At 72.0% G+C, this 57,671-nt stretch carries 41 protein-coding genes (1 of these 41 only partly in view); 28 read left to right on the forward strand and 13 right to left on the reverse strand.

Annotated elements, in window-relative coordinates:
- The coding region (locus FF100_RS02225; protein WP_246101875.1) for a DUF4082 domain-containing protein at nucleotides 1-3,880 on the reverse strand (3,880 nt) is incomplete at its 3' end.
- A gap of 826 nt (nucleotides 3,881-4,706) precedes the next feature.
- Here FF100_RS02225 and FF100_RS02230 point away from each other — a divergent pair.
- The 3 genes from FF100_RS02230 (at nucleotide 4,707) to FF100_RS02240 (ending at nucleotide 9,448) form a co-directional block, all read left to right on the forward strand.
- On the forward strand, nucleotides 4,707-6,056 hold the full coding sequence (locus FF100_RS02230) for a carbohydrate-binding domain-containing protein (RefSeq protein ID WP_139033919.1): 1,350 nt from the start codon (nucleotides 4,707-4,709) through the stop codon (nucleotides 6,054-6,056).
- Between the two features lie 150 nt (nucleotides 6,057-6,206).
- Nucleotides 6,207-8,141 (forward strand): type I secretion system permease/ATPase, encoded by a 1,935-nt coding sequence (locus tag FF100_RS02235; RefSeq protein WP_246101876.1) that lies wholly within the window; start codon nucleotides 6,207-6,209, stop codon nucleotides 8,139-8,141.
- Nucleotides 8,141-9,448 carry an HlyD family type I secretion periplasmic adaptor subunit gene (locus tag FF100_RS02240; protein WP_139033920.1) on the forward strand — a complete coding sequence of 436 codons (1,308 nt, stop codon included), beginning with the start codon at nucleotides 8,141-8,143 and terminating at the stop codon, nucleotides 9,446-9,448. Before FF100_RS02235 ends, FF100_RS02240 begins: the two co-directional genes overlap by 1 nt.
- A 569-nt stretch (nucleotides 9,449-10,017) precedes the next feature.
- Here FF100_RS02240 and FF100_RS02245 read toward each other — a convergent pair.
- The 3 genes from FF100_RS02245 to FF100_RS02255 form a co-directional block, all read right to left on the reverse strand.
- Complete coding sequence (locus tag FF100_RS02245) at nucleotides 10,018-11,784, reverse strand: ABC transporter ATP-binding protein (RefSeq protein ID WP_139033921.1); 1,767 nt, start codon at nucleotides 11,782-11,784, stop codon at nucleotides 10,018-10,020.
- Between the two features lie 250 nt (nucleotides 11,785-12,034).
- On the reverse strand, nucleotides 12,035-13,390 hold the full coding sequence (locus FF100_RS02250; protein ID WP_139033922.1) for an MFS transporter: 1,356 nt from the start codon (nucleotides 13,388-13,390) through the stop codon (nucleotides 12,035-12,037).
- Complete coding sequence (locus tag FF100_RS02255) at nucleotides 13,387-14,190, reverse strand: PRC-barrel domain-containing protein (RefSeq protein ID WP_246101877.1); 804 nt, start codon at nucleotides 14,188-14,190, stop codon at nucleotides 13,387-13,389. The genes FF100_RS02250 and FF100_RS02255 overlap by 4 nt, the downstream gene beginning before the upstream one ends.
- Nucleotides 14,191-14,634: 444 nt before the next feature.
- Between FF100_RS02255 and FF100_RS02260 the strand changes: the two genes are divergently transcribed.
- The 8 genes from FF100_RS02260 (at nucleotide 14,635) to FF100_RS02295 (ending at nucleotide 21,825) form a co-directional block, all read left to right on the forward strand.
- A complete protein-coding gene (locus FF100_RS02260) occupies nucleotides 14,635-15,393 on the forward strand; it encodes a pyridoxine 5'-phosphate synthase (RefSeq protein WP_139033923.1) in 759 nt (252 codons plus the stop codon).
- A complete protein-coding gene (gene acpS, locus FF100_RS02265) occupies nucleotides 15,390-15,791 on the forward strand; it encodes a holo-ACP synthase (protein ID WP_139033924.1) in 402 nt (133 codons plus the stop codon). The genes FF100_RS02260 and acpS overlap by 4 nt, the downstream gene beginning before the upstream one ends.
- A 221-nt stretch (nucleotides 15,792-16,012) precedes the next feature.
- The gene (gene lepB / locus FF100_RS02270; protein WP_139033925.1) at nucleotides 16,013-16,804 is read left to right on the forward strand and encodes a signal peptidase I; all 792 of its coding nucleotides are present in this window, start codon (nucleotides 16,013-16,015) and stop codon (nucleotides 16,802-16,804) included.
- A gap of 106 nt (nucleotides 16,805-16,910) precedes the next feature.
- Nucleotides 16,911-17,621 (forward strand): ribonuclease III, encoded by a 711-nt coding sequence (rnc, locus tag FF100_RS02275; RefSeq protein WP_246101908.1) that lies wholly within the window; start codon nucleotides 16,911-16,913, stop codon nucleotides 17,619-17,621.
- On the forward strand, nucleotides 17,618-18,589 hold the full coding sequence (gene era, locus FF100_RS02280; protein ID WP_139033927.1) for a GTPase Era: 972 nt from the start codon (nucleotides 17,618-17,620) through the stop codon (nucleotides 18,587-18,589). Before rnc ends, era begins: the two co-directional genes overlap by 4 nt.
- A gap of 103 nt (nucleotides 18,590-18,692) precedes the next feature.
- Nucleotides 18,693-19,616, forward strand: a complete 924-nt coding sequence (locus FF100_RS02285) for a class I SAM-dependent methyltransferase (RefSeq protein WP_246101878.1) — start codon at nucleotides 18,693-18,695, stop codon at nucleotides 19,614-19,616.
- Nucleotides 19,613-20,362 carry a pseudouridine synthase gene (locus FF100_RS02290; protein WP_139033928.1) on the forward strand — a complete coding sequence of 250 codons (750 nt, stop codon included), beginning with the start codon at nucleotides 19,613-19,615 and terminating at the stop codon, nucleotides 20,360-20,362. The genes FF100_RS02285 and FF100_RS02290 overlap by 4 nt, the downstream gene beginning before the upstream one ends.
- 365 nt (nucleotides 20,363-20,727) lie before the next feature.
- The gene (locus tag FF100_RS02295) at nucleotides 20,728-21,825 is read left to right on the forward strand and encodes an adenylate/guanylate cyclase domain-containing protein (protein ID WP_139033929.1); all 1,098 of its coding nucleotides are present in this window, start codon (nucleotides 20,728-20,730) and stop codon (nucleotides 21,823-21,825) included.
- A 65-nt stretch (nucleotides 21,826-21,890) separates the two neighbouring features.
- On the opposite strand, the gene FF100_RS02300 is transcribed toward FF100_RS02295, so the two are convergent.
- Complete coding sequence (locus FF100_RS02300) at nucleotides 21,891-23,510, reverse strand: ABC transporter substrate-binding protein (RefSeq protein WP_139033930.1); 1,620 nt, start codon at nucleotides 23,508-23,510, stop codon at nucleotides 21,891-21,893.
- A gap of 205 nt (nucleotides 23,511-23,715) precedes the next feature.
- On the opposite strand from FF100_RS02300, the gene ahcY reads away from it, so the two are divergent.
- From ahcY to trxA, 8 genes are all read left to right on the forward strand, one after another.
- On the forward strand, nucleotides 23,716-25,122 hold the full coding sequence (gene ahcY / locus FF100_RS02305; RefSeq protein ID WP_139033931.1) for an adenosylhomocysteinase: 1,407 nt from the start codon (nucleotides 23,716-23,718) through the stop codon (nucleotides 25,120-25,122).
- Between the two features lie 370 nt (nucleotides 25,123-25,492).
- On the forward strand, nucleotides 25,493-27,964 hold the full coding sequence (locus FF100_RS02310; protein ID WP_139033932.1) for a sensor histidine kinase: 2,472 nt from the start codon (nucleotides 25,493-25,495) through the stop codon (nucleotides 27,962-27,964).
- A gap of 197 nt (nucleotides 27,965-28,161) precedes the next feature.
- Entirely contained in the window at nucleotides 28,162-29,694 is a 1,533-nt protein-coding gene (tsaE, locus tag FF100_RS02315) for a tRNA (adenosine(37)-N6)-threonylcarbamoyltransferase complex ATPase subunit type 1 TsaE (protein ID WP_171070018.1), read from the forward strand.
- Between the two features lie 18 nt (nucleotides 29,695-29,712).
- Nucleotides 29,713-30,456, forward strand: a complete 744-nt coding sequence (locus FF100_RS02320) for a nucleotidyltransferase family protein (protein ID WP_139033934.1) — start codon at nucleotides 29,713-29,715, stop codon at nucleotides 30,454-30,456.
- Nucleotides 30,457-30,696: 240 nt separating this feature from the next.
- Nucleotides 30,697-31,194, forward strand: coding sequence for a GNAT family N-acetyltransferase (locus tag FF100_RS02325; protein WP_139033935.1), 498 nt, complete (start codon nucleotides 30,697-30,699; stop codon nucleotides 31,192-31,194).
- Complete coding sequence (gene addB / locus FF100_RS02330) at nucleotides 31,191-34,346, forward strand: double-strand break repair protein AddB (protein ID WP_139033936.1); 3,156 nt, start codon at nucleotides 31,191-31,193, stop codon at nucleotides 34,344-34,346. Before FF100_RS02325 ends, addB begins: the two co-directional genes overlap by 4 nt.
- Before the next feature lie 194 nt (nucleotides 34,347-34,540).
- The gene (gene addA / locus FF100_RS02335) at nucleotides 34,541-37,996 is read left to right on the forward strand and encodes a double-strand break repair helicase AddA (protein WP_139033937.1); all 3,456 of its coding nucleotides are present in this window, start codon (nucleotides 34,541-34,543) and stop codon (nucleotides 37,994-37,996) included.
- 170 nt (nucleotides 37,997-38,166) lie between these two features.
- The gene (gene trxA / locus FF100_RS02340; RefSeq protein ID WP_139033938.1) at nucleotides 38,167-38,487 is read left to right on the forward strand and encodes a thioredoxin; all 321 of its coding nucleotides are present in this window, start codon (nucleotides 38,167-38,169) and stop codon (nucleotides 38,485-38,487) included.
- Between the two features lie 125 nt (nucleotides 38,488-38,612).
- Here the strand turns inward: trxA and FF100_RS02345 are convergent, their stop codons facing one another.
- Together FF100_RS02345 and FF100_RS02350 are read right to left on the reverse strand one after the other, a co-directional pair.
- Nucleotides 38,613-38,966, reverse strand: a complete 354-nt coding sequence (locus FF100_RS02345) for a hypothetical protein (protein WP_139033939.1) — start codon at nucleotides 38,964-38,966, stop codon at nucleotides 38,613-38,615.
- A 111-nt stretch (nucleotides 38,967-39,077) separates the two neighbouring features.
- Nucleotides 39,078-39,419: a hypothetical protein gene (locus FF100_RS02350; RefSeq protein ID WP_246101879.1), complete on the reverse strand. Its 342-nt coding sequence runs from the start codon at nucleotides 39,417-39,419 to the stop codon at nucleotides 39,078-39,080.
- 138 nt (nucleotides 39,420-39,557) lie between these two features.
- On the opposite strand from FF100_RS02350, the gene FF100_RS02355 reads away from it, so the two are divergent.
- Nucleotides 39,558-40,181 carry a glutathione S-transferase family protein gene (locus tag FF100_RS02355; protein ID WP_139033941.1) on the forward strand — a complete coding sequence of 208 codons (624 nt, stop codon included), beginning with the start codon at nucleotides 39,558-39,560 and terminating at the stop codon, nucleotides 40,179-40,181.
- A 31-nt stretch (nucleotides 40,182-40,212) separates the two neighbouring features.
- Here the strand turns inward: FF100_RS02355 and FF100_RS02360 are convergent, their stop codons facing one another.
- From FF100_RS02360 to FF100_RS02370, 3 genes are all read right to left on the reverse strand, one after another.
- Nucleotides 40,213-41,064 (reverse strand): tetratricopeptide repeat protein, encoded by an 852-nt coding sequence (locus FF100_RS02360; RefSeq protein ID WP_171070019.1) that lies wholly within the window; start codon nucleotides 41,062-41,064, stop codon nucleotides 40,213-40,215.
- Nucleotides 41,051-42,784, reverse strand: coding sequence for a dihydroxy-acid dehydratase (ilvD, locus tag FF100_RS02365; protein WP_139033942.1), 1,734 nt, complete (start codon nucleotides 42,782-42,784; stop codon nucleotides 41,051-41,053). The genes FF100_RS02360 and ilvD overlap by 14 nt, the downstream gene beginning before the upstream one ends.
- A gap of 682 nt (nucleotides 42,785-43,466) precedes the next feature.
- A complete protein-coding gene (locus tag FF100_RS02370) occupies nucleotides 43,467-44,627 on the reverse strand; it encodes a zinc-binding metallopeptidase family protein (RefSeq protein WP_139033943.1) in 1,161 nt (386 codons plus the stop codon).
- A 292-nt stretch (nucleotides 44,628-44,919) separates the two neighbouring features.
- Between FF100_RS02370 and FF100_RS02375 the strand changes: the two genes are divergently transcribed.
- From FF100_RS02375 to FF100_RS02390, 4 genes are all read left to right on the forward strand, one after another.
- Nucleotides 44,920-48,171, forward strand: coding sequence for a transglutaminase family protein (locus FF100_RS02375; protein WP_139033944.1), 3,252 nt, complete (start codon nucleotides 44,920-44,922; stop codon nucleotides 48,169-48,171).
- Between the two features lie 26 nt (nucleotides 48,172-48,197).
- Nucleotides 48,198-50,735 (forward strand): circularly permuted type 2 ATP-grasp protein, encoded by a 2,538-nt coding sequence (locus tag FF100_RS02380; RefSeq protein WP_139034286.1) that lies wholly within the window; start codon nucleotides 48,198-48,200, stop codon nucleotides 50,733-50,735.
- 12 nt (nucleotides 50,736-50,747) lie between these two features.
- On the forward strand, nucleotides 50,748-51,629 hold the full coding sequence (locus FF100_RS02385) for a transglutaminase family protein (RefSeq protein ID WP_139033945.1): 882 nt from the start codon (nucleotides 50,748-50,750) through the stop codon (nucleotides 51,627-51,629).
- 628 nt (nucleotides 51,630-52,257) lie between these two features.
- Entirely contained in the window at nucleotides 52,258-52,533 is a 276-nt protein-coding gene (locus FF100_RS02390; protein WP_139033946.1) for a hypothetical protein, read from the forward strand.
- On the opposite strand, the gene FF100_RS02395 is transcribed toward FF100_RS02390, so the two are convergent.
- On the reverse strand, nucleotides 52,511-52,768 hold the full coding sequence (locus tag FF100_RS02395) for a DUF6894 family protein (protein ID WP_139033947.1): 258 nt from the start codon (nucleotides 52,766-52,768) through the stop codon (nucleotides 52,511-52,513). The two genes, FF100_RS02390 and FF100_RS02395, sit on opposite strands and share 23 nt — an antisense overlap.
- A complete protein-coding gene (locus FF100_RS02400) occupies nucleotides 52,768-53,481 on the reverse strand; it encodes a Crp/Fnr family transcriptional regulator (protein WP_139033948.1) in 714 nt (237 codons plus the stop codon). Before FF100_RS02400 ends, FF100_RS02395 begins: the two co-directional genes overlap by 1 nt.
- 308 nt (nucleotides 53,482-53,789) lie before the next feature.
- Here FF100_RS02400 and FF100_RS02405 point away from each other — a divergent pair, with 308 nt between their 5' ends.
- Together FF100_RS02405 and FF100_RS02410 are read left to right on the forward strand one after the other, a co-directional pair.
- Nucleotides 53,790-54,221 carry a response regulator gene (locus FF100_RS02405; protein WP_139033949.1) on the forward strand — a complete coding sequence of 144 codons (432 nt, stop codon included), beginning with the start codon at nucleotides 53,790-53,792 and terminating at the stop codon, nucleotides 54,219-54,221.
- Nucleotides 54,218-54,985 carry a Crp/Fnr family transcriptional regulator gene (locus tag FF100_RS02410; RefSeq protein WP_246101880.1) on the forward strand — a complete coding sequence of 256 codons (768 nt, stop codon included), beginning with the start codon at nucleotides 54,218-54,220 and terminating at the stop codon, nucleotides 54,983-54,985. The genes FF100_RS02405 and FF100_RS02410 overlap by 4 nt, the downstream gene beginning before the upstream one ends.
- Here FF100_RS02410 and xth read toward each other — a convergent pair whose 3' ends face one another.
- Complete coding sequence (xth, locus tag FF100_RS02415) at nucleotides 54,986-55,783, reverse strand: exodeoxyribonuclease III (RefSeq protein ID WP_139034288.1); 798 nt, start codon at nucleotides 55,781-55,783, stop codon at nucleotides 54,986-54,988.
- A 102-nt stretch (nucleotides 55,784-55,885) separates the two neighbouring features.
- Here xth and FF100_RS02420 point away from each other — a divergent pair, with 102 nt between their 5' ends.
- Both FF100_RS02420 and FF100_RS02425 read left to right on the forward strand, forming a co-directional pair.
- On the forward strand, nucleotides 55,886-56,554 hold the full coding sequence (locus FF100_RS02420) for a ceramidase domain-containing protein (RefSeq protein ID WP_139033950.1): 669 nt from the start codon (nucleotides 55,886-55,888) through the stop codon (nucleotides 56,552-56,554).
- A gap of 144 nt (nucleotides 56,555-56,698) precedes the next feature.
- Nucleotides 56,699-57,671: the 5' portion of a homoserine dehydrogenase gene (locus FF100_RS02425; RefSeq protein WP_139033951.1), read on the forward strand. Its footprint extends 350 nt past the window's final position; the window shows 973 of its 1,323 coding nt (coding positions 1-973); the start codon lies at nucleotides 56,699-56,701; its stop codon lies off the right edge, out of view.

Consider the following 57,671-nt stretch of genomic DNA (forward strand, 5'->3'; position numbering starts at 1 on the left):
CGCCGCGCCCGTCCGAGATCGCGTAGGTGAAGCCGGCCGCGCCCGTGTAGTTGGCGGTCGGCGTGAAGGTGATGGTGGAGTTGGTGGTGTTGAGCGCGACGGTGCCGTTGGTGGCGCCGCTCACACCGGTCACCGTCAGGGTGTCGCCGTTCGGATCGGTGTCGTTGGCCAGCAGCGTCGCGGTCGAGAAGGTGACGGCGGTGTCTCTCGTCACCGCCGGGCCGGTATCGTTGACGGCGGTCGGGGCCTGGTTGGCGGCGGCGGCGCCCGGATTGAAGACGACGTCGACCCAGTAATTGGTGTTCTGGTAGGTGCTGGTCGGGAACAGGCTCGATCCGCCATAGGCGTAGACGCCGTTGCCGGAGGACGGCGCGGTGAGCGGCCCGCTCGTCACCGCACTGGAGAAGCCGTTCGCCGTCGTCGAGTAGTGACCGGTATTGGTGTGGTAGGACGCCGTGTAGGTCGCCCCGGCGGTCAGCGCCACCGGGTTCGAGAAGGTGGCGGTCTGCCAGCCGCTCGCCGTCTCGTTGGTGAAGGTCGCGGTCGCCAGCACCTGGCCGGTGCTCGACCACAGCGTCCCGGTATGGGTGCCGGTATTCTGGCTGCCCTTGTAGAACTTGATCGCGCTCACCGTGCCGGCGCTCGAGGCCTGGAACTTCACCCCGAGCTCGACCGCGGCGCCGTCGCTGGTATTGGCGACCGCCGGGCTCGCCGAGGACGGGAACAGGCTGACCGGGGCGGTGCCCGGGGCCGAGACGGTGAGGGCCACGCTGGCCGAAGCGGTGCCGCCGCGCCCGTCCGAGATCGCGTAGGTGAAGCCGGCCGGGCCGGTATAGCCGGTGGTCGGCGTGAAGGTGACGGTGGCGTTCTGGACGTTGAGGGAGACGGTGCCGTTGGTGGCACCGCTCACGCTCGTCACCGTCAAGGGATCGCCGTTCGGGTCGGTGTCGTTGGCGAGAAGCATCGAGGTCTGGATGACCGTCGAGGCGTTCTGGGTGACCGAAAGGCCGCTGTCGTTGACGGCACTCGGCGCCTGGTTCGCCGTCGTGGCGCCGGGGTTGAACAGCACGTCGACCCAGAAATTGGTGTTGTTGAAGGTGCTGGTCGGGAACTGGCTCGAGGTGCCGTAGGCGTAGACGCCGTTCTGGCCGCCGGCCGCGCTGAGCGGGCCGCTGGTCACGGTGCCGTCGAAGTAGCCGACGTCGCTCGAGTAATGCCCGAGCGTCGAATAGTAGGACGCCGTGTAGGTCGCGCCCGCGGTGATCGGGACCGGGTTCGAGAAGGTCGCGGTCTGCCAGCCGTCCGAGGTCTCGTTGGTGAAGGTCGTGGTGGCGAGCTTCTGCCCGGTGCTCGACCACAGCGTCCCGACATGGACGCCGCGGTCGAGGGAGCTCTTGTAGAAGCGGATGCCGCTGATCGTGCCGGCGCTGGAGCTCTGGAACTTGACGCCGAGCTCGACCGGGGTGCTGTCGACGGTGTTGGTGACGGTGGGCTTGGCCGAGCCCGGGAACAGCGTCAGCGACGGCGGCGCCGTCACCGTCAGGCTGCGCCCGGCCGAGGGCGCCTCCAGGTTGACGCTGTCGTCGGTCGCCCGGGTGCGGATCTGGTAGGTCCCGGCAACCTGCGGCGCGAAGGTGTAGCTCCAGGTCTCGTCGCCCGTCGCCGCGCGCCAGGTGACGCCGTTATCGGTCGAGACCTCGACGCCCGCGACCACGCCGCCGCCGGCATCCGCCGCGGTGCCGGTGATCGTGACGGGGGTAAAGGCCGCCACGCTGGAGCCCGTGGTCGGCGTGGAGATCGTCGAGGTCGGCGCGGTGTGGTCGGTCGAGGCGGTGGCGGCCGTCAGGTTCGGGTCGAGGGTCTGGGGCTGCACGCCCATATCGGCGAGCAGGTTGACCATCGCCTGCTGGATCCGAGGATCGGTCGGCGTCTCCTCGTTGTCGTGGTTGGCCGACAGGCCCCAGGACCAGTAGACGGTGCCGGCGCCGAAGACGAGGGCGCCGCTCGGGGCGCGGTAGAGGGTCAGGCTGTGGGTCGCCGTGCCCTTGCCGGTGGTGTTGCCGTAATCCTGGAGGTAGGTCGTCTCGTCCAACGTGGTCGAGGACAGCCGCACCAGCCCGGCCGGGGCCGAGGCGTTGTCGGGCGCCTCGTCCCACTCGTAGCCGAGATAGTTCTTGTTGAGCGAGGCGGTCTGGCCCGGCTGGAGATTGGCGACGCTGGTGTTGCGCCAGAAGCGCTGGTCGGCATCGGCGTACGGCACCGTGATCGTGTCGAGCACGTAGGCATCGACCTGGAACATCGTGCCGGTGAGGGCATTCTCGGGATCGTTGTTGCCCACCGTGCCGGAGGGCCCGCGGGGATCGCGGAACGTGCCGGTCCACTGGTTGGTCGGGTCGAGGTTCTGGGTCGCGCCCCAGGTCTCCTTGTACGACACCAGCGTCCGGTACGGCGTGGCGTCGCTGCTCATGCTGTTGGAAAACCGCGTGCGCCAGTAGACCTCATTGCCGCTCCAGAACGCCATGTTGACGCCGGCGTCGCGGGCCGCCTCGACGTTGTCGCGCTGCGCGCCCGACCAATACTCGTCGTGGCCGACATCCAGGTACATCTTGTGGTTCTTGAGCAAGCTGCCGTAGCGGTCGGCATCGACGCCCGACATGTACGACACGTCGTAGCCGTTCTGCTCCAGCCACATGATCGCCGGGAACTCGGCGCCGTAGATGTAGTCCTGGGGACCGGCCGCGAGGCCGCCGCCCCGGGTGGTGATCGGCCGGTTGTAGCTCACCGCGTAGGCGCGCCCGGCGCCCTGGCCGGTGGCCGGGCCGTTGCCACCGTAGAAGTTGGCCCCGCCCCAGGGATTGTAGGCCTGCCAGGTCTGGTCGGAGGTCTGGAAGATGATGTCGCTGTGGCTCGAATCGTCCCGGACGATGAATGGGATCTCGTTCTCGCCCGCCGTGCCGTCCTGGCGCGTCAGCTTGGCGATGTAGACGCCCGAGACCGCGTCCGCCGGCACGCTCCACGACGCCGAGACCGACCAGTTGCCGGCATCGACCATCCCGGTCGCGGCGTCGCGCAACGGATTCGGCTGGTTCTGCACCCCGGTATGCTGGATCGTGTCGATCTTGCGCGCACCGAGGCCGCCGTAATAGCCGAGCCGGTAGATGTCGATCCGGTAGTTGTTCGAATCCGTGTTGATCTTGAAGCTGACGGTCTTGCCGACATTCGTGCTGATGTCGGTGGCGAAGCCCTCGATGTTGTCGTCGCCGGCGCCGTCGATGCCCCACTCGCTGACCGGGTTGCCGATCTTCTGGTTCTCGAGGACGATCTTGTTGCTGGTCGAGGCGGTGGCGGTGCCGGAGGCCGTCAGCGAGTTGGCGGTCGGGGAATTGGCGGACCCCGCATTCGCGGGCTTGGAGGTCGCCACGGCAGAGGTGATCGGGCCGCTCAACCGGGGGATCTGGGTCTTGGACGGCCCGGCCGCCGCCGTCTCCGCTCCGCCGGGCAGGGTCGTGACGGCGCCCATCGGCGCGCCGCTGCCGTAGCCGGGCAGCTGCCCGTTCGAGGACAGGATATTGCTCGCCCCCAGTTCGAGGATCCGGGACGGGCAGTTCACGTAGCCGCAGGTGCCGCAGCAGAACGCGACATTCGCCGCCGCCGCCGCCGAGCCCGGGGCCACCGCGAGATCCTTCAGGGTCGGGGCCGGCGCGGCCGTATCGGGCGTGCCGCTCGAACCGGCCGGTGCCGCGACCAGGGCCGCGACCTTGCTGCCCGCACCCGCCTCGTCCGCCGACGCACCCGCGCCGGTCCCCGAGGACGATGCATTGCCGCCGGTCTGAACGGGATTGAGCACCGGATCGACGGTCATCTCATCCGAATAGAGCATGGCATCTGCTTTCGACAGGAAGGATTCGCGGTGAGCGGCACTGTCACATTGGAAGCTGAATTCTGAAAGGAGCCTTAGGCCGGCTGCGTACGCAGCCTTTCGGTGGAGGCGAAAACTGTCGCCTACACCTTTCGGCGGTGTTTCATGATTGATCGAGTCGAGCGTTGAGTCGGCGACAGACCGGAGCGCCGCCGAGGCCTGCGCCGCATCGTCGAAAGCGGTCGTCACAAGTCGTACTAGGTCGAGGATCCGGCGTGAGCGTCGCAGCGCCAGTCGCTCCCGCCGCACCGATTGCCGGGTGTCGGGCGCTCGTCTGGGGCCTGAGGCCGCGCCCTGTAATCGTTCGGCGGCTCGCGCGAGCGCAAGGCTCGCCCAACTCACTCGCGTCCGGCCGCCGTCCCATTCTGGGACGATCATTCATCTTGCGGACGGCGCCTGCATCGAGCTGTGCGACAGCTCTCAGGATCGATGCGCTCGCCATCAATACGGCCGCGTTGCTGCAATGCATCGAAGACGCGAGAGTTGTCGTCGCCGATCTCTTGCCATCGCGACAGCCGGGGCTCGCACGCGCTCGCTCTCCTTCGCCGAATCTTGCACAGAAGAGCCGGCGAATCGCTGCCCGGTTGCTGCATGTCGGCGAATTATTTGGTACAATATCCGTAAGTCTGCAATCCTTAACACAGGCTTGACGGTGCAATATTGCTGCTTATTGTCTGTCTCGCGGATCGGATCAGGCCCAGGGCGGGCCGTGATCTTGTCGTGATGCCGCCTTCATGCCGCCGCGTCCTGCGGTCCGGCTGCCTTTTCACAGAACCGGAAATGATACATGGCTTATGAAACGGTCGCGCAACCCTTTGCGCCGAGCAGCATCTGGAACACCCCGATCGGGTCGAACGCCCAGTTCCAGGCCGCTTCCGGAGCCCAGACCGCGTCCATTCAGCATCAGGCCGGCGTGAACACCTGGATCGGCCAGGACGCCATTCCGATCTTCCAGGCCAAATCGACCGACCCGATGGCGACCTGGACCTACGAGAGCCGGGCGACCAACTCCGACTGGACCTTCGGCAACACCTCGTCGATGAACGGCTCGTTCCAGATGCGGACGCCGGCCGACGTGCAGTTCAAGACCGGCGACGGCTGGGCGATCATCGTCTCCGAGGACGGCCAGCACTACATCGAGACCTGGCTCGGCGGGAAGACCGGCACCAACAGCTACCACGCCTCCTACGTCGCCGAGAACACCGTGACGGGCGACGGCATCGCCAACGTGCCGGGCGCGCATGAGGGCATCCGCGCCGCCGGCATGTCGCTGATGGGCGGCCTGGTGCAGAAGTCGGACCTCGACTCGCTCGAGATCGACCACGCGGTCGCGATGGCGATCTCGACGACGCAGGCCGGCTCCGCCAAGTCCCCGTATGTCTGGCCGGCGACCACCGCCGACGGCTTCAGCGGCAGCTATTCCGGCTCGATCCCGATGGGCTCGCTGTTCGCGATCCCGAAGGACGTCGACCTGACCAAGATCGGCATCGCCACGCCCGAGGGCATGGCGCTGGCCAAGGCCTACCAGAACTACGGCGGCTACGTCACCGACACCTCCGGCCCGAACACCCTGCAGCTCGCCTATCTCGAGCAGGGCGTGAAGCAGAGCCAGGTCGACAACCTGTTCAAGGATATGGGCGCCATCCGCGCGCATCTCGAACTGGTGACGAACAACACCGCCGCGACCCCGGCCGGCGGCGGCGACCACGCGGTGCCGAGCACACCCGTCACCACGCCGCCGGTGACGACCACCCCGTCCACCGGCGGCACGGCGCAGCCGAGCGTCAGCCTCGGCAGCGGCTCCGACCAGCTGCTCCTGAAGATCAGCCAGGACGCCCTCTGGGGCGACGCCAAGTACACGATCTCGGTCGACGGCAAGCAGATCGGCGGCGTCCAGACCGCGCATGCCGCCCACGGCTCCGGGTCGGACCTGATCTCGGTGCGTGGCGACTGGGGCCAGGGCGACCACGACGTGGCGGTCAACTTCCTCAACGACGTCTGGGGCGGCGCCGGCCGCGGCGACCGCAACCTCTACGTCGACAGCGCCACCTATCACGGCCAGGACGTCTCGGGCGCCCATCTCAGCCTGCAGAGCAACGGCGCCCAGCACTTCACCTTCCACGACTACCTCGTCTGAGGCGCGCGACGCTCCCGCCCGCCGGTCCCCGTACCGGCGGGCGGGAGCCCTGCGCGTCCTCTCCTCCACCTCCACGACGCGCCGCCGCCGCCGGCCCGGGTTCGTTCCGGCCGGCGGTCGCCGCGCGCCGCCCGACGGAGCCCGAACCCCGTGACATCCCTCGATCGCCCGCTCTCGCGTGCCGGGCACGTCCGCGCCGTCATCCGTACGGCCCTGCGCCCCGTCCTCGGCCGGTCGCGCGCCGCTTCCGCCCCCGCCGCCGAGCCCTCCCCCGGCGAGGGCTTGCGTCACGACGCGCTCACCGCCTTCGGCCTCGCCCCGTCCCGGGCTGCCTCGGCCCCGCCGATCGTGGCGGCCCTGGCGCAGCTGCGCCACGTGGTGCTGGGCGTCGCGGTGCTCAGCGGCGCCGTGAACCTGCTGGCGCTCGCCGGCTCGTTCTACATGCTCGAAGTCTACGACCGGGTGATCCCGAGCCGCAGCGTGCCGACCCTGGTGGGCCTCAGCCTGATCGTGCTGGTGCTCTATCTCGGCCAGGGCTACTTCGACCTGATCCGCTCGCGCCTGCTGCTGCGGGGGGGCAAAGCCTTCGACGAGGCCTTGAGCCGGCGGGTGTTCCGCGCCGTCGTCACCCTGCCGCTGCGCGGGCGGCCCGAGGCGGACGGCCTGCGGCCGATGCGCGACCTCGACCAGATCCGCGGCGCGCTTGCCGGCGGGGGACCCGGCGCGCTGTTCGACCTGCCGTGGATCCCGGTCTATCTCGCCCTGCTCTTCGCCTTCCACGTCTGGATCGGGCTCACCGCGCTCCTCGGCGCCCTGGCGTTGATCGGGCTGACGGTGCTGGCCGAGATCCTGACCCGCCACCACGCCCGGGACGCCCGCGAGGCGGGGGCCGCCCGCGGCTTCGTCGCCGAGGCGAGCCGGCGCAACGCCGAGACCGTGCGGGCGATGGGCATGGAGCCCGACCTCGCCGGCATCTGGACCCGGGCGAGCGCCGCCTCGCAGGCCACCCAGGAGCGCACCGCCGAGATCACCGGGGCGATCCACAACGCCTCGAAGGTGCTGCGGGTGGTGCTGCAATCGGCGGTGCTCGGCGTCGGCGCCTTCCTGGTGATCCGCCAGGAGGCGACCGCCGGCGTCATCATCGCCGGCTCGATCCTGAGCGCCCGGGCGCTGGCGCCGATCGACCAGGCGATCGGCTACTGGAAGACCTTCGCCGCGGCCCGCGAGTGCTGGCGCCATCTCGGCGCGGCGCTCGCCGCCGCCGGCGACGAGCCGGAGGGCCTGGCCCTGCCGGCCCCGCGCGACGGGCTCACCGTCGAGCAGGCGAGCGTCGGCCCGCCCGGGAGCCAGCGCCTCACCGCCCTCGACGTCGGCCTGACGCTGAAGGCGGGGCAGGGGCTCGGCATCGTCGGCCACAGCGCGTCCGGCAAGTCGTCCCTCGCCCGGCTGCTGGTCGGGATCTGGCTGCCGGCGCGGGGCGCGGTGCGCCTCGACGGCGCCCGCCTCGACCAGTGGCGTCCGCAGGATCTCGGGCGGCATGTCGGCTACCTGCCGCAGGAGGTCGAGCTGTTTCCCGGCACGGTGGCGGCCAACATCGCCCGCTTCCGGCCCGAGGCGGAGGCCGAGGGGATCATCGCGGCGGCCAAGGCCGCCCGGGTCCACGACCTGATCCTGGCCCTGCCCGAGGGCTACCAGACGCAGATCGGCGAGCGCGGCGCGCTGCTCTCGGCCGGCCAGCGCCAGCGCCTGGCGCTCGCCCGCGCGCTTTATGGCGATCCCTTCCTGGTTGTGCTCGACGAGCCGAACTCCAACCTCGATCAGGAGGGCGAGGCGGCGCTGACCGAGGCGATCGCCGGGGTGCGGGCACGCGGCGGCATCGTCGTGGTGGTCGCCCACCGGCCGAGCGCGCTGGCAGCGCTCGATCAGGTGATGGTGATGGCCCAGGGCCGCGTTCAGGCCCTCGGCCCGCGCGACGAGATCCTGCCCACCCTCAACCGGCCCCGGGCGATGCCGGGGATGCAGGCCGGCTCGGCGCGCTTTGCGCCCGGCTTCGCCCTCAAGGTCGCCCAGGGAGGGCGCGCGTGATGAGCCCGATCAGCCCCGAGACCCAGGCTTCGATCCGCCGCCACCTGCTCGCCGGCACGATCGGCGGCGCGCTCCTTTTCGTCGGGGCCGGCGGCTGGGCCGCGCTCGCCGAATTTTCCGGCGCCGTCGTGACCGCCGGCTCGCTGGTGGTCGAATCCGACGTCAAGAAGGTGCAGCACCCGACCGGCGGCGTCGTCGGAGAATTGCGGGTGAAGAACGGCGACCGGGTCGCCGCGGGTGACGTGCTCCTGCGCCTCGACGAGACGGTGCTGCAGGCCAACCTCGCCATCGTCACCCGCTCGATCGACGAATCGACCGCGCGCCGGGCCCGGCTCGAGGCCGAGCGCGACGGCGCCGCCGATGTGACCTTCCCGCCCGGGCTGACGGCGCGGGCCGCCGATCCGGTGGTGGCTGGGCTGATCCAGGGCGAGCGCCGGCTGTTCCAGACCCGGGGAAGCGCCCGCGAGGGACAGAAGTCCCAGCTCGCCGAGCGGGTCGGCCAGCTCGACGAGCAGATCCGCGGCCTCGACGAGCAGATCGCCGCCAAGGTCCGGGAGATCGTCCTGATCGAGCGCGAGCTCGGCGGGGTGCGCGACCTGTGGGAGAAGAAGCTGGTGCCGATCCAGCGGGTGAGCGCGCTCGAACGCGACCTCGCCCGGCTCGAGGGCGAGAAGGGGACGCTGGTCTCGACCATTGCCCAGGTCCGCGGGCGCATCACCGAGACGCGGCTGCAGATCCTGCAGATCGACCAGGATCTGCGCACCGAGGTCGGCAAGGAGCTGGCCGAGATCCGCAGCAAGATGTCGGAATATGCCGAGCGGCGCATCACCGCCGAGGACCAGCTGAAGCGCGTCGAGATCCGGGCGCCGCAGGACGGGCTGGTCCACCAGCTCGCCGTCCACACCGTCGGCGGCGTCGTGGCGCCGGGCGCCGAGATCATGCAGGTCGTGCCGACCGCCGATCACCTGACCGTCGAGGCGAAGCTCGCGCCGCAGGACATCGATCAGGTCCATATCGGGCAGGTGGCGTCCCTGCGGTTCTCGGCCTTCAACCAGCGCACCACGCCGACGATCAGCGGCGCGGTATCGCGGATCTCGCCGGACCTGACGATCGATCCGCGCACCGGACAGGGTTCCTACACCACCCGCGTCGCCGTGCCGGAGGCCGAACTCAGGCGCCTCGGTGCGGTCCGGCTCACCCCCGGCATGCCGGTCGAGGCCTTCATCCAGACCCAGTCGCGCACGGTGCTGAGCTACTTCACCAAGCCGCTCGCCGATCAGATCGCCCGGGCATTCCGGGAGAAGTGAGCGGGCGGGGACCGTCCCGTCGGGACGGCCCCCGCGATGTTCCGTCAGCCACCGATGGCGCCGGAGGCGCCGACCACGGCCACCACCAGCCCGCAGGCCAGGACACCGATCATCGCATAGGTGATGGTCTTCAGCATCGCAGGTTCTCGTTGTGCTGGAAGGGACAGTACCTGCCACTGGCAAGCCAGGGGCCAGATCGCGGCCGGCGGCAGGCGGCTCCTGGGTAAAACGGCGAACGCAGCGGAAGGTTCATCGCAGCGCACAAACCCGGGGCCTCCGATTGAGACGGGGGCGTCGGAATGTGCGCCGGCGCACGCCGGTGTTCCGCTCGGACTGGAGCCTGGAACGAAGCGGGTCGGCGCCCCCCCGAGGGGGTGGCCTACGACGCAGGACGGCAGAGGGGCCGCCGCTTCCGGAACGGACTGGCCCGGTTCGACGAGCGCCGCCTGGAGGAGCGCCGCACGGCCCCTCTCGGCGGAACTTCGTCCCGCTGCGCTCGCCACCCTCCCCCGCAGAAGGGGGGAGGGGTCAGGCGCGGGCCTTCGCGGGTGCAGGCTTCGGGTGAGTTCCTACGCCGCCTCGCGCGACAGCTTGATCGTCTCGCGCTGGATCAGGTCGCGGTAGAACCCATCGAGGTGCACGAGCCGGTCGGGCGAGCCGTCCTGGATCACCTGGCCGCCGTCGAGGACGACGATCCGGTCGAAATCCTTCAGGGTCGAGAGCCGGTGCGCGATCGCGATCGTGGTGCGGCCCTTCATCAGGTTGCCGAGCGCCTCGCGGATCGCCTCCTCCGACTCGGTGTCGAGGGCGGACGTCGCCTCGTCGAGGAGCAGGATCGGCGAGTTCTTCAGGATCGCCCGAGCCACCGCGATGCGCTGGCGCTGGCCGCCCGAGAGCTTCACGCCGCGGTCGCCCACGATCGTGTCGAAGCCGCCCGGCAGGTCGTTGATGAAGTCGGTGCAGCGGGCGGCGGCGGCGGCGGCCCACACTTCCTCGTCGGTGGCCTCGGGCCGGCCGTAGCGGATGTTCTCGCGCAAGGAGCGGTGGAACAGCGAGATGTCCTGCGGCACCACCGTGATCGCCTCGCGGAGGCTCTCCTGGGTCACGCGGCCGATATCCTGGCCGTCGATCAGGATGCGGCCGTTCTGCGGGTCGTAGAAGCGCTGCAGCAGGGTGAACAGGGTCGACTTGCCGCCGCCGGAGCGGCCGACGAGGCCGACGCGCTGGCCGGGCTGGATGTCGAGGTCGAAGCTGCCGAACACCTCGCGGCCGTCGGGATAGTTGAACTTGACCTTCTCGAAGGTGATGCGCGCACCCTCGCCGACCAGGGGCTTCGCCTCGGGGTGGTCGCGCAGGTCGTGCGGCTGCAGCAGCGTGCGCAGGGCCTCCGACAGGCGGGCGGTATGCTGGGTGACGTCGACCAGCGCCACCGCGAGGTCGCGGGTCGCGGCCAGGATGGTGATGCCGAGGGTGCAGACCAGCACCACCTGGCCGGCGGTGGCGGCGCCCGCCTGCCACATCTTGATCGCCCAGAACAGCAGGCCCAGCACCGCCACGACGGTGATCAGGGCGTGCATGATGCGCAGGCGCTCGAGGTAGAGGAGCGAGCGGCTGCGCGCCTTCATCTCGGTGCCGATGGTCTGGTCGAAGCGGGCGAACTCGCGCTTGTAGGCCGAGAAGGCCCGCACCAGCGGCATGTTGCTGACGAGATCGACCATCTCGCCGTCGACGGAGGCCGCCTTCTCGGCGAAGTCGTGGTGCAGCGGCTTGCCGGCGGCGGCGATGCGGAACATCAGCACCACCACGCCGCCGCAGATCACGAGCAGGCCGAGCGCCATCGGCACGCTGACGCTGCCGACGTAGAGAATGGCGCCGAACGCCGCCGCGCAGGGCGGCATGACGTTCCAGACGAACATGTTCTCGGCGGTGAAGATCGCGTTCGAGGTCGCCGTGATGCGGCTCGCCAGCGTGCCGGGCTGCCGGTCGGCGAAGTAGGACGGCGAGTGGCCGGTCAGGTGCTGGAACAGGTCGCGCCGGACATCGCCGGTGACCTTCACGAAGGTGAAGCTGGCGATCAGGCTCGCCACCCGCCACAGCATGTTGTCGGCTGCGATGAAGCAGATCAGCACGGTCAGCGCCGGCCAGATCAGGGTATTGTTCTCGGGGCCCTTGCCGAGGGCGTCGACGACGCCCTTCAGGCCGTACTGGGTGCTGACCGAGCAGGCCACGGCGCCGAGCACCGCGACCAGGATGGCCGCGTGGGGCACGATGCGGCCGCGCAGGTAACGGGCCACGAAGGCCCAGGGCCGGTTGGCGTACGCGCAGAGGTCATCCATCGTGGCGATCGATCCCGGTTCTTCGCACGCGTGCGGCCCACGGTCGGGAGAGGGACGGGATGCAAGAACCCCGCCGCATCCTCTCCGCATGATCCCGCAGGCCCCACCCGCTACTCGCAACGCGCAAGCGTCACCTTATGTTTCAGGCGAACGGTTCAGTCCGTCGTGTAATCCGCCGTTCCTGAACGGGAGTTGAGCGGCGCTGCACCGCACACGGCTTTCCCGGGACCGCTCCGCCCTCCGGCCATCCTCACGCCTCCCGCGGCCGCCGGGTCTCGGGCATGATGACCGCCACGAGGACGAGCGCCGCGAAGGCGACCGCGGCGAGGCCCAGGAAGGCGGCGTGGGAGCCGAAATGGTCGGCCATGTAGCCGGACAGGGTGGTGCTGGCGGCGGCGCCCAAGCCCATCGCGGTGCCGACCGCCCCGAGCGCCATGTTGAAGCGGCCGGTGCCGCGGGTGCAATCGGCGACGATCAGCGGCACCATCACGCCGAGCACCGCCGCCGAGATGCCGTCGAAGACCTGCACCGCCACCAGCAGCTCGGGCGCGTCGGTGTAGGCGAAGAGCAGGCCGCGGATCGGCAGGGCGGCGAAGCCGATGATGAGCAGCGGGCGCCGGCCATAGGCCTGGGCGGCGCGGCCGACCGCCGGCGCGATCAGCGCCATCACCATCTGCGGGGCCATGATGCAGGCGGCGATCAGGATGGTGGCGGTCTGGCTCGCCCGCACCGTGAGCACGCTGCCGACGAGCGGCAGCATCGCCGCGTTGGCGACGAAGAACAGGGTGATGCAGGCGGCAAAGCACAGGAGTGCCCGGTTAGTGAGCAGCAGCTTCAGGCTGGCCCAGCCGCCCGGCGCCTCGCCGCCGTCGGGTCCTTGCGGCCGCACCACGTCGATCTCGCTCGCCCGCACGCAGTACAGGGCGGCGAGCGTCGGCAGCGCCAGGGCGGCGGTGACGTAGAACACCGCCTCGCTCGACAGGTAGTAGCCGCAGGCGCCCATGCCGGCGGCGGCGAGCGCGTTGCCGATCGAGGAGAAGCGGGCGTTGCGTCCGAGGCGCTCGCCGAGGCCGGCATGGCCGACGAGGCCGAGGCTGATCGCGGCGATCGCCGGCGTGAGGGTGCAGCTCGCGATCGAGTGCGCCGCCATCGAGAGCGCCACGACCAGGAAGGTCGGGAACAGGGCGAGGCCGGCCGCGGAGGCGCCGATGACCGCGACCGACAGGGCGGCGACGAAGCGCTTCGAGGTCACCCAGTCGACGAAGGCGCCACCGGGCACCTGCCCGAACAGGCTGAACAGCCCGCCGATGGTGAGCACCAGCCCGATATCGGACTGGGTCCAGCTCTGCGAGGTGAAGTAGACCGCCACGAACGGGCCGAAGCCCGTCTGCAGGTTGGCGACGAAGAACGTGAACGCGTCGAGGCCGCGGGTGCTGGCGAGCGAGGGTGCCGGCTTCTCCCGCCGCCGTCCCGTCGCCGCGCCGGCCCGGTCCCGCAGCCCGTCGCGGGCCGGATCCGGGCGGGGATCCGGCCGTGCCTCGGCGCGAGGGACGTCCCGGTCGCGATGGGCGAGGGAGCGGCGATAGGCCTGGCGCGGTCGCGTCATTTGTCCGGCGGGTTGCGCGCCGCGGACTGGTCGGCGTCGGGCGCCGGAGCCGGGGGCGAGGCGGGAGCGGCGGGCGCCGGCACGGAGGCCGCGGGTGCGGGCTGAGCGGGCGCAGAGTTGGTTTGGGCAGGCGCCGGTTGGGCAGGCGCCGCTTGCCCCGGCGCCGTCTGGGGCGGAGCCGCGGCCTGGCTCGGCGCCGCCGGGGCGGGGGCCGGACCGGCAGGCCCGAGCACCACGATCGGGTCGCCCGGCTTGTACTCGGGCGAGACCCGCACCTGGTTGCGGTTGAGCTGCAGCACCGCGCGGCCCGGCTTGTTGTCGGCCGAGAAGTGCAGGGCGCGCCAGTCGACCGCGATCTTGCGCGAGCCGACGCCGAGGAAGCCGCCGAAATCGATGATCGCGGCCCGGGGGCGGCCGTCCTTGTCGACGATGATGTCGATGATCCGGCCCATGTCCTCGCCGGCGGCGCTGCGCACCGGCTTGCCGAGGACGCCGTCGTAATCCTGGGTGTCGAGGACGGTCGCCGGGGTGCCGGGCGGGGTCGCCGGGGCCTGCGCGGCGGGCGCCGGCGTGGGAGCCGGGCTCGACGGGGCGGCCTGGCTCGCGGGAGGCGCGGGTTGGGCGGCCGGGCCTTGCGCCGCCGGCGGGGCGGCGGGCTGCGGGGCCGGCGCCGTCGGCGCGGGGATCGCTGCCGGCGGCTTCCCGGATTCCGCGGGCGCCGAGCCCTGCTGCGCCTGCACCGCCGTCACGGCGGAGAGCGCGGCGAAGGCCGTCAGGATCGTCCGCAGGGTTCCGGTCAAGCGGGTCTCTCGCAGGGTCGCACGACGTGTCCCACGGGCAACCGCGGCGGGAGCCGCGGGTTCCGGGAGCGTGCGTCCCCGCTGGAGGAGGAACGCGGCGAAGGTGTGGGGGCGGGGCGGCAGGGGCAGCCGGGCGGGCGCGTCACCGCCGCGGTCGAGCCGTCGAGCAGACATCGTGGGCCTCCGGGGCAGGCCTGTCGGCCCGCCCGAGCATCGGTCGTCGGGTTGTCGCGGCGGGTGCGCCGCGCCGGGCGGGTTTCGGGGGCCCGCGCCGCGGAAGGCGCACAGTGCGGTGCACCGGGCGAGGTTGTCCAGGCGGGTTCCCGGTCTCCCGGCGCTTTCCCGGGGAGTGTTGTTCCGCAATACGGGCGGGTGGCGGTGCCCGGTGCCCCACGCTACATCGCGGAGGCTCCCAGAGAAGATTCTGTCCGAGAAGCCCGCCCGATGCCCGCCTCGCCCCTCCGCCTCGGCGTCAACGTCGATCACGTCGCCACCCTGCGCAACGCCCGCGGCGGCACGATGCCGGACCCGGTCCGGGCGGCCCAGGCGGCGATCGCGGCGGGCGCCGACGGCATCACCGCCCATCTGCGCGAGGACCGGCGCCACATCCGCGACGCCGACGTCGAGCGCCTGATGCGCGAGATCGACCGCCCGCTCAATTTCGAGATGGCGGTGACCGACGAGATGATGGGAATCGCCTTACGCCTGAAGCCTAACGCCGCCTGCCTGGTGCCGGAGAAGCGCGAGGAGCGCACCACCGAGGGTGGGCTCGACATCATCGGCGGCCGCCTGCATCTCGCCCCGGCCATCGCGCGCCTCAACGCGGCGGGCGTGCGGGTCTCGCTGTTCGTCGAGCCCGAGATCCACGTGATGGAGGCGGCGCACGCCCTCGGCGCGCCGGTCGTCGAGCTGCATACCGGAACCTATTGCGAGGCGGTGATCGCCGGCGACCCGGGGAGGATCCGGGCCGAGCTCGCGCGGCTGGCCCGGGCCGCCGAGCATGGCGGGGGCTTGGGGCTCGAGATCCATGCCGGTCACGGCCTGACCGTCGAGAGCGTCGGGCCGGTGGCGGCCCTGGCCCAGATCCGCGAGCTCAATATCGGCCACGCGCTGATGGCCGAGGCGATCTTCGACGGGTTGCCCGCCGCGATCCGGGCGATGCGGGCGGCGATGGAGGCGGGCCGCGCCGGGGGCGCCGCATGATCGTCGGCATCGGCTCCGACCTCTGCGACATCCGCCGGATCGAGCGCTCGCTTGAGCGTTTCGGCGACCGCTTCACCCACCGGGTCTTCACCGAGGGCGAGCGCGCCCGCAGCGACCGGCGCGCCGCGCGCGCGCCGTCCTACGCGCGGCGCTTCGCCGCCAAGGAGGCCTGCTCCAAGGCGCTCGGCACCGGCATGAGCCACGGGGTGTTCTGGCGCGACATGGAGGTGGTGAACCTGCCCGGCGGTCGCCCGACCCTGCGGCTGACCAACGGTGCGGCCGAGCGCCTCGCCGCCCTGATGCCGCCGGGCCACCGCCCGGTCGTCCACGTGACGCTGACCGATGATCCGCCGCTCGCCCAGGCCTTCGTCGTCATCGAGGCGCTGCCGGAAGGGTGACGCCGTCACGATCGCAGCGCCCGCCAGGGCGCCGGCGCCGATGCGCCGGACGCCTCGGCACGCTTGCCAAAGGCCCGAAGGACTGATTCGCTCCCTGTGCGCCACCGCGTTGCGGGCGGGCAGGCGTTGGTCTAGACCCCCCGCACCGCGCAAAAAGCCGGCCGCGTGCCCTCGGCGGGTGCCCAGGCGAAATTCTGCACGGACCGCCGGAGAGAACGAGCATGGATCGCGCACGCACGGACCACGACCTGAAACGCGGCAAGGAAGCCGGCGTCTGGGACTCGATCAAGGAGACCGTCAAGGTCGGCGTCCAGGCGCTGCTGATCGCCGTGGTGGTCCGCACCCTGCTGTTCCAGCCGTTCAACATCCCCTCCGGCTCGCTGATCCCGACTCTGCTGATCGGCGACTATCTGTTCGTCTCCAAATATTCGTACGGTTATTCCAAGTACTCGCTGCCGTTGAGCGAGTACCTGCCGTTCGAGGCCAAGGGCCGGATCTGGGGTGCCAGCCCCAAGCAGGGCGACATCTCGGTGTTCAAGCTGCCGAAGGACAACGCCACCGATTACATCAAGCGGGTGATCGGGCTGCCCGGCGACCGGATCCAGGTGATCGAGGGCGTGCTCAACATCAACGGCCGGCCGGTCAAGCGCGAGCGCATCGCCGATTACGCGACCACCGACGCCTTCGGCCAGCCGACCCTGGTGCCGCAATACCGCGAGACCCTGCCCAACGGCGTCACCCACGAGATCATCGAGCGCGACGGCGACCGCGGCCTGTGGGACAACACCCAGGTCTACACCGTGCCGCCGAACCACTTCTTCATGATGGGCGACAACCGCGACAATTCCACCGATTCGCGCGATCTCGGCAATGTCGGCTACGTGCCGTTCGAGAACCTGATCGGCCGGGCCGAGGTGATCTTCTTCTCGATCGACGAGGGCGCCGCCGCCTGGCAGATCTGGAACTGGCCGTGGACGGTGCGCTGGAACCGGCTGTTCAAGCCGATCCACTGACGGGAGAGTGAGGAGCTTGAGCGACGCCGACGCCGCCACCCCGCAGGCCGAGCCGCCCGCACCGGAATCCGGGCCGGGGGACGCCCCGCCGCGGCGCAAGCGCGGGATAAGGCGCCGGCCCGACCTCTCGGTGCTGGAGGAGCGGATCGGCCACCGCTTCGCCGACCGCGACCTGCTGGTGCAGGCGCTCACCCATGTGAGCGCGACCAACGGCCGGGGCAGCTACCAGCGCCTCGAATTCCTCGGCGACCGGGTGCTCGGCCTCGCCGTGGCGGACGGCCTCTACAATGCCCTGCCCGGCGCCGACGAGGGCGACCTGTCGCGGCGCCTGTCGAGCCTGGTGCGGCGCGAGAGCTGCGCCATGGTGGCCAATGCCTGGGAGGTCGGGCCGCACCTGAACCTCGGCGGCGGCGAGGTCCATGGCGGCGGGCGCCGCAACTCGGCCATCCTCGCCGATGTCTGCGAGGCGATCCTGGGGGCGATCTTCCTCGATGCCGGCTACGGCGCCGCCAAGGCGGTGATCGACCGGGCCTTCGAGGCCGACCGCCAGACCGAGGGCACGCGCAGCCGCGACCCGAAATCGGCGTTGCAGGAATGGGCGCAGGCGCAGGGCTGGCCGACGCCGACCTACATGGTGGTGGAGCGGGCCGGACCCGACCACGCGCCGCAATTTCGCATCGAGGCCCGGGTCACCGGCGTCGCGCCCGGCATCGGCATCGGCGGCTCCAAGCGCCTGGCCGAGCAGATGGCCGCGCGCGCGCTGCTGGTGCGCGAGGGGCTGTGGACCGGGGACGAGCCCGGGGAGCAACCAGAATGATCGACGACACCACACCCGAATCCGAGGATGACGGAACGCTCCCGGGCGCGCCCGCGGAGACCACTCCCCCGAAGGACACCCGCGCGGGCTTCGTCGCCCTGATCGGCGTACCGAATGCCGGCAAGTCGACCCTGCTCAACAGCCTCGTCGGCACCAAGGTGTCGATCGTCTCGCGCAAGGTGCAGACGACCCGGGCGCTGGTCCGCGGCATCGCCATGGAGGGCGACGCGCAGATCGTCCTCGTCGACACGCCCGGCATCTTCGCGCCGAAGCGCCGCCTCGACCGGGCGATGGTGACCTCGGCCTGGAGCGGCGCGGCCGATGCCGACGCGGTCTGCCTGCTGATCGACGCCCGCAAAGGCGTCGACGAGGAGGTCGACGCGATCCTCAAGCGGATGCCGGACCTCAAGCGCCCCAAGTTCCTGGTGCTCAACAAGATCGACGTGATCGCCCGCGAGCGGCTGCTGGCCCTCGCCGCCTCCCTCAACGAGCGGGTGCCGTTCGAGCGCACCTTCATGATCTCGGCGCTGACCGGCGACGGGGTCGACGACCTGCGCCGCGACCTCGCCGCCCGGATGCCGCCCGGTCCCTGGCTCTACCCCGAGGACCAGGTCTCCGACGCGCCGTTGCGGATGCTCGCCGCCGAGATCACCCGGGAGAAGATCTACGACCGCCTGCACGAGGAGCTGCCCTATTCCTCGACCGTCGAGACCGACCAGTGGCAGGTCCGGCCCGACGGCTCGGTGCGGATCGAGCAGACGATCTTCGTCGAGCGCGAGAGCCAGCGCTCGATCGTGCTCGGCAAGGGCGGGCAGACCATCAAGGCCATCGGCCAGGCCGCCCGGATCGACATCGCCGAGGCCGCCGAGGCGAAGGTCCACCTGTTCCTGTTCGTGAAGGTGCGGGAGAACTGGGCCGACGATCCCGAGCGCTACCGCGAGATGGGCCTGGAATTCCCCCGCGGCTAGAGCGGGGCCCGATCACGCTGCGATCGGACCCTGCTCCAAGTCTCTGGTTTTGCCGCATGTTCTGCGGCGAACCGGCATCCACTTCGTCGGACAATGCTCTAACGTGACCGATCCGATCTCCGCCCGGCTGGGCGTCTACGGCCACCCGCCTGCCGACCTCGCCGCCGTTCCGGACGGCGCGGTGCAGCTCTCCCCCCTCGCTCCCGGCGCCGCCGCCCTGGAGGATCTGGCCCCCGGCGCCCTCGACGGCCTGACCGTGCTGGCCCCGCCCGGCACCCTCGAGCGCCGCCATACCCTGGCGCTGGCCCTGCGGGCGCTCAAGCCAGGCAGCCCCCTCACGGTGCTGGCGCCGAAGGACCGTGGCGGCTCGCGGCTCGCCCGCGAGCTGTCCGGCTTCGGCTGCCGTCTCGACGAGACCGCGAAGCGCCATCACCGGATCGTCCGCACGGTCCGCCCGGAGGCGCCGGCCGGGCTCGACGAGGCCATCGCCGAGGGGGCCCAGCAGTTCCTGGCCGATCTCGGCCTGTGGTCGCAGCCCGGCATCTTCTCGTGGAACCGGGTCGATCCCGGCACGGCCCTGCTGATCGCGCAACTGCCGGCTCTGGCCGGCCGCGGCGCCGATCTCGGCTGCGGCCTCGGCGTCCTCGCCAGGGCGGTGCTGGCCTCGGAGAAGGTGACCGGGCTTACGCTCGTCGACAACGACCGCCGGGCGGTCGCGGCGGCGCGGCGCAACGTCGAGGATCCCCGGGTCGCGGTCACATGGGCCGATGCCCGCGCCGCCGATGCGGTGCCGGAGCGCCTGGACTTCGTGGTGATGAACCCGCCGTTCCACGATGGCGGCGCCGAGGACCGGGCGCTCGGCCAGGCCTTCATCCGCCGCGCCGCCGCGGCGCTCCGGCCGGGCGGGACGCTGTGGCTCACCGCCAACACCCATCTGCCCTACGAGGCGACGCTGGCGGAGGTGTTTCGCGAGGTCGTGCCGCGGGCCGCCGCCCAGGGCTATAAGATCCACGAGGCGCGCAAGTGAGCGCCAAGGGCAAGACGGCGTCGGTCCGGCTCGACCGGCTGCTCGCCAATCTCGGCTACGGCTCGCGCCGCGAGATCCAGATGCTCGCCCGCGCCGGCACGATCGTGCTCGACGGCGCTCCCTTGCGCGACGCCGACCAGCGCATCGCGCTGACCCCCGACCTGCCGGCCCGCCTCACCGTCCAGGCTAAGCCGCTCGATCCGCCGCCGGGCCTCGCGCTGATGCTGCACAAGCCGCTCGGCGTGACCTGCTCGCACAAGGAGGCCGGTCCGCTCGTCTACGGCCTGCTGCCCCCGCGCTGGCGCCGCCGCGAGCCGGCGATCTCGACCGTCGGCCGCCTCGACAAGGAGACGTCCGGCCTGCTGCTGCTGACCGACGACGGCGCGCTCCTGCACCGGATCATCTCGCCGAAGGCCAGCGTGTCGAAGCGGTACCAAGTCACGCTGGACCGCCCCTTGCGCGGCGACGAGGGGGCGGTCTTCGCCTCCGGCACCCTGATGCTGGAGGGCGAGGAGAAGCCGCTCCTGCCGGTCGCCCTGGAGGTCCACGGTCCGACAAGTGCGGCCGTGACCCTGACGGAGGGGCGCTACCACCAGGTCCGGCGGATGTTCGCGGCTCTCGGCAACCACGTGACGGCGTTGCACCGGGATCGGGTCGGGGCGCTGGACCTGCCGACGGACCTGGAGCCCGGGCAGTACCGGGTGATGGGGGAGGGGGATGTGGCGCGGGTGTTCGGAGAGGGGTGAGCGGGCCGTTGCGGCCTGTCTCGACCATGCCGACACACTCCAGCGTCGTCCCGGGTTCTGGCCTTCGGCGAGCCCCGGGATGACGCAGCGGATCGGAGCGACGATGGGGCGCGATCACATTCGGTCTCGTCAAATCCTGAAGCCCGTGCTGCGGCTGGGCATGCTCCTTGACCATCGCCAACGGGGTGAGCGGATCGCCGTCACGCACGAACCGTAGCAGCCTCAAGGTTCGCCAGCCCGCACGATCCGCCTGTGCGCTGCCGCACCAGGCCGCGACGCCAGCGGCCGCCAAGTATCCGATGATCGTTGTGCCGTCCCTCCCGCTCGTTCATCCCTGCTTCAGCGCTCCCGAGCCGAGGAAGACGATGTCGAACGGCACCGCGACCTTCTGGATCATCATTGCCGCCGTGAGCGCCTCATTCGGAGCCCTGCACGGGTTCCTGTTCGCCGACGGGCCGAATCTCGCAGGGATCCTGTACGGGACCTGCATCGGCCTTCTCACCATCGCCTACCAGCGCGGCGTCTTCCTCGCCGGCTACAGCGAGCGCCTGCGGCGGCTGCCCACGCCGGCCTATGTCGTGGCCGCCGAGATCAGCCTGGTGGTGCTGATCGTCGCCGGCATGGCGCTGACCGGGCTGCTCCTCTGGACGCTCGGCATCGTCGAGAAGCCCCTGACGGATGCCGTCACGCCGAAGCTCTCGACGATTCCGTTCGCGCTCGTGATGTCAGCCGTCATCGTCTCGGTCCTGCGGGTGCGCGACCTGATCGGCGGCGAGACGTTCCTCAACCTCATCCTGGGCCGCTATCACCGCCCGGTCAGGGAGGACCGCGTCTTCCTGTTCCTCGATCTCGCCGGCTCGACGGCCTATGCGGACCGCCACGGCGATCTCGCCGCGCAGGAACTGCTCAAGGCGGTGTTCTCCGCCATCGCCGAGCCGGTGCGTCGGTATCGCGGCCAGGTCGACGATTACGTCGGCGATCAGGTGATCATCTCCTGGCCGCTCGCGCGCGGCATCGCGGAGGCGCGGTGCGTGGCCTGCGTCTTCGCGATCCGTCGCGCCCTCGACGGCGACCGGGCGTGGTGGCTCGCCCGGTTCGGCCTGGTGCCCGAGCTGCGCGCGGCGCTGCATGGCGGCAGCGTGGTGACGGCGGAGGTCGGCGTCGACCGCCACAAGATCGCGTATTTCGGCGACGTCATGAACGCGACCGCCCGGCTCGAGGGCCTGTGCCGGGAGACCAGGAAGGCGGTGTTGATCTCGGAGGCCGTTCTCGCCCGGCTGTCGCGTCTCCCCGACGGCATCGAGGCCGAGCCGCTCGGCGCGTATCACTTGCGGGGGCGGCGCGAGACGATGGCGGTCCATGCGCTCGCGGACCGGCGCAGGCCGCGGCGCGTCGGCGCGTCGGTGGAGGTCGAAGCGGGACGCCAGGTGGCAGGGCGGGGCTACGCGGCCCTGCGCGGCTGAGGAGCAGGATGCCTCTGCCGGGTGGCGTCGACCCGCAGGACGGGCCGACGCACCGCACACGCCCTCTATCCCAGCGTCGTCAGATCCTGGAACCAGTGCTGCGCCTGGGTGTAGCCCTTCACCTTCGCCGACAGCGCGTGCGGGTTGGTGTCGTGCACGACCCAGACCTGCACCGCGTCGTCGACCACGATCTCGTGGATGCGCGCCACCATCTTGTCCTGCTCGGCCGGGTCGAAGCTCGCCCGCACCGCGTCGCAGAGCGTGTCGACCTCCGGGTTGCGGTAGTGGCTCCAGTTCACGCCGGTCGGGGCGACCTGCTTCGAATCGTAGAAGCGCAGGATCGCGTAGAGCGGATCGGACGTGACATAGGCGATGTTGCTGCCGGTGATGCCCTTCATCGACGGGTCGGCGGCGCCCTGGCGCCAGGCGGTGTAGGCGACCTCCAGCTCCACCGCCTGGAACTCGATCGCGATGCCGACCTCCGCCCAGGATTGCTGCACGAACTCGTTGATCGGCAGCGACAGCATCTGGCCCGAGCCGCCGGTCGGGATGATGAACCTGGTCTTCAGCGGGTTCTGGACCGAGTAGCCCGCCTCCTTCACCAGCTTGCGCGCGGCGTCGATGTCGTAGCCGATCTTGAAGCCCGGCTTGCCGAACCACGGGCTCGACGGCTGCACCTGCCCGACGGCCGGCGTGGCGAGCCCGCCCATCAGCGCGGCGACGCCGTCGCGGTCGATGGCGAGGTTGGCGGCCTTGCGCAGGCGCAGGTCGCGCCACGGGCTGCCCTCGAGCATCGACAGGTGGTAGTTCCAGACATGCGGCGTGTCGTTGCCGGTGACGCGCATCCCGGCGCCCTTGAGGCGCGGCACCGCGTCGGGGGCGGGCAATTCGATCAGGTCGGCATTGCCGGACAGGAGGGCGTTGGCGCGGGCCAGGTCCTCCGGGATGCAGGCCAGGGTGAGCTTTGCCAGGCGCGGCATGCGCTTGGGGTTCCAGTAGGTCGGGTTCGGCACGAGGTCGAGGCGCACCCGCGGCACCAGGGCGGCGAGGCGGTAGGGCCCGGTGCCGGCGGGCTGGAACGCGAACTTGGTCCAGTCGCGCCCGACCGCCTCGTACTGCGCCGGCGACGAGATCAGGAACCACAGCATCTGGTAGGGAAACAGCGCGTCGACCGCCTTGGTGGTGACCTGCACCGTCATCGGGTCGAGCTTCTTGTAGGAGGCGACCGAGGGCAGGCGCGGGCGCACCTGCGAGGCCTGGCGCTGGTCGTAGTGCGGGGCCTTGGCGTCCAGCACCTTGTCGAAGTTCCAGATCACCGCGTCGGCATCGAAGCCCGAGCCGTCGTGGAACTTCACCCCCTCGCGCAGGCGGAAGATCCAGTTGCGGCGGTCCGCCGGATCGCTCTCCCAGGAGGTGGCGAGGCCGGGCACCAGCTTGCCGGGACGGTCGGCGACGTCGAGCTCCCAGGCGACCAGGGGATCGTACAGGGTGAGCCCGGTGAACTGGTAGCCGCCCGCACCCCGGTCCGGCTGGCCGGTGGTGAGCGGCAGGTCGAACAGCGAGATGCCGTAGGTCAGGCTGCCCGAGGCCGTGCCTTCCGCCAGGACGGCGCCTGTAGGCCCGAGGGCGGCCAGGGCCGAGGCGCCGGCCAGCAGCTGACGGCGCGAGAGGGAGGCGTGACGCATGACGAGGAACCCCAGGTGGCGTGCGGCCGCTCCGGGCCGCCGCGTGACATGCCTGACGCTAGCAAGAGGCGTGCAAGCGCTGCCGGCGCGGCTCCCGCGTTCACCCTCGAACCAGTCGCATAAAGACATCTTTATATCTTGATTGCCTCCCCGCCGGGGGGCTGCTATAGGCCCGGGCGAACCGGCCGCTACGGGGAGCCCGACCATGCCGAGCACGCACGACTACATCGTCAAGGACATCGCCCTGGCCGATTTCGGCCGCAAGGAGATCGCGATCGCCGAGACCGAGATGCCCGGCCTGATGGCCGTGCGCGAGGAATACGCCGCGAGCCAGCCGCTGAAGGGCGCCAAGATCGCCGGCTCGCTCCACATGACGATCCAGACCGCGGTGCTGATCGAGACCCTGAAGGCTCTCGGCGCCGATATCCGCTGGGTGTCGTGCAACATCTACTCGACCCAGGATCACGCCGCCGCCGCGATCGCCGCGGCCGGCATCCCGGTCTTCGCCATCAAGGGCGAGACCCTGACGGATTACTGGGACTACACCGCCAAGCTGTTCGAGTGGCATGACGGCGGCATGCCGAACATGATCCTCGACGACGGCGGCGACGCCACGATGTTCGTGCATCTCGGCCTGCGCGCCGAGAACGGCGACACCGCCTTCCTCGACAAGCCGGGCTCGGAGGAGGAGGAGATCTTCTTCGCGCTCCTCAAGCGCATGCTGGCCGAGAAGCCGAAGGGCTGGTTCGCAGGCCTCGCCGAGTCGATCAAGGGCGTCTCCGAGGAGACCACCACCGGCGTGCACCGCCTGTACCTGCTCGCCAAGGAGGGCAAGCTCCTCTTCCCGGCGATCAACGTCAACGACGCGGTCACCAAGTCGAAGTTCGACAACCTCTATGGCTGCCGCGAGTCGCTGGTCGACGGCATCCGCCGCGGCACCGACGTGATGATGGCCGGCAAGGTCGCGATGGTCGCCGGCTTCGGCGACGTCGGCAAGGGCTCGGCCGCCTCGCTCCGCAATGCCGGCTGCCGCGTGCTGGTCTCCGAGGTCGACCCGATCTGCGCCCTCCAGGCCGCGATGGAAGGCTACGAGGTCACCACGATGGAGGATGCCGCCCCCCGCGCCGACATCTTCGTGACCGCGACCGGCAACAAGGACGTCATCACGCTCGACCACATGCGGGCGATGAAGGACCGGGCGATCGTCTGCAACATCGGCCACTTCGACAACGAGATCCAGGTCGCGGGTCTCAAGAACCTGAAGTGGCAGAACATCAAGCCGCAGGTCGACGAGATCGAGTTCGCCGACGGCCACCGCATCATCCTGCTGTCGGAGGGCCGCCTGGTGAACCTCGGCAACGCGATGGGCCACCCGTCCTTCGTGATGTCGGCCTCGTTCACCAACCAGACGCTCGCCCAGATCGAGCTCTGGACCAACCCGGGCAAGTACGAGAAGAAAGTCTACACTCTGCCGAAGGCTCTCGACGAGAAGGTCGCGGCGCTGCACCTCGAGAAGATCGGCGTCAAGCTGACCAAGCTGCGCGAGGACCAGGCTGCCTATATCGGCGTCAAGCAGAGCGGCCCGTTCAAGCCCGAGCACTACCGTTACTGATAAAATTCCCATCACGCGGTGATGGGATCGAGAGCCCGGTCGAGAGGCCGGGCTCTTCTTTTTGCGGGTACGCTCGGCGGTGGCGGTTGCAGGCACGGTCACACCGCGCATGTTCTATCTTTGTTCTGACATGGGTGTGGCATTTCTGTGCTCTTGACGATGCTCCGCACCGGCATCGCCCCCCTCCGCCCAATTCACCTCTTCCGGGCTGAATCCGCGGCGCGCTAAACTCCGGCCGAATCTGTGGTGAGGGGGCCTGCTTTGCGGTCGCGGGCAGGTCCCCGCGTTCATCGAGGCGTGGCGTTCAGGTCGCAGGCGTGCCGGTCCGGTCGAGGGACGGCGCGCCGGCTTGCGTGGAGACGGACGGATCATGGGGGTAGGACGAACGCCGCGGCGCCTCGGCGGCGGCGCGGGCGCCGGTATTCTCGGCGGCGCACTCGGCCTCGCCGCCGCCGCCCAGGCAGCCGAGACCGCTCCGGGCCTGCACGCGCACAACGCCGTCGGCTTCGCGGTGCTGATCGGCTTGACGATCTTCGCCACCATCCTGTCGCTGCTCTACCTGCGCGAGCGCGCCCGCTGGGCCCGTCGCGAGTGCCGGTTGAACACCGAGCTCGCCGACCTGCGCGGCGCCCACGACCGGGCCGAGCTGCTGCTGGGCTCCGAGCCGCAGGTCATCGTGACCTGGGATACCCGCGGCGAGCCGCGGATCGAGGGCGATGTCGGCATCACCGCCGAAGGATCGCGGCCGGGCTCGGCCCGCCGGGTCCTGGCCTTCGGCGCCTGGCTCGTCTCCCAGGACGCCGCCGCCCTGGACGCCGCGGTCGAATCCTTGCGCGGGCGCGGCGAGCGCTTCCGCCGCACCGTCCACACCCTCCAGGGCCGGACCATCGAGGCGCAGGGCCAGGCGGTCGGCGGCCAGGCGCTGCTGCGCCTGCGCGAGCTGACCGGCGAGCGCCGCGAGCTGGTCGAGCTGCGTGCGACCCTGGACGAGGCCCGCCACGGCCTCTCGGCCTTGGCCGGCCTCCTCGACGCGATTCCCCAACCGGTCTGGCGCCGCGGCCGGGACGGGCGCCTGGCCTGGGCCAACGCCGCCTACGTCGCGGCGGCCGAGGCCGGCGACGCCGCCCGGGCGGTGCGCGAAGGGGCTGAGCTGCTGGAGCGGCAGGCCCGCGAGGAGGCGGATCGCCGCCGCTCCCGCGGCGCCGCCGGCCCCTTGCGGGTCTCGGCCGTGATCGCGGGCGCGCGCCGCACCCTCGACGTCACCGAGGTCTCGACCGAGGGCGGCACGGTCGGCATCGCGGTCGACGTCTCGGAGCTGGAGAGCGTGCGCGCCGACCTGCAGCGCCAGATGGACGCCAACGTCCGCACCCTCGACCAATTGCCCACCGCCGTCGCGATGTTCGATGCGCGCCAGCAGCTGATCTTCCACAACGCCGCCTATCGCCAGCTCTGGGACCTCGACCCCGCCTTCCTGGAGACCCGGCCCCTCGACGGCGAGATCCTCGACGCCCTGCGCAACGCCCGCAAGCTGCCCGAGCAGGCGGATTTCCGGACCTGGAAGGCCGGGGTGCTGGGCGCCTACCGGGCCGCGGAGGCGCAGGAGACCTGGTGGCACCTGCCCGACGGACGGACGCTGCGCGTCCTCGCCGACCCGAACCCGCAAGGCGGCCTGACCTACCTGTTCGAGGACGTGTCCGAGCGGGTCCACCTCGAATCGCGCTACAACGTGCTGATGCAGGTGCAGAGCGAGACGCTCGACACCCTGCGCGAGCCGGTGGCGGTGTTCGGCACCGACGGCCGGCTGAAATTCGCCAACCGCGCCTTCACCCAGGTCTGGCGCATCGCCCCCGAGATGCTGGAGGTCCAGCCCCATATCGATCAGGTGATCGCGGTCTGCCGCACCTTGAGCCCGGCCGAGGAGCCGTGGACGCGGATCCGCGAGGCGGTGACCGGCCTCGTCGACGCCCGTCGCGGCCTCGCCTGCCGGCTGGCGCTCGCCGACGGCACCATGCTCGACTGCGCCGCCGAGCCGCTGCCCGACGGCGCCACGCTGCTCACCCACATCGACGTGACGGCGAGCGTCAACGTCGAGCGGGCGCTGACCGACAAGAACGACGCCCTGGAGCGCACGACGCGCCTGCGCGACGAGTTCGTCCACCACGTGTCCTACGAGCTGCGCTCGCCGCTCACCAACATCATCGGCTTCACCGAGCTCCTCGGCGACGAGACCGTCGGCGCCCTCAACCCGCGCCAGCGCGAATACGCCGACCACATCATGCGCTCCTCGGCGGCGCTCCTCGTCATCATCAACGACATCCTCGACCTGGCCTCGATCGATGCCGGCTCGATGGAGCTGACGCGCGAGCGGGTCGACGTCCAGACCACCATCGCGGCGGCGGTGCGCGGCATCGGCGACCGGCTGGCCGAGGCCGACATCGCCCTCGTCCTCGACGTGCCGGCCGACATCGGCAGCTTCGTCGCCGACGGCAAGCGCATCCGCCAGATCCTGTTCAACCTGCTCTCCAACGCCGTCGGCTTCTCGGCCCCGGGCCAGCAGGTGCGGGTCTGCGCCCGCAAGGACGGCGAGAGCCTGGTGCTGGAGGTGATCGACCAGGGCCGCGGCATGCCGCCCGAGGTGATGGCGCGGGTCTTCGAGCGGTTCGAGAGCCACACGCTCGGCACCCGCCACCGCGGCGTGGGCCTCGGCCTCTCGATCGTGCGCTCCTTCGTCGAGCTGCATGGCGGGCGCATCGACATCGCATCGGCCCCCGGGGCCGGCACCCGGGTCACCTGCACCTTCCCGGTCGACGACGGCGAGGCCCATCTGGCGGCGGCCGAGTAGCCGGCGAACGGCCGCCGCGGGTCGCAGTGTGGTGCCGGCGGGTGACGGGTTCGGGAAATTCCGGCACCCTGGGCGCGTTACGGTCCGGGAGCAGGCGCCGCCTGCATCCGGGAAGGGTTAAGGTTCATGGGCTATGACGGGGTCCTTCAGCCCCGGACGGGCCCGTGAGCGAGGATGGCGGAGTGGACCAGGAGGGTATGGCCGAGCGCACACCCTGGGAGATCGTGCTGCCGGACGAGAGCGCGACCGAGGATCTCGGCTGCTTCCTCGCCGAGATCCTGCGGCCCGGTGACCTGGTGGCGTTGTCGGGCGGATTGGGTGGCGGCAAGACGACGCTGGCCCGGGCGATCATCCGCGAGATCGTCGGCGATCCGGAGCTCGAGGTCCCGAGCCCGACCTTCACCCTCGTCCAGCCCTACGAGGGCCGGACCGGGCAGGCTCTGGTCCATGCCGACCTCTACCGCCTGCGCGGGCCCGACGAGCTGGTCGAGCTCGGCTTCGACGAGATGACCGAGCGGGCGATCGCGCTGGTCGAATGGCCCGACCGGCTGCCGCCGCGCCACGGCCCGACGCTCGCCATCGACCTCTCGCTCAAGCCCGAATTCGGCGACGATGCCCGCCTCGCCCGCCTGATCGGCGGCGGCGGCCTCGGCGGCCGGCTGATGCGGGCCCGTGCCCTGCGCGTCCTTCTCGACCGCTCCGGCTGGGGCGAGGCCGAGCGGGCCCACATGCAGGGCGACGCGTCGAGCCGGTCCTACGAGCGCCTGACCAACCCGGACGGCGCCAAGGCGGTTTTGATGATCTCGCCGCCGAAGGCCGACGGGCCGCCGGTGCGCGACGGCAAGCCCTACAGCGCCATCGTCCACCTCGCCGAGAGCGTGCACGCCTTCGTGGCGATGGATCGCGGCCTGCGGGCGCTCGGCCTCTCGGCCCCGAGGATCCTCGGCGAGGACCTGGAGGCGGGGCTTTTGATCCTCGAGGATCTCGGCAGCGAGCCGGTCGCCGACCAGAACGGCCCGCGGCCCGAGCGCTACGCCGAGGCGGTGAAGGTGCTGGCGCGCCTGCACGGCACCACGCTGCCGACCGTGCTGCCGGTGGCGGAGGGGCGCGACCACGAGCTGCCGCCCTACGACCGTGGGGCGCTGCTGTTCGAGGCCGAGCTGCTGCCGGAATGGTACGCTCCGTTCGTCGCCAACCGCCCCCTGGCCCCGGCCGCGCGGGCGAGCTTCGTCGCCGCCTGGGGCGAGGCCCTGGACGGGATCGAGGCCGAGGCCCGGACCTGGATCCTGCGCGATTACCACTCCCCCAACCTGATCTGGCTGCCGGAGCGCGACGGGATCGAGCGCATCGGCCTGATCGACTTCCAGGACGCGGTTCTGGGTCATCCGGCCTACGACGTCGCCTCGCTGCTGCAGGACGCCCGGGTCGATGCCAGCGCCGAGTTCGAGCTGCGCCTGCTCGGCCTCTATGCCCGCGAGCGCCGCCTACGCGACGCCGAGTTCGACATGCAGGGCTTCGCCCGCGCCTACGCGGTGCTGGCGGCGCAGCGTGCGACCAAGATCCTCGGCATCTTCGCCCGCCTCAACCGGCGCGACGGCAAGCCGGGCTACCTCGCCCACCTGCCGCGCATCGAGGGCTATCTCGCCCGCAACCTCGCCCATCCGGCGCTCGCCGGCGTGCGGGCCTGGTACGCCGAGCACCTGCCGCGCCTCTGCCCCGCCGATTCCTGACCGCCGAAACATCGCCCGATGACCGATTCCCAACAGCCCGCCGTGACCCGCGCCTTCGTGCTGGCCGCGGGCCTCGGCAAGCGCATGCGCCCGATCACCGCGACGACGCCCAAGCCCCTGGTCGAGGTCGCCGGCAAGTCGCTGGTCGATTACGCCCTCGACCGGATCGCCGAGGCCGGCATCCCGGAGGCGGTGGTGAACGTGCACTACCTCGCCGACCTGATGGAGGCGCATCTGGTGCGCCGGCGCTCACGCCCGCTGATCACCATCTCGGACGAGCGCGACAAGCTCCTCGAGACGGGCGGCGGCGTGAAGAAGGCGCTCCGCCATCTGGGCCCGGCGCCGTTCATGGTGCTGAACTCCGATTCGTTCTGGCTCGAAGGCCCGCAGCCGAATCTCCGCCGGCTCGTCGCCGCCTGGGACCCGGAGCGGATGGACATGCTGCTGCTGCTCGCCTCCGCGGCGACCAGCCTCGGCTATGACGGCCCGGGCGACTTCCAGATGGACAAGGAGGGCCGCCTGGCGCGCCGGGCCGAGCGCGAGGTCGCGCCCTTCGTCTATGCCGGCGTCGCGATCGTGAAGCCCGAGCTGTTCGCCGACACGCCGGACGGTTCGTTCTCCCTCAACCTGCTGTTCGACCGCGCCATCGCGGCGGAGCGCCTGTTCGGGCTCCGCCTCGACGGGCAGTGGCTGCATGTCGGCACGCCGGAGGCCTTGCGCGAGGCCGAGGAGCGGGTGAAGGCGAGTGCGACCCAGCCGTAAGGGGGCCGCCCGTCCGAGCGACGAATGGTCCGCGGTCCTGTCGCCGAGGATCCTTCGGTCCTCTGCCGGCAGGGTCCCGTGCCGCGCCGTGCGCATCCCGCCTCTCCCCGCGAGCGGCGGGAGGGCTTGGGGGATCGGAACGATGTCATGCCCCCTTGTCGGGGACACGGCCCTCCTCCCGCCCGCGGGGCGAGGAGAACCCTGCGCCTGACCATCCGGGGCAGACCAAACGGATTACTGATGCCGCCCAGCCTCCCGATCCGTCCCCTCGACGACCTCGCCCCGGTCCTGGCGCTCAACACCGCGCACGCCGCCGAGACCTCGCCCCTCGACGAGCCGGCCCTGCGCGCCTTGATCGACCAGGCCTTCCTGGCCTCCGTCGTCACCGGACCGGAGGGCCTGTCCGCCTTCCTGATCGCGCTCGATCAGGACGCCACCTATGCCAGTCCCAATTTCCGCTGGTTCCAGGCCCGCTATCCCCGCTTCGTCTACGTCGACCGGATCGTCACCGCCCCGGCGCAGCGCGGCCGCGGGCTCGCCCGGGCGCTCTACGGGGACCTGTTCGCCCGTGCCGCGGCCGCCGGCCACGACCGCATCGCCTGCGAGGTCAACCGCGTGCCGCCGAATCCGGGTTCCGACGCCTTCCACGCCGCCCTCGGCTTCGGCGAAGTCGGCCTGGCCGAGATCCACGGCGGGGCGAAGACCGTGCGCTACCTCCTGCGCGAGACCGCCCGGTGAGCGGCGGTCACGTCTTCACCATCCCGCCGGGGGCGCCCTTTCTCGACACCCTGGCCGAGGCGCTCCTGTCCGGCCGCCTCGTCGGTGACCTCGCCGGCGGGCCGTTCGGGCTTGCCGCGGTCACGCTCTATCTGCCGACCCGCCGTGCCGCCCGGGCGCTCGCGGCGATCCTCGCCCGGGAATGCGGCCCGGCCGCGCTCCTGCCGCGCATGGTGCCGCTGGGCGAGGCCGACGAGGCCGAGCTCGATCTGCTGTCGGCCCCGCCGGGACAGCGCCGCGACGAGATCCTGCGCCCGCCGATCCCGGCGCTCGAGCGCCGGCTGATCCTGGCGCGGCTGGTCCAGGCCTGGGCCGGCACCGTCGACCGCCAGCTCCTGCCCCTCGGCGACGAGGTGCCGTTCCGGGTGCCGTCCTCACCGGCCGACGCGATCGGCCTCGCCGCCGACCTGGAGGGGCTGATGGACAGCCTCACCGTCGAGGGCCTGCCCTGGGACGACATCGCCGGCGCCGTCGAGGCCGAGCATTCGCGCTACTTCTCGCTGACCCTCGATTTCGTCCGCATCGCCGCCGAGCATTGGCCGGGCATCCTGGCCGACCGCGGCGTCAGCGACCCGGTCGAGCGCGGCCGCGCCCTGGTGCTGGCCGAGGCCGCGCGCCTGACCCGCGAGCGCCCGGCCGATCCGGTGATCGTCGCCGGCTCGACCGGCTCGGTGCCGGCGACCGCCCGGCTGATCGCCGCGATCGCCGCTCTGCCCCGCGGCGCCGTCGTGCTGCCCGGCCTCGACCGCGACCTCGACGCCGCCGGCTGGAGCGCCATCGATCCCGCCGGCGACGGCGAGGCGGCGGCCCATGCCCATCCGCAGGCGGTGCTGCGCCGCCTGGTGGGCCGGGGCTTTCTCGCCCTCGACCGTGCCGACATCGTCCCCCTGGGCGAGCCGAGCCCCGCGTCGTGCGCCCGGGCCGGCCTGCTGTCGCAGGCCCTGCGCCCGGCCGAGACCACCGATGCCTGGGCCGATCTCGACTTGCGGCATCGCGAAACGCTCGCCTGCGACGGCGCCGTCGGGATCCGCGTGGTCGAGGCCGCCGACGAGCGCGAGGAGGCGCTCTGCATCGCGGTCGCGTTGCGCGAGGCGCTGGAGCGCCCCGGGCGCACCGCCGCCCTCATCACTCCGGATCGCGCCCTGGCGCTGCGGGTCGCCGCCGAGCTGCGCCGCTGGGGCATCGTCGCCGACGATTCGGCCGGCGAGCCGCTCGCCCGCAGCCCGGCCGGGCGGCTGGCGCGGCTCGCCGCCGACGTCGCGGCGCTCGACGCCAAGCCCGAGCGGGTGCTGGCGCTCCTTGCCCACCCGCTGGTGCGTCTCGGCCTGTCCCGCACGGAGGTGGAGCGGGCGGCGAGCGCGCTGGAGATCGGGTGCCTGCGCGGCCCGGCCCCGGCCAAGGGCTTCACCGGCATCGCCGAGGCCCTGCGCCTCGCCCGCACCGAGGAGCGCCCGCACGATCCGCGCCCGCGCCGGCGCCTCACCTCCGAGGAGTGGGAGGCGGCCGACGATCTGCTGCTGCGCCTTTCCGTCGCCTTCCGCGACTTCGCCGCCGACGAGGACGACGCCCCCGACGACCTGATCGCCATCGCGAAAACCCATCGCGCCGCCTGCGACCTCCTGATGGCGGGGCCGGAGGAGGACGAGGGGGAACCCGACGCCGACGCCGACGCCTCGGTGGCGGTGCTCGACGCGCTGTTCGACGACATGGAGATGGCGGAGCCCGGCCTGCTCGCCGGCCGGTTCTCGGATTACCCGGCCTTCTTCACCGCGCTCTCCCGCGAGCGGGTGGTGTCGCGGCGCAACGCCAGCCCGCATCCGCGGCTGCGCATCCTCGGCCTGCTGGAGGCGCGGCTCCTCACCGTCGACCGGGTCGTGCTCGGCGGCCTCGATGAGGGGGTATGGCCGCCGAAAGCCGAGACCGATGCCTTCCTCAACCGGCCGATGCGCGCCCGCGTCGGCTTACCCCCGCCGGAACGGCGCCTGGGCCAGACCGCGCACGACTTCGTCCAGGCGCTCGGCTGCCCGGACGCGATCGTCACCCGGGCCCACAAGCGCGAGGGCGCGCCGACCGTGCCGTCGCGCTTCCTCCAGCGCCTGCGCGCCTTCGCGGGTGAGGAGGTATGGGCGGGTCTGGTGACGGGCGGGCAGCGCTTCCGCGCGCTCGCCGCCGTGATCGATGCCGGGGCGGGCCTTTGCACCGGTCCTGTGCCGCCGCGCCTGCGCCGCCCGGCGCCCCGGCCCGATCCCGCCCTGTTCCCGCGCTCGCTCAGCGTCACCGAGATCGAGACCCTGGTGCGCGACCCCTACGGGATCTTCGCCCGCCACGTGCTCGGCCTCGACGCCCTCGAACCGGTGGCGGTGCAGCCGAGCGCCAGCGACCGCGGCACCATCGTGCACGACGTGCTCGGCGGCTTCGCCGAGCGCTTCCCCGAGGCGCTGCCCGCTCCCGACGTGGCCGACCAGGTCCTCTACGCCCTCGCGGCCGATGCCTTCGCGCCGATCTCGGACGCCTATCCGGAGCTCTACGCCGAGTGGTGGCCGCGCTTCGTGCGCCTCGCCGAGGCGTTCCTGGCCTGGGAGGCCGAGCGCCGCCCCGGACTCCGCCGGGTCCACCCGGAGACCGGCGGGCGCTGGGCCCTCGACATCCCGGGCGGCCACGTCCTGACCCTGCGGGCCCGCGCCGACCGGATCGAGACGCGTCGCGACGGGGGCCACGCCATCATCGACTTCAAGACCGGCCAGCCGCCGAGCGCCCGCGAGGTCTTCGCCGGCTTCTCGCCCCAGCTGACCCTCGAGGCCGCGATGCTGCGCGCCGGCGCCTTCAAGGGGCTCGGGCCCGCCGCCGACGCGCCGGACCTGCTCTACGTCCGGGCGAGCGGCGGCAAGACGCCGCTGGATTCGATGCCGGTCAAGCCGCCGCGGGGCGACGGGCGCACGGTTCCCGAGCTGGTCGAGGCCCATGTCGCCGGCCTGCGCCGGCTCGTCGGCGCGTTCATGGCCGGCGAGGCGTCCTACCTGTCGCGGCCCTACCCGAAATACGCCAAGGCGTATTCGGATTACGACCACCTGGCGCGGGTCAGGGAGTGGTCGCTGGTCGAGGGGGAGGAGTGAGCGGCCGACCCATGCCGGCTGCAGCCCTCCCCGCAGAGGGGGGAGGGGTTCAGCCGGCGCGCGAGAGCGGGTGGGACGCCTGTGCCCTGCCCGCCACGCCTCCCGAAAACCCTGTGCACCACCCCCCGATCGCCCTTGAGGCAACGCTTCCTTCGGTGCGAGCCCATCACAACGGCGCGTGACCGGGAGGACCGATGGGCATCGAGGGTTTCGTCGTCGACGGCCTGACGCAGGACGCGCAGCGGCGGGCGGCGGATCCGCGGGCCTCGGCCTGGGTGTCGGCCAATGCCGGGGCGGGCAAGACCAAGGTGCTCACCGACCGCGTGGTGCGCCTTCTGCTGCACGGCGCGGCCCCGGCCAAGATCCTCTGCCTGACCTTCACCAAGGCCGCCGCCGCCAACATGGCGATCCGGGTGTTCGAGCGGCTCGGCCGCTGGGTCACCCTGGACGAGGCGGCCCTGCGCGCCGAGCTGACCGCGCTCGAAGGCGAGGCGCCGGACGGCGCCACGCTCCGCCGCGCCCGGCGGTTGTTCGCCCGGGCGGTCGAGACGCCGGGCGGGCTCAAGATCGAGACCCTCCACGCCCTGTGCGAGCGGCTGCTGCACCTCGTCCCGTTCGAGGCCAACGTGCCGGCTCGCTTCGTGGTGCTGGACGAGGCCCAGACCCGCGAGGCGATCGACCGCACGATCGACAACGTGCTCGCCGACGCGGTCGATACCCGCCACCCGGAGCTTGCCGAGGCCCTGTCCCTCGTTGCCCCCGAGGCGGCGGGCGAGGCCTTGCGCCGGGCGATGGTGGCGGCGGTGCAGAACCGGAGCCTGATCGGCCATCCGGACGGGGTGCCGGCCCGCCTCGGCGCCCTGCGGGACGCCCTCGGGCTCGCGCCCGACGAGACACTGGGGGTGATCGAGGACCGGATGCGCGACGGCGGGCCCGACCTCGCCGGCCTGATCGCGGCCCTGCGCACGGGGAAGGCCAATGACGAGAAGCGCGCCGATGCGCTCGCGCTCGCGGCTTCCGCCACCGGACCGGCCCGGCTGACGTTGACGCTCGCGGCCTTCTTCAAGGACGAGGGCGAGGGCGATCCCTACGCCGCCTCGTCCCTCGGCACCAAGGCGGTGCCGGCGGCGGCCAAGGAGGCGCTGCTCGCCGAGCAGGCGCGGCTCGCGTGCCTTCGCGACCGCCTCAAGGCCGCCCGGGCGCAAGGCCGCACCGAGGCCCTGTTCACGCTCGCCGCCGAGATCCACCGCCGGATGGAGGCGCAGAAGGCCCGCCTCGGCGCCCTCGATTTCGACGACCTGATCCACAAGACCCTCGACCTGCTGACCCGGGTCGATTCGGCCTGGGTGCTGTACAAGCTCGACCGCGGCGTCGACCACGTGCTGATCGACGAGGCGCAGGACACCAACCCGCAGCAATGGGAGATCCTGCGCCGGATCACCGAGGATTTCTGCGCCGGGGAGGGGGCCCGCGAGGCGGCGGGCGGGCTCGCCCGCACCCGCTTCGCCGTCGGCGACCCGAAGCAGTCGATCTACAGCTTTCAAGGCGCTGCGCCGGAGGAGTTCGAGACCACGCGGCGGGCCTGGCGGCGCGACGCGGACGGGGCCGGGATGCCCTTCGCCGATGTCGGGCTGACCCTGTCGTTCCGCTCCGCCATCGGCGTGCTGCGGGCGGTCGACGCCACCTTCGGGATCGAGGACCATTATCGCGGCCTCTCCTTCGGCGATACGGCGATCGGCACGGTGCATTCCACCGCGCGCGTCCGGGCGCCGGGCCAGATCGAGCTGTGGCCGGTCGAGCGGCCGAGCGCCGAGGAGGAGCCCGACGCCTGGACCCATCCGGTCGACGCGATCGAGGCCGGGGCCCCGGCGCTCGTCACCGCCCGCCGGGTGGCCCGGGCGGTGCGGCTGTGGACCAGCGAGGGCGACGAATCCGGCCGGGTCTGGCGGCCCGGCGACGTGCTGATCCTGGTGCGCAAGCGCTCCGCCGCCTTCGAGGGCGTGATCCGGGCCCTGAAGGCCGAGGGCGTGCCGGTGGCGGGCCAGGACCGGCTCGACATCGCCGCCCACATCGCGGTCCTCGACCTCGTGGCGGCGGGCCGCGCCGCGCTGCTGCCGCAGGACGACCTGACGCTCGCGACCGCGCTCAAGACGCCGCTCGTCGGCCTCACCGACGACGACCTCGTCGGCATCGCGGCCGGGCGCGACCCGGCCGAGGCGCTGGTGACCGCGCTCCGGCGTCGCGCCGCGGCCGGCGAGCCGGCGGCCGAGCGCGGCGCCGCCGCCCTCGATCGCTGGATGGAACTGGCTCGGACGCACGGGCCGTTCGGCTTCTACGCCGAACTGCTCGGGCCGCTCGGCGGCCGGGCGCTGCTGGTGCAGCGCCTCGGCGGCGAGGCCGGCGACGCCATCGACGTCTTCCTGACCGCCGCCGCCCAGGCCGAGGCCGGGCCCGACGCGCCCTCGCTCACCGGCTTCCTCTCGCGTTACGCGCCGAGCGGCGGGCGCGATGCCGGCGGCCACACCGTGAAGCGCGACCTGGACGCGGCCCGCGACGAGGTGCGGGTCATGACGGTGCACGGCGCCAAAGGGCTCGAAGCGCCGCTGGTGCTGGTGCTCGACGGCTGCGATGCGCTGGGCCGCGATCCGGCCCTGATTCCGATCCGGCTGAAGGACGGCAGCACGGTGCCGGTCTGGTCGAGCGCCAAGGCGCATGACAGTCCGGCGATCGCCGCCGCCCGCGACGCGCTGCACGCCAAGGCCGGCGAGGAGCATAACCGCCTGCTTTACGTCGCCATGACCCGGGCCAAGGACCGGCTGGTGATCGCGCCGTATGCCGGCAACGACAAGGAGACTCCGGCGGCGGCCTGGTGCGAGATGATCCGCCGCGGCCTGGTGAAGGCGTTCGGCGGCGTCGAGATCGCCGAGATGCCCTATGGCCCGGTCGAGAGCTGGCGCGAGGGCGCCGCCCTGCCGGAGGTGCCGGCGGCGCCCGAAGGCGTCGCCGAGCCCGAATCGGTGCCGGACTGGCTGCACCGCGTGGTCACGCCCGAGGCCGAGCCGCTGCCGCCGTTGCGCCCCTCCGGCCTCGGCGCCGCCGACGAGCCGCGCCGCTCGGATGCCCGCTCCAGCGACCCGGCCGCGCGCCGTCGCGGCGTGCTGGTCCACGCCCTGCTGGAGCACCTGCCCGCCCTCGCGCCCGAGCGCCGGGCCGCTGCGGCGGAGGCCTTCGTTGCCGCCCGCGCCCCGGGCCTCGATCCGGACAGGCGCGCCGCCATCGCCGGGGAAGCCCTGCGGCTCCTCGCCGATCCCGATCTCGCGGTGCTGTTCGGGCCCGAGGCGCGGGCCGAGGTGACGCTCGCCGGCAGCCTGCCGGTCGACGGAGTGATGCGTCCCGTGCATGGCCGGGTCGACCGGATCGCGGTCACCGAGGAGGCGGTCTGGCTCGTCGACTTCAAGACCGGCCGCCCGCCCCGCGACGGTGCCCCGACGCCGCGGGGGCAGGCGGCGCAGGTCGCGCTCTACGCCCGGCTCCTCGCGACCGTCTATCCGGGCCGGACCCTGGTGCCGCTCCTGGTCTGGACCACCGGGCCGACCTTGCGCCGCCTCACCCCGCAGGACTGCGCGGCCGCCCTCGATACGCTGGCATGAGCACGCGGGGATCAACACGCTGGCGTGAACCATGGTGCGGGATCGCACGGGCAATGCGGGGACGGCTTGGCCGTGACGCTTGATCGGCCCCCGCCCGGTTCTTAACTTCCCTCTCACGCGGGCCGGTCCGCACCGTTGACCGGCTGTCAGGACGAGAAGGATTTTCAGCGATGGCGACCGTGAAGGTGACCGACGCGAGCTTCGAGCAGGACGTGCTGCAATCGGCCGAGCCCGTGGTGGTGGATTTCTGGGCCGAGTGGTGCGGCCCGTGCCGCGCCATCGGCCCGGCGCTCGAGGAGATCTCGACCGAGATGAACGGCCGGGTGAAGATCGCCAAGGTGAACGTGGACGAGAATCCCGGCATCGCCTCCCAGTACGGCATCCGGTCGATCCCGACCTTGATGCTGTTCAAGGGCGGCGAGCTCGCCGGCCAGAAGGTCGGCGCGGCGCCGAAGGGCGACCTGTTCCGCTGGATTCAGGCCACCGCCTGAGCACTGGCGATCGACCGCCCGATCAGGAGCCCGGCCACCAGGCCGGGCTTTTTCGTAAGGGCGAGCCGCCGTGATCCGGCCTGTCGAGGGACGTCGCTGCTGCCGGTTTCCGGACCGGCCAGACCCTACGCCCGGCGCAGCAGCTGCAACGGACTACCCGGCCCATAGGCCGTCCAGATCGCGTCGCAGGCCGCCTGTCGGTCGCGCTTGAGCCGTCCGTCCAGATCGTTGAGGGCGGCCTGAAGGCGGAGGGAGCGAGCCTTCTGGAAGAAGTCGGCGTGGTTGAGCTGCGCCCGGGACGAGAAGGCCCGGAAGTGCACGGCATCGATCCGCACGCCGTCGCATTTCCGGCTGGCGAGATCGGCCTCGATCCCTGAGAGAAGGACCGGATCCTGCGGCGTTTCCGCGTCCCGATGCGGCTGGGCGGTGAAGCAGAAGGCGGCCCAGGCGATCACGGCGAGAGAAGACCTGACAATCATGGCGGTATTCGCAAGCAGAAAATGTGATCTGCACCGAGAACCTGCCGCCCGTGGGCCCGTTCCGCGCTGCGCGGTGTGCCATGTGCGCCGGCGCACGTCGCCGGGCTGGCGTCACGCCGGGTCGCGGTCGATCCAGGTCGGGTCCATCGCCATCATGGCCTCGTCGAACGGCGCCGGACCCGGCGCCTCGCCGCGGATCAGGCTCTCGGCCTCGTCGTGGTCGACGTCGCGCATCTGCTCGGCGAGCAGCGCGAGGTAGCTCGCCGCCGCGGCGGTGCCGAACAATTCGGCGAAGCGGGCATGGGCCACCGCCGTCATCGTCTCCACGACCGCGGCGGGCGGGCTGCCGGCCTCGACGGCGTTGTCGAACACCGCCCGCCAGGCACGGGACAGGCGCTCGCGCAACGCGAAGGTGTCGTCCAGGGTCTCTGCCGAGTCGGAGTTCTCGTCCACGGGCGGCCTCTCCGGGCCGGGAACGGCCATGTCGGAGTATGGGCCAGCCGGCCTGCGGTTTCCAGGCGGGGGTGCCATCCGGGCGGATCCGGTGCGATACCGCGCCGGCGGCCCGGACCGGCCGCATGGGAGAAATTGATGAAACTCTACGGCACCAGCCTGTCGCCGTTCGTTCGCAAGGTGCTCGTCGTCCTCGCCGAGAAGGGGATCGAGGCCCGGCACGTGCCGCTGCGCTTCCACGATCCCGATCCGCGCTTCCAGGCCGCCAGCCCGTTCGGCAAGATTCCGGCCCTGGAGGACGAGGAGTTTCGGCTCGCCGATTCCTCGGCGATCATCCATTACCTGGAGCGCCGGCATCCGGCGCCGGCCATGCTGCCGACCGGCGCTCAGGATCTCGGCCGGGCGATCTGGTTCGACGAGTTCGGCGACACCGAGCTGTTCCCGGTGCTGATCAAGCCCTTCGTCCAGCGGGTGCTGCGGCCGCACATGATGAATCAGCCTTGCGACGAAGCGGTCGTCGCCAAGTGCCTGGGCGAGGACCTGCCGCGGCTGTTCGATTACCTCGAGGGCGTGATCGACGGGCCGTACCTCGTCGGCGGCAGCTTCGGCCTGGCCGACATCTCGGTCGTGACGACGTTCCACAACCTGCGCCTTGCCGGCGAGGCGGTCGATGCCGGCCGCTGGCCGCGCCTCGCGGCCTATGTCGCGGGCATCCTGGAACGCCCGTCGTTCCAAGCCGCGATCGCGGCCCGCCAGGGCTGATCGTTCGAGGGGGCGGGGCCCGTCCCCTCGTCTAGCGCCCCTTGGCGCTGCGGCGGTAGAATCCGTCGACCTGGGACTGGGCCTCGGCCCGGTCGCGCTCGTTGGCCGTCGCCATCGCCTGCTCCTGCAGGGCGACGATCCACTGGTCCTTCGGCCCGTCGGCGGCGTCGCGGGCGAGCGTCAGCCAAGCCAGCCCCCGGGCGCGCTGCACCGTGACGCCCTGGCCGTTGATCAGGAGCTGGCCGAGCAGGGCCTGCGCCGCCGGGTGCCCCTTCTCGGCGGCGAGGTTGAACCAGCGCGCCGCCTGGCGCGGATCCTGGCTCACGCCGGTGCCGTCGAGGTAGAGCCGGGCGAGGTTGTACTGCGCGTTCGGGTCGCCGTAATAAGTCGCCGCGTAGTTGAACATGTCGTAGGCGCGCTCGACGTTCGCGCGGACGTAGGAGCCCTTGATCCCGTCGAGGAAGTAGCGGCCGAGCGCCGTGAAGGCGCTCGCCACCACGCCGGCATTGGGCGCCTCCGGACTCTCGTCGGCGTTCTCGTCGGCGATCTTCGAGAAGAACTCGAACGCCTTGAGGTCGTCGTGCGGGACGCCGTCGCCCTCCGCGTACATGCGGCCGAGCTTCCACAGCGCCAGGGCGTGGCCCTGGCCGGCGGCGTATTCGAGGGCGCGGGCGGCGCCCTCCTTGTCGCCGGCATTGTAGTCGCGCATGCCCGTCCGCATCGCCTCGCGGGCGTTGCGGTAGCCCGCCGCCGCGGGCACCGGGGTCCGTACCGCGGCGTCGAGCGCCGCGGCAGGCCCGGCCCCCGCCATCGTCAGGCCGAGGAGCGCGAGGAGGAACCGGCGGCCCGCCCGGACGGGCAGGCCGGCCTCAGATATCCGCATAGGAGAGCGTCTCCTGGGCCCCGCCCGGATGCGTCACCGCGCCGGTTACCGCCGGGCCGACGGTCTGCGCGTACTTCCACAGGTAGCCCGAGGTCGAATCGTTGGCCCGCGGCTGCCAGGCCGCGCGGCGCTGGGCCAGCTCCTCGTCCGTGAGGTCGACCGAGAGCGAGCCCTGGATCGCGTCGATGCGGATGAGGTCGCCGTCCTTGAGGAGGCCGATCGGGCCGCCCACCGCCGCCTCCGGCCCGACATGGCCGATGCAGAAGCCGCGGGTGGCGCCGGAGAAGCGCCCGTCGGTGATGAGCGCCACCTTGTCGCCCATGCCCTGGCCGTACAGGGCGGCGGTGGTCGCCAGCATCTCGCGCATGCCGGGGCCGCCGCGCGGGCCCTCGTAGCGGATCACCAGGACCTCGCCCTCCTTGTACTGGCGGTTCTTCACCGCCTCGAAGCAGGCCTCCTCGTTGTCGAACACCCGGGCCGGGCCGGCGAAGGTCTGCTTCTCCGGCGGCATGCCGGCGACCTTCACGATCGCGCCCTCGGGCGCCAGGTTGCCCTTGAGGCCGACGACGCCGCCGGTCACGGTGATCGGCTGGCTGGACGGGCGGACGACGTCCTGGTCGGCGTTCCAGGCCACCTTGGCGAGGTTCTCGGCGATGGTGCGGCCGGTGACGGTGAGGCAGTCGCCGTGGAGATAGCCGCCGTCGAGGAGCGTCTTCATCAGGAGCGGGATGCCGCCGACCTCGAACAGGTCCTTGGCGACGTAGCGCCCGCCGGGCTTCAGGTCGGCGATGTAGGGCGTGCGCTTGAAGATCTCGGCGACGTCGAAGAGATCGAATTCGATGCCGCATTCGTGCGCGATCGCCGGCAGGTGGAGCGCCGCGTTGGTCGAGCCGCCGGAGGCCGCCACCACGGTCGCGGCGTTCTCGAGCGCCTTGCGGGTGACGATGTCGCGCGGGCGGATGTTCTTGGCGAGCAGCTCCATCACCATCTCGCCGGCGGTGGCGCAGAACCGGTCGCGGATCTCGTAGGGCGCCGGGGCGCCGGCCGAGTAGGGGAGGGCGAGGCCGATCGCCTCGGAGACGGTCGCCATCGTGTTGGCGGTGAACTGCGCGCCGCAGGCCCCGGCCGACGGGCAGGCGACCTGCTCCAGCTCGTCGAGGTCGTCGTCGCTCATCGTGCCGACCGAGTGCTTGCCGACCGCCTCGAACAGGTCCTGGATCGTGACCGGCTGGCCCCGGAAGGTGCCGGGCAGGATCGAGCCGCCATAGATGAAGACGGACGGCACGTTGAGGCGCACCATCGCCATCATCATGCCGGGCAGGGACTTGTCGCAGCCGGCCAGCCCCACGAGCGCGTCGTAGGCATGGCCGCGCATGGTCAGCTCGACGGAGTCGGCGATCACCTCGCGGGACGGCAGCGAGGCGCGCATGCCGCGATGCCCCATGGCGATGCCGTCGGTGACCGTGATGGTGCAGAATTCCCGCGGCGTCCCGCCGGCGGAGGCCACGCCCTTCTTCACGGCCTGCGCCTGGCGCATCAGCGAGATGTTGCAGGGCGCCGCCTCGTTCCAGCACGAGGCCACGCCGATCAGCGGCTGGTGGATCTGCTCACGGGTCAGGCCCATGGCGTACAGGTACGACCGGTGCGGCGCGCGCTCGGGACCCTCGGTCACGTGGCGGCTGGGCAGCTTCGATTTGTCGGTGGTGTGACGCGCGTCCATGGCCCTGTCCCGTACCCGTAGTTTCTTGATAGGCCGGTGTTTCCCCGGTCCCGCTCCCTGCACCGCCCTGGGACGGTCCACGCGAAACGGACCCGTTGCCGGGTCAATCCGCCAGCGCCGCCCGCGATCCCCGGGGACCCGGAAACACCGCGATAAATCACTGTAGGGACAGTCGTTTAACGTGGCCGTTGAGGTGCCGCCGGTTTATGGCGGGAACGCGGCGGAGCAAAGTGCGGTCTGGGGCAAACCTGGGATGCTTTCGGGGTGTTGCGACCTCGCCACAGCTACGCTTGCGGTCAAGATCTAACGTAAGATCTAACGGAAGGTGAGAGATGCCGTCCGGCGGCAGGGCTCTACCTGACGCGCGTTTGTGCCCGGGGTGAGGCGGAGAGGGTGCGGAAGAAGGGCGGCGGCGGGGCATGGCAGGCGGCCTCGGGCCGGCTGGCCACCCTCATCCGGCCCTGCGGCATCGCGGCAACGGGTCTGCCGCACAAGGTCATTCCGGGGCCGCGGAGCGGAGCCCGGACTCGAGACACTGAGGTTCGCAAGAATGGAGCGGAAGCCGCTCCACCCTAGCCTGCACGTCCGGCGTTTCTGGATTCCGGGCCCCGCGCCGCGGCCCTGGAATGACGATGAGGGTGCCGGACGAGGCGTCGAAGAGCGTTGCGATGCGTCGTTCCGCTCACGCCGAGCGCGGGGCCGCCACCGGATGGCGCAATCCCGCGATCACCGCCCTGAGCGTCCCGGCCTCGGCCTCCGGCGCGTCGGTGCGGGCGTAGATGCGGTCGTGCACGAAGGACAGCTTGCCGATCACCGCCGGTGTCATCCGGAACGGGTACAGGTCGGCCTGGCCCATGCTGCGGTTGAGCGAGTTCATCGCGAAGGTGAGCGGCAGCCAGGCCTCGATCAGCCGGCCGAAATCCGGGCTGCGATACGGGTCGAAATCGACCTTGGCCGAGAGGGTGATCGGCGCGTGCAGCGCCGGTCCGGCCTGGAGCTTGGGCTGCACCCGCACGCCGAACTGGCTCGCGGTCTCCAGCGTGTCGATGATGTGCATGTAATGGGCCCAGGTCTCGGCGAAGTCCTCCCAGGGATGCGAGGTGGCATAGGCCGACACGAAGGTTTCCTGCCAGCCCTCGGCCGGGCCGTGGGCGTAGTGGCGCTGGAGCGCGGCGCCGTAATCGGCCCGCTCGTCGCCGAACACCGTCCGGAACGCGTCGAGGCAGGGATCGGCCCGGACGAGCACGTTCCAGAAGTAATGCCCGATCTCGTGGCGGAAGTGCCCGAGGAGCGTGCGGTAATGCTCGCCGAACTGGGTGCGCCGGCGCTCGCGCTCGACGGTGTCGGCTTCCGCGATGTTGAGGGTGATGAGGCCGTTATCGTGCCCGGTCAGCACCGGCGGGCCGACGAGATACGATTCGGCCGGATCGACCAGGAAGTCGAAGGCGAGTCCGGCCGGGTTCTCGCGCCGGGAGGCCAGCGGCAGGCGCAGGCGCAGCATGGCGTAGAACAGCCGGCGCTTGGCCGCCTCGACCTCGCGCCAGCGGGTCTTGTTCCAGGCGATCGACAGGTCCGGCACCACCCGGTTGTGGCGGCAGGCCAGGCAGTAGGTCTCGGACGAGGCGGCCGGTACCAGCCAGTTGCAGCCGCCCGACACCCGGTTGGCGCAGGGACGGTACTTGCGGCGCGGATCGGCGAGGCCGCGCCAGCGCGCGCCGGCCGGCACCATCGCCGTCATGTCGGTGAGCTCGGGGTCGTAGCCGAGCCGGCACTCGCAGCTCTCGCAGGAATCGGCTTCGAAATGGGCCGGCTGGGCGCAGGCCTGGCACTGGAAGATCTTCATCGCGGCGTCCGGGCAGGTGCTCCCGGAGCGGATGCGGGACCTGCCTGCACCAAGGGGCGATCCCCGCCCGTGGTTCCGCCGGTGACGGCACGGGACTTGCCTCATTTTTTCGCCCCGCCGCCCGGGATGAGGCCGCATGGTGACGCAAAGGGACGCGATGCGGGTTCATGTCGTCGACGCGCCGGCTGACGCCGGCCCGGCCAAGGTGTAGAACCGCGTCAGCCCGCGCGGGAGAACCGCGCGAGCGGACGGCGGGCTCATCCCTCCACCCAGCAGAAGGTTCGGAACCGTCGTGTCGATCAAGGCCGCCCTGCACCACGTCACGTCCTACACCTACGACCGGCCGATCGCCCTCGGGCCGCAGGTGATCCGGCTGCGCCCGGCGCCGCACACCCGCACCCGGATCGAGAGCTACGCCCTCAAGGTCACGCCGGCCAACCACTTCGTGAACTGGCAGCAGGATCCCAACGGCAACTGGCTCGCCCGGCTGATCTTCCCCGAGAAGACGACGCAATTCCGGATCGAGGTCGATCTCGTCGCCGACATGGCGGTGATCAACCCGTTCGACTTCTTCGTCGAGGAATACGCCCAGACCCGGCCCTTCGCCTATCCGGACGACCTGAAGGCCGAGCTCGGCCCCTACCTCGCGGTCGAGGCTGGCGGCCCCGAGATCGACGCCCTGATGGCGCGGCTGCCGGCCGAGCCCAACACCGTGCAGTTCCTGGTGGCGCTGAACGCGCTGGTGCGCGACACGGTGAATTACGTCGTGCGGATGGAGCCCGGGGTGCAGACCCCGGCCGAGACGTTGCAGAAGGGCAGCGGCTCGTGCCGCGACTCGGCCTGGCTGCTGGTGCAGGTGCTGCGCCGCCTCGGCCTGGCCGCCCGCTTCGTCTCCGGCTACCTGCTCCAGCTCGTGCCCGACACGACCGCCGTGGACGGCCCCGCCGGCACCACGACCGATTTTACCGATCTCCACGCCTGGGCCGAGGCCTACGTCCCGGGCGCCGGCTGGATCGGGCTCGACGCCACCTCGGGGCTGCTGTGCGGCGAGGGCCACATCCCGCTCGCCGCGACCCCGCATTACCGCTCGGCGGCGCCGATCGTCGGCCTCGCCGACCCAGCCGAGGTGACGTTCGACTTCACCATGCAGGTCACCCGGGTCGCCGAGGCGCCCCGCGTCACCAAGCCGTTCTCGGACGAGGCCTGGGGCGCGCTCGACGCGCTCGGCGAGCGCATCGACCGCGACCTCGCCGACCAGGACGTGCGCCTGACCATGGGCGGCGAGCCGACCTTCGTCTCGGTCGACGATTTCGAAGCCCCCGAATGGAACGCCGCCGCGGTCGGGCCGACGAAGCGCGGGCTGGCCGACGCGCTGATCCGCCGCCTGCGCGAGCGCTTCGGCCCCGGCGGCTTCCTGCATTACGGCCAGGGCAAATGGTATCCGGGCGAGAGCCTGCCGCGCTGGGCCTTCGGCCTCTACTGGCGCAAGGACGGCGAGCCGGTCTGGCGCGATCCCGCCCTGATCGCCTCCGAGACCGGCCCGCGCGACGCCGGCATCCGCGAGGCCGAGGCGCTGATCCACGGCCTCGCCGGCCGGCTCGGCCTCGAGCCTTACGTCCAGCCGGTCTTCGAGGACCCGGAATACTGGGACCGCAAGGTCGCCGACCTGCCGATCAACGTCACGCCCCTCGACCCGAAGGTCGGCGACGAGGAGGCGCAACGGCGGATGGTGCGGGTCTATACCCGCGGCATCGAGAACGCGGTCGGCTTCGTGCTGCCGATCGCCAACGTCGCGGTCGGGCCCGAGCGGCACTGGGTCTCGGAGGCCTGGCAGCTCAAGCGGGGCGCGATCTACCTGGTGCCGGGCGATTCGCCGGCCGGCTTCCGCCTTCCGCTCGCCTCGCTGCCCTACGTGCCGCCGGGCGTCTACCCGTACTACGTCCCTCAGGACCCGATCGAGCAGCGCGGGCCGCTCCAGCCCGGCGCCGCCACCGCGCCGCAGCGCCGGCCCGCCCCGGTCGGCGTCGCGGTCCGCACCGCCCTCGCGGTCGAGCCGCGGGACGGGGTGCTGTGCGTGTTCATGCCGCCGATCGAGCGGGTCGACGAGTATCTGGGGCTGGTCGCCGCCCTGGAGGAGACCGCGGCCGAGATCGGCCAGCCGCTCCACATCGAGGGCTACGAGCCGCCCTACGATCCGCGCCTCTCGGTGGTGAAGGTCACGCCCGATCCCGGCGTGATCGAGGTCAACGTCCAGCCGGCCAAGACCTGGCGCGAGGCGGTCGAGATCACCACCGGCCTCTACGCCGATGCCCGCCAGACCCGGCTCGGCGCGCAGAAATTCATGATCGACGGGCGCCATACCGGGACGGGGGGCGGCAACCACGTCGTGCTCGGCGGCTCCACCCCGGCCGATTCGCCGTTCCTGCGCCGGCCCGACCTCCTGAAGAGCCTGGTGCTGTACTGGCAGCGCCACCCGTCCCTGTCGTACCTGTTCTCGGGCCTTTATGTCGGCCCGACCAGCCAGGCGCCGCGGATGGACGAGGCGCGCCACGACGGGCTCTACGAGCTTGAGATCGCGCTGGCCCAGGTGCCGCCGCCGAACGGCCCCGAGGTGCCGCTCTGGCTCGTCGACCGGTTGTTCCGCAACATCCTCACCGACGTCACCGGCAACACCCACCGGGCCGAGATCTGCATCGACAAGCTGTACTCGCCGGACGGCCCGACCGGGCGCCTCGGCCTGCTGGAGTTCCGCTCGTTCGAGATGCCGCCCGAGGCGCGGATGAGCCTCGCCCAGCAGGTGCTGCTGCGCGCCCTCGTCGCCTGGCTGTGGCGCGAGCCGCAGGAGGGCGGCTTCGTGCGCTGGGGCACGGCGTTGCACGACCGGTTCATGCTGCCCCACTTCCTGTGGGAGGATTTCTCGTCGGTGCTCGGCGACCTCAACCGCGCCGGCTACGCCTTCGATCCGGCCTGGTACGAGGCGCAGGCCGAGTTCCGCTTCCCGCGCTACGGCGAGGTCGAGCGCGGCGGCGTCAAGCTGGAGCTGCGCCAGGCGCTGGAGCCCTGGCACGTGCTCGGCGAGGAGGGATCGATCGGCGGCACGGTGCGCTACGTCGATTCCTCGGTGGAGCGGCTGCAGGCCAAGGTCACCGGCTACGTGCCGAGCCGGCACGTCGTCACCTGCAACGGGCGGCGCCTGCCGATGACCGATACCGGCCGCTCGGGCGAGGCGGTGGCGGGCCTGCGCTTCAAGGCCTGGCAGCCGGCCTCGGCCCTGCACCCGACCCTGCCGGTCCACGCGCCGCTCACCTTCGACGTGCTCGACACCTGGAGCGGGCGCTCCCTCGGCGGCTGCGTCTACCACGTCGCCCATCCGGGCGGGCGCAACTACGAGACCTTCCCGATCAACACCTACGAGGCGGAGGGGCGCCGCCTCGCGCGCTTCCAGGAGAACGGCCACACCCCGGGCCGGGTGAGCGTGCCGCCGGAGGAGCCGCGGCGCGAATTCCCCATGACCCTCGACCTGCGCACGCCGAATCCCCGGTGAGCGATGCCCCGGTGAGCGAGGCCGCGATGAGCGAGGCGCCGGCGGAGGTGAAGGTCGCCGCGCCCGCGCCCCACGATCGGCCGCGGCCCGACGCGCCCGCGGAGCGGCTGGCGCGCTGGACGGCGGGGTACGCCCCGCTGCCCGGCCTGCCGGACGAGCTGGTCGCGGACGACGGCACCCTGCGGCCGGCCTGGGACAGGTTCCTGCGCTGCCTCGCCGGGCTGCCGGATTGCGAGATCGCCGCCCGGCTCGCCGCGGCCGGGCGGCACATCCACGATACCGGCATCGCCTACCGGGCCTATGGTGAGACGACCGAGCGCGACTGGCCGATCGGCGCCCTGCCGCTCCTGATCGAGGGCGCGGAGTGGCAGGGGATCGCCGCGGGCGTGGCGCAGCGCGCCGAGCTCCTCGAAGCCGTCCTGACCGACCTCTACGGCGACGGCGCCCTCGCCCGCGCCGGCCTGCTGCCGGCGGCCGCCGCCGCGGGCGATCCGGAATTCCTCCGTCCGCTCGTCGGCGTCGCCCCCCCGGGCGGGCGCCACCTGCATTTCTACGCCGCCGATCTCGCCCGCGGGCCGGACGGCGCCTGGCGGGTGCTGTCCGACCGGACCCAGGCGCCGTCGGGCGCCGGCCATGCCCTCGAGAACCGCCTGGTCATGGCGCGGGCCCTGCCGGAGGTCTACGGCGCGCTCGAGGTCGAGCGCGTCGCCGCGTTCTTCCAGGCGTTTCGCGACGGCCTCGCCGCCACGGCGACCCGGGAGGACCCGCGCATCGGCCTGATGACCTCGGGCCCCTACAGCGACACCTATGTCGAGCAGGCGGTCCTCGCCCGCTACCTCGGCTTCGCCCTCGTCGAGGGCGACGACCTCCTGGTGCGCGACGGGATGGTGTCGATCCGCACGGTCGCCGGCCTCAAGCGGGTCGACGTGCTGTGGCGGCGCATCGACGGCGACTTCGTCGATCCCCTGGAGCTCAACCCCGCCTCGCGCCTCGGGGCACCGGGCCTCGTCGAGGCCCTGCGGGCCGGCGCGGTCGCGATGGGCAACATGCCGGGCACCGGCCTCGTCGAGAGCGCGTGGCTCGCCGCTTCGCTGCCGGCCCTGTGCGAGCGGCTGCTCGGCGAGCCCCTTCGCCTGCCCGGCCTGCCGACCTGGTGGTGCGGCGACCCCGCGCAGCGCGAAGCCGTGATGGCGCGGTTCGACGCGCTCGCCTTCCGGCCGGCCGCGGCGCCGGCGCAGGGCGCCTTCACCAGCCGGGCCTTCGGCGAGGGCCGCGACGCGGCCGAGACCGAGCGCCTGCGGGCCGTCCTGCGCGACCGGCCCGGCGACCTCGTCGCCCACGAGCCGGTCCGGCTGTCCACCGCCCCGGTCTGGGACGGCACGCGGCTGGTGCCCCGGCCCTTCGTGCTGCGGGTCTTCGCCGCCGCGACGCCGGAGGGCTGGCGGGTGATGCCCGGCGGCTTCTGCCGCATCTCCGAGACGCCGGACGTGCGCCCGGTGGCGATGGGCGTCGGGGTCCGCGCCGCCGACGTCTGGGTCTTGTCGTCCGGTCCGACCGCCGCCCAGGCCACCCTGCTGCCGGCGAGCGACCGGGTGGCGGTGCGCCGGGTGCCCGGCCTGCTGCCGAGCCGGGCCGCCGACAACCTGTTCTGGCTCGGCCGCCACCTGGAGCGGGCCGAGGCGGTGATCCGCCTCACCGCCTGCCTGCTCGACGGGGCCGGCGCCGTCTCCACCGCCGAGGAGGATCGCGCCACCTCCGCCCGCATCCGCAGCCTGCTGCACGCCTGGGGCGCCGTGCCCTCGGTCGAGGGCGCGGCGGCGGAGCTCGCCCAGCACGCCCTCTCGGATGGCGGCCAATGGGGCTCGGGCCTCAGCCACGCCCTCTCGGCCCGGCGCAACGCCGCCTCCCTGCGCGAGCGGCTCTCGGGCGAGACCTGGCGGGCGCTCTCGGCCCTGCACGCCGCCCTGGAGGCGCCGGCGGACGGGACCGATTCCGAGGCCGCGCTCCTCGACAGGGCCGAGCGCGCCCTGTCGCTCACCGCGGCGCTGGCCGGCCTTGCCCAGGAGAACATGAACCGGGCCGGCGGCTTCGCCTTCGTCGACATGGGCCGGCGGGTCGAGCGGGCGGTCAATGCCTGCCGCTTCGCCCTCGATTTCGGCGGCGCCGGGGCCAGCACCGACGATCTCGGCGTGCTCCTCGAACTCGTCGATTCCCGCATCTCCTACGGGGCACGCTACATCCTCGGCGTGGCGCTGGCGCCGGTGCGCGACATGGTCCTGCTCGATCCCTACAACCCGCGCTCCGTCGCGTTCCAGGTCGAGCGGCTGGCCGAGCGCCTCGCCGGCCTGCCGTCCCTGCGCCAGGACGGCGTGGCGGAGGCGCCGGCGCGCCTCGTCGCCGGGCTGATGGGCGAGATCGCCGGGGCGGAGGCCGCCACCCTGCCGCTCGAGACCGTAGCCGCCTGGGAGAGACGCCTGTGGGCGATCGCCGAGGCGATCGGCGCGCGCTACTTCCCGGGTGGGTCGGATGCCGCCCGGCCCGAAACCCTCGTCACGCTGGCTTGAGCCCCCGCCCCGATGCTCTACCGCCTGCGCCATCTGACGGCCTACGCCTATCGCAACCCGGTCGGCTTCGCCCGCTGCGCCTTGCGCCTCGCGCCGGCGGCGGGGGAGGGGCAGGTGCCCCTGTCGCACGAGGTCGTGGTTGAGCCTGCGCCCCGCACCGCGACCGAGCGCGGCGACTTCTTCGGCAACCGCACGGTGTCGCTCACCGTGGAGACGCCGCACCGGGACTTCCGGATTGACGCGCGCTCCCGCGTCCGGGTCGAGCGGCCGCCGCTCCCGGATCCGGAGACCGGGCTCGCCTGGGAGGAGGTGCGGGCGCGGGTGCTCGGCGGAACGGGCCTCGGCCCCGCCGCCCCGCTGCATTTCTGCGCCCCGAGCCGCCGGGTGCCGCTTCTGCCCGAAGTGACCGACTACGCCCGGGCGAGCTTCCCGGCCGGCGGCGGCGCCGTGGCGGGCGCCTTCGACCTGATGCACCGCATCCGGGCCGACTTCACCTTCGATTCGGAGGCGACCGAGGTCGGCACGCCGCTCGCCCAGGCCTTCGCCGGCCGGCGCGGCGTGTGCCAGGACTTCTCGCACATCATGATCGCGGCGCTACGCGGCCTCGGCCTGCCGGCGGCCTATGTCAGCGGCTACCTGCGCACCCTGCCGCCGCCGGGGCAGCCCCGGCTCGAAGGGGCGGATGCGAGCCATGCCTGGGTAGCGTTCTGGTGCGGGGAGGAATGGGTCGGCCTCGATCCGACCAACGACATCGGCGTCCAGGACGATCATATCGTCGTCGCCCGCGGCCGCGACTACGCCGACGTGGCACCGGTCGCCGGGATCATCGCCGGGTCGGGCGCGCAGAGCCTGAGCGTCGCGGTCGACGTGGTGCCGGAGGAGGAGGACGCCTGAAGGCGGATGGGCGGGCCGGGCTGATGCGCTGAACGCCGAGGAGAAGGGCCCCGGCCCGCCGGAGCGACACCAGCCGAGTGCCGTCGATCGGACGGGACAGGGCCGGCGTGGCGAGGAGGAGAATGGGCCGGTTCCCGGGGGGCGTCCTCAACTTGGATCAATCTCCGGGCATTTAGGCGGGGCGCCGGACAACTTCTGCGTCAGCACCGCGGGAGTCTGGCGCTCGATTGCGGCCGCGCTTGCCCGCGGTGCGGCGGCCCCTCGCCGCGGTCTCGCCCGCCCCGCTTCGCGCGCCTTGGTGGCGCTGCCGTCGGCCTGCTCGCCGGCCGCCCGCGCCGGTCCCGCTCGGGGTGGTTCCGCCGATGGCGCCACCGCCGGCGCCTGGGCTCGCGCCTTGGGCCATCGCGGACCCGGTGCTGCCGAGGACGAGGGCCGCGGCGATCGTTGTGGCTTTCAGGGCCGGTTCCTGCCGCGTCGCAGCGCCCGCCCCGGGGGGGCTCGGCGACGGCGAATTCGCACGGCCATCCGGCGACGGCCGGACCTGTTCCCCAGGCGGAGGGCTGCCATGCAGCGCAGGCGCCTGCGCCCGGGCGACAGAACCAACCTAGCGCCGCCCCGTTGCCCCGGCATGGATCTCACGCTCCAGCCCGTGCGCGTCAGGACCGGGAGCGAGGACGAGCGCGGCCTGCTCGTCTTCGCCGACGGGACGCTCGCGGCCGTGCTGGTCTGCCTGTCCGACGTGCATGGCGACGATGCCGGCCTGTGGTTCCTCGAAGCCGGTTTCGGACCCCTGGCCTCGCCGCAGCCGGGCAAGTTCGCTGATCTCGACGCGGCTCAGGCCTGGATCGCCCGGCGCCTCGCGCCCGGTGCCACGGCGAGCCTCAGCCCTCGTCGTCCTCCGTGACGGTGTCGGCGAACGGCACGGTCGCCACCGCCCGGCCGTCCTCGCCGGTCACCTCGAAGGTGCAGGCGAACCAGTCCCGCACCGCCTGCACCCGCGTGCGGGCGATCAGGTCGCGGGCCATGGCGAGGGCGCGCATGCGGGCCTCGTCCGGGCCGGCGAGGTCGTCCCCCTCCGGATCGCGCGCCAGCCCGTCCGGGCCGGGGCCGTACCGGAGATGGAAGAAATACCGCGGCATCAGGCGCTCCCGATCAGGCGGTCGTATTCGGCCTCCGGCACGCCGTAGCTGCCGTTCGTCAGCGCCTTGAGCTTGTCGCGGTCGAGAACCTCGATGCGGCGGCGCTTGGCGCGGATGCGGCCTGCTCCCTCCAGGTTCTGGATCGTCAGCGTCACGCCCGCCCGCTGCACGCCGAGCATCATCGACAGAAATTCGTGCGTCAGCGTCAGCTCGTCGCCGTCGACCCGGTCGTGGCACATCAGCAGCCAGCGTGCGAGCCGGCCTTCGAGGCCGAGGGCGGCGTGGGCGTGGGCGGTTTGCGCGGCCTGCACCATCAGCGTGTGGATGTAGCGCAGCAGCAGGCGGCGCAGGGATTCGCTCCGCGCCACCGCATCGCAGAAGGCGTCCCGGCCGATGCCCAGCACCTCGCCGGCGATCTGGACGAAGTGCAGGTGCGGCGTCCGGTCGACGCAGAGGAGGACCGGCGAGACGCCGACCAGGCCCTCCCGGCCGATCAGCCCGACCTCGATCTGCGTATCCTCGTGGGCGGTACAGACCGAGACCATGCCGCTCTCGACGAAGAACAGCGCCTCGACCGGCCTGTCGGGCAGAACCATCGGCTCGCGGATCTGGACCGCGGCGAACTCGAGATGAGGCTGGAGCCGCGCGAAATCCTCCGGGGCCATTGCCCGGAGAAGGCGGTTGCGCACCATGGCCTGCTGAAGCTGTGGCATGGGCTGTTCTCCGGGATCGCGGCCGGCCAGAACCTCCTGCCCCGGTGCGAGGCCGGGCGGTTGCTATCAAGGATGGCCGAATTTTCCAAACTCGTACCGATGAAAAAGATGGAAAATACCAAATGATGCCTGAAAAAAACTAATTTTACTGCGCCGCTTCGTCACGATATTGCGCAGATTTTGGAACGAACGACCGGCAATGCCATTGTTCGATACAATACCGAAGCGCGTCGATCTCTGTCGAAGACGTATGCGGGAGCCTACAACCCTTGCACAGCCCAGGGCGTAGGCGGGATCCGGAGGGGTCGATGATGCCACAGGACGGAGACCATCCGACCGTGCTGCTGATCGAGGACGATCTGCTGCTCGGCCTGGATCTCGGCGACATTCTGGCGGAGGCCGGGTACCGCGTTGCCGGGCCGCTTCGGACCGAGGCCGAGGCCGAGGCCTGGATGGCCGGGTCCGGTTTGGCGGGGCGCGTGCCCGACCTCGCGATCCTCGACCTGCCGCTCCGGGACGGCGACGGCAGCCGGCTCGCCGGGACGCTGCGGGCGCGGGGCATCCCGTTTCTCGTCCAGGCTCCCTGCCTGGTCCACGCTCCCTCCCGACCGGGAGCCGGCGATGCGCACGACGCCATGGCCTGTGCGGCTCTGCGCGCCGCGCCACGATTGACCAAGCCGGCCTGGCCTCGGGACCTCGTCCTGGTGCTCGGCACGCTCGCCCGCGAGGCGCGACCATGACCCTGACGATGACCACGCTCGCCCCCGTCGCTCCGTCCCCCGGGGGGCACCTGCTCCACCCGGTGGTGCGCAAGCTCTCGGCCTATGGCGCTCTGACCGGGCAGGAGCAGGCGGCGCTCGCCGGCCTCGGCGCCGGCGCGCAGCGCGTCGAGGGGCGCTTCGACCTCCTGTCCGAGGGCGCGGTGCCCGAGAGCGCGGTGCTGGTCGTCGAGGGCGTCGCCTGCCGCTACCGCCACCGCCCGAGCGGGGCGCGCCAGATCACCGCCTACCTGCTGCCGGGCGACCTCTGCGACCTCGACTTCGTGCATCCGTGCCGGATGAACCACAGCGTCGGCACGATCGGGACCTGCCGGGTCGCGCGGGTGCCGCGCGAGGCCTTGGCCGGCCTCGTCGCGCGCCATGCCGGGATCGCCCGCGGCTTCCGCCTCGCCAAGCTCGCCGAGGAGGAGACGACGCGGGAATGGGTGATGAATGTCGGCTGCCGCTCGGCGATCGAGCGGGTGTCGCACCTGCTCTGCGAGTTGCACGAGCGGCTGCGCGTGGTCGGCTGGGCGACGAAGGCCGGCTACGACCTGCCCCTGACCCAGCAGGACCTCGCCGACACGACCGGCCTGTCGAACGTCCACGTCAACCGGGTGCTGCGCCAGCTGCGGCTGATGCGGCTCGTCGAGGTCGGCGGCAAGCGGGTCGACATCCTCAACCTCGCCGGCCTGCAGGCCATCGCCGAGTTCCAGGCCGACTACCTGCGCCCGGCGGTGGATTGATCAGTCCACGGCCACGTCCAGCTCCACCGTCACCGGCACGTGGTCCGACGGCTTCTCGAGCCCGCGCAGGTGCTTCTGCACCGAGGCCGAGACCAGGCGGTCGAGGGCTTGCGGCGACAGCAGCAGGTGGTCGATCCGGATGCCCTGATTGCGCGGCCAGCAGCCGGCCTGGTAGTCCCAGAAGCTGTAGACGCCCGCCCGCCCGTCGCAGGCGCGAAGCCCGTCGGTGAAGCCCTCGTTGAGGAGCGCGCGGAACGCCGCCCGGGTCTGGGGCAGGAACAGGGCGTCGCTGGTCCAGGCCGCCGGATCCGCCGCGTCCTCGGGCTCGGGGATCACGTTGTAGTCGCCGGCGAGCACCAGCACCTCCTCCTTCTCGCGCAAGGCCACGGCGTGGGCCTGGAGGCGGCGCATGAAGGCGAGCTTGTAGTCGTATTTCGGCGTGGCGACGGGATTGCCGTTCGGCAGGTAGATCGAGGCCACCCGCACGGTCGCGGTCGGCGTCGGGATCACCGCCTCGATGTAGCGTGCCTGCTCGTCGCTGTCGTCGCCCGGCAGGCCGCGGCGGATCTCCTGGAGCGGCAGCGGCCGGCGGGCCAGCAGCGCGACGCCGTTGAACGTCTTCTGGCCGTGGGTCGCCACGACGTAGCCCGCTTCCTCGATTTCGGTGCGGGGAAACGCGTCGTCGACGCATTTCAGCTCCTGGAGGCAGACCACGTCCGGCTGCGCCTCGGCCAGGAAGCCGAGGAGATGGGGCAGACGCTGCCTGACCGAGTTGACGTTCCAGGTGGTGATCCGCATCGCGTCCCGCGCCGCTCGCAACCGCATTCGTGGCAAGGTCCCGTCATCGGGGTTTCGCGCCGCGCTGGCAAGCCGAGGCGCGGCCGCGAGGTGGGGACGGGCATGGGATCGGGTTGGTGGGAGCCGGTGCGCGACTATTGCGAGCGCACCGGGCCGGACTTGCTCTCCGAGCCGTTGAATGCGGTCTCGAATGCCGCCTTCATGGTCGCGGCGATCCTGCTGCTGCGCCGCGGCCGGACCCGGGACCCGGTCGCCGACGGGTTCGCCTGGCTGATCGGGGTGATCGGGATCGGCAGTCTCCTGTTCCACACGCTGGCAGTGCAATGGGCGATGCTCGCCGACGTGATCCCGATCGCATTGTTCATCCACGCGTATTTCTTCCTCGCCGTGCGGCGCTTCCTCCGATTCGGGGCGCTCGCGGCGCTCGCCGGGACGCTCGCCTTCGCGGTCGCCGCCGCCCTGTTCGAGCCGATCCTGTCGCACCTCGCCGGGCGGTCGCTCGGGACCGCCAGCAACGGTTCGGTCGCCTACGCGCCCGCGGCGCTCGCGCTGTTCGGCGTCGGCGCGGCGGCGCGGCTCTCCGGCAACCGGGCGGGAGCAGCGCTGATCGGCATCGGCGTCCTGTTCCTCGCTTCGCTCGCGGCGCGCACGCTCGACGCCGCCCTCTGCCCTCGCGTGCCCTTCGGCACCCACTGGCTCTGGCACCTGCTGAATGCTTGCGTGCTCTACGGTCTGGTGCGGGCGGCGCGTCGCGCCGGCCCGGCGGCTTGACGGTTCTGTCGCGGGCCGATCCGGCCGCCTGACGCCGCGGGACCCGGCTTCCTTGCACGGGTTCGGAAACCGTTGCAGAAGGACGCCGCTGCGGGGCCGCCACGGTTGCGGCCTTCACGCGCCTGCCTGCCCGGAATGCACGCCATGACTCAAGCCCTCCGCCTCGGCATCGCCGGTCTCGGCACCGTCGGAGCCTCCGTCGTCCGCATGGTCGCGCGCCGCGCCGAGGCGATCGGCGCCACCGCCGGGCGTCCGGTCACCGTCACCGCCGTCGCCGCCCGCGACCGCACGCGCGACCGCGGCCTCGATCTCGCCGGCGTGACCTGGTTCGACGATCCGGTCGCGCTCGCCCGCTCGGCGGACGTCGATTGCGTGGTCGAGCTGATCGGCGGTGCGGAGGGCAAGGCCCGCGAGACCGTCGAGGCGGCGCTCGCATCGGGCAAGCACGTCGTCACCGCCAACAAGGCGCTGCTCGCCCGTCACGGCCCAGGCCTCGCCCGCGCGGCGGAGGCGGCCGGAGTCGCGCTCGCCTTCGAGGCCTCGGCGGCCGGCGGCATCCCGGTGGTCAAGGCCCTGCGCGAGGCGCTGACCGGCAACCGGATCTCCCGCGTCTACGGGATCCTCAACGGCACCTGCAACTACATCCTGAGCCGGATGGAGCTGGAGGGCCTGACCTTCGAGGCCTGCCTGAAGGATGCCCAGGCGCTCGGCTATGCCGAGGCCGATCCGACCTTCGACGTCGAGGGCTTCGACACCGCCCACAAGCTCGCGATCCTGACCAGCCTCGCCTTCGGCACCGAGCTCGACGCCGAGGGCGTCTCGGTCGAGGGCATCTCGGCGATCACCCCCCTCGACCTGCGCATGGCCGACGAGCTCGGCTACCGGATCAAGCTGCTCGGCGTCGCCGAGGCGACGGCGGCCGGCATCGAGCAGCGGGTCCACCCGACCATGGTGCCGAAATCCTCGGCCATCGCCCAGGTGATGGGCGTGACCAATGCCGTCACCATCGACACCGACGCCCTGCGCGAGCTGACGCTGATCGGCCCCGGCGCCGGCGGCGAGGCCACCGCCTCGGCGGTGGTCGCCGACATCGCCGACGTGGCGGCCGGCCGGGTGC

Origin of the sequence: Methylobacterium terricola (assembly GCF_006151805.1) — a bacterium.
In the GTDB taxonomy this organism is placed as follows: domain Bacteria; phylum Pseudomonadota; class Alphaproteobacteria; order Rhizobiales; family Beijerinckiaceae; genus Methylobacterium; species Methylobacterium terricola.

Bases quoted from the DNA above. Each gene is read 5' to 3' on its own strand.
- FF100_RS02230 (WP_139033919.1), top strand. From the start codon at position 4,707: ATGGCTTATGAAACGGTCGCGCAACCCTTTGCGCCGAGCAGCATCTGG.
- FF100_RS02240 (WP_139033920.1), top strand. From the start codon at position 8,141: ATGAGCCCGATCAGCCCCGAGACCCAGGCTTCGATCCGCCGCCACCTG.
- FF100_RS02245 (WP_139033921.1), bottom strand. From the start codon at position 11,784: ATGGATGACCTCTGCGCGTACGCCAACCGGCCCTGGGCCTTCGTGGCC.
- FF100_RS02250 (WP_139033922.1), bottom strand. From the start codon at position 13,390: ATGACGCGACCGCGCCAGGCCTATCGCCGCTCCCTCGCCCATCGCGAC.
- FF100_RS02260 (WP_139033923.1), top strand. From the start codon at position 14,635: ATGCCCGCCTCGCCCCTCCGCCTCGGCGTCAACGTCGATCACGTCGCC.
- acpS (WP_139033924.1), top strand. From the start codon at position 15,390: ATGATCGTCGGCATCGGCTCCGACCTCTGCGACATCCGCCGGATCGAG.
- lepB (WP_139033925.1), top strand. From the start codon at position 16,013: ATGGATCGCGCACGCACGGACCACGACCTGAAACGCGGCAAGGAAGCC.
- era (WP_139033927.1), top strand. From the start codon at position 17,618: ATGATCGACGACACCACACCCGAATCCGAGGATGACGGAACGCTCCCG.
- FF100_RS02295 (WP_139033929.1), top strand. From the start codon at position 20,728: ATGTCGAACGGCACCGCGACCTTCTGGATCATCATTGCCGCCGTGAGC.
- FF100_RS02300 (WP_139033930.1), bottom strand. From the start codon at position 23,510: ATGCGTCACGCCTCCCTCTCGCGCCGTCAGCTGCTGGCCGGCGCCTCG.
- ahcY (WP_139033931.1), top strand. From the start codon at position 23,716: ATGCCGAGCACGCACGACTACATCGTCAAGGACATCGCCCTGGCCGAT.
- FF100_RS02310 (WP_139033932.1), top strand. From the start codon at position 25,493: ATGGGGGTAGGACGAACGCCGCGGCGCCTCGGCGGCGGCGCGGGCGCC.
- tsaE (WP_171070018.1), top strand. From the start codon at position 28,162: ATGGCCGAGCGCACACCCTGGGAGATCGTGCTGCCGGACGAGAGCGCG.
- FF100_RS02320 (WP_139033934.1), top strand. From the start codon at position 29,713: ATGACCGATTCCCAACAGCCCGCCGTGACCCGCGCCTTCGTGCTGGCC.
- FF100_RS02325 (WP_139033935.1), top strand. From the start codon at position 30,697: ATGCCGCCCAGCCTCCCGATCCGTCCCCTCGACGACCTCGCCCCGGTC.
- addA (WP_139033937.1), top strand. From the start codon at position 34,541: ATGGGCATCGAGGGTTTCGTCGTCGACGGCCTGACGCAGGACGCGCAG.
- trxA (WP_139033938.1), top strand. From the start codon at position 38,167: ATGGCGACCGTGAAGGTGACCGACGCGAGCTTCGAGCAGGACGTGCTG.
- FF100_RS02345 (WP_139033939.1), bottom strand. From the start codon at position 38,966: ATGATTGTCAGGTCTTCTCTCGCCGTGATCGCCTGGGCCGCCTTCTGC.
- FF100_RS02355 (WP_139033941.1), top strand. From the start codon at position 39,558: ATGAAACTCTACGGCACCAGCCTGTCGCCGTTCGTTCGCAAGGTGCTC.
- FF100_RS02360 (WP_171070019.1), bottom strand. From the start codon at position 41,064: ATGCGGATATCTGAGGCCGGCCTGCCCGTCCGGGCGGGCCGCCGGTTC.
- ilvD (WP_139033942.1), bottom strand. From the start codon at position 42,784: ATGGACGCGCGTCACACCACCGACAAATCGAAGCTGCCCAGCCGCCAC.
- FF100_RS02370 (WP_139033943.1), bottom strand. From the start codon at position 44,627: ATGAAGATCTTCCAGTGCCAGGCCTGCGCCCAGCCGGCCCATTTCGAA.
- FF100_RS02380 (WP_139034286.1), top strand. From the start codon at position 48,198: ATGAGCGAGGCGCCGGCGGAGGTGAAGGTCGCCGCGCCCGCGCCCCAC.
- FF100_RS02385 (WP_139033945.1), top strand. From the start codon at position 50,748: ATGCTCTACCGCCTGCGCCATCTGACGGCCTACGCCTATCGCAACCCG.
- FF100_RS02390 (WP_139033946.1), top strand. From the start codon at position 52,258: ATGGATCTCACGCTCCAGCCCGTGCGCGTCAGGACCGGGAGCGAGGAC.
- FF100_RS02395 (WP_139033947.1), bottom strand. From the start codon at position 52,768: ATGCCGCGGTATTTCTTCCATCTCCGGTACGGCCCCGGCCCGGACGGG.
- FF100_RS02400 (WP_139033948.1), bottom strand. From the start codon at position 53,481: ATGCCACAGCTTCAGCAGGCCATGGTGCGCAACCGCCTTCTCCGGGCA.
- FF100_RS02405 (WP_139033949.1), top strand. From the start codon at position 53,790: ATGATGCCACAGGACGGAGACCATCCGACCGTGCTGCTGATCGAGGAC.
- FF100_RS02410 (WP_246101880.1), top strand. From the start codon at position 54,218: ATGACCCTGACGATGACCACGCTCGCCCCCGTCGCTCCGTCCCCCGGG.
- xth (WP_139034288.1), bottom strand. From the start codon at position 55,783: ATGCGGATCACCACCTGGAACGTCAACTCGGTCAGGCAGCGTCTGCCC.
- FF100_RS02420 (WP_139033950.1), top strand. From the start codon at position 55,886: ATGGGATCGGGTTGGTGGGAGCCGGTGCGCGACTATTGCGAGCGCACC.